At 72.3% G+C, this 57,311-nt stretch carries 50 protein-coding genes (1 of these 50 running past the window's edge); 25 read left to right on the top strand and 25 right to left on the bottom strand.

Annotated elements, in window-relative coordinates:
• Positions 1-295: 295 nt before the first annotated feature.
• Positions 296-982 carry a Uma2 family endonuclease gene (locus IE99_RS0124860; protein WP_245623339.1) on the bottom strand — a complete coding sequence of 229 codons (687 nt, stop codon included), beginning with the start codon at positions 980-982 and terminating at the stop codon, positions 296-298.
• Between the two features lie 155 nt (positions 983-1,137).
• Between IE99_RS0124860 and IE99_RS0124865 the strand changes: the two genes are divergently transcribed.
• Entirely contained in the window at positions 1,138-1,977 is an 840-nt protein-coding gene (locus tag IE99_RS0124865; protein WP_030175693.1) for an SCO6745 family protein, read from the top strand.
• A 3-nt stretch (positions 1,978-1,980) separates the two neighbouring features.
• Here IE99_RS0124865 and ftsH read toward each other — a convergent pair whose 3' ends face one another.
• Together ftsH and modA are read right to left on the bottom strand one after the other, a co-directional pair.
• Positions 1,981-3,978 (bottom strand): ATP-dependent zinc metalloprotease FtsH, encoded by a 1,998-nt coding sequence (ftsH, locus tag IE99_RS0124870; RefSeq protein ID WP_084219922.1) that lies wholly within the window; start codon positions 3,976-3,978, stop codon positions 1,981-1,983.
• Positions 3,979-4,061: 83 nt separating this feature from the next.
• Complete coding sequence (gene modA / locus IE99_RS0124875; RefSeq protein WP_030175697.1) at positions 4,062-4,832, bottom strand: molybdate ABC transporter substrate-binding protein; 771 nt, start codon at positions 4,830-4,832, stop codon at positions 4,062-4,064.
• A gap of 113 nt (positions 4,833-4,945) precedes the next feature.
• On the opposite strand from modA, the gene IE99_RS0124880 reads away from it, so the two are divergent.
• Positions 4,946-5,632, top strand: coding sequence for a uracil-DNA glycosylase (locus IE99_RS0124880; protein ID WP_030175700.1), 687 nt, complete (start codon positions 4,946-4,948; stop codon positions 5,630-5,632).
• Here the strand turns inward: IE99_RS0124880 and IE99_RS0124885 are convergent.
• The 3 genes from IE99_RS0124885 to IE99_RS0124895 all read right to left on the bottom strand — a co-directional run bounded on the left by IE99_RS0124885 (position 5,629) and on the right by IE99_RS0124895 (position 8,830).
• A complete protein-coding gene (locus IE99_RS0124885; RefSeq protein ID WP_030175702.1) occupies positions 5,629-6,507 on the bottom strand; it encodes a 1,4-dihydroxy-2-naphthoate polyprenyltransferase in 879 nt (292 codons plus the stop codon). The two genes, IE99_RS0124880 and IE99_RS0124885, sit on opposite strands and share 4 nt — an antisense overlap.
• 2 nt (positions 6,508-6,509) lie before the next feature.
• Positions 6,510-8,186: an MFS transporter gene (locus IE99_RS0124890; protein ID WP_245623334.1), complete on the bottom strand. Its 1,677-nt coding sequence runs from the start codon at positions 8,184-8,186 to the stop codon at positions 6,510-6,512.
• 98 nt (positions 8,187-8,284) lie between these two features.
• Positions 8,285-8,830: a GNAT family N-acetyltransferase gene (locus IE99_RS0124895; RefSeq protein ID WP_030175706.1), complete on the bottom strand. Its 546-nt coding sequence runs from the start codon at positions 8,828-8,830 to the stop codon at positions 8,285-8,287.
• A gap of 203 nt (positions 8,831-9,033) precedes the next feature.
• On the opposite strand from IE99_RS0124895, the gene IE99_RS0124900 reads away from it, so the two are divergent.
• Positions 9,034-9,387, top strand: coding sequence for a VOC family protein (locus IE99_RS0124900; RefSeq protein WP_030175708.1), 354 nt, complete (start codon positions 9,034-9,036; stop codon positions 9,385-9,387).
• Positions 9,388-9,403: 16 nt separating this feature from the next.
• On the opposite strand, the gene IE99_RS0124905 is transcribed toward IE99_RS0124900, so the two are convergent.
• Positions 9,404-10,777: an aminotransferase-like domain-containing protein gene (locus tag IE99_RS0124905; RefSeq protein ID WP_030175710.1), complete on the bottom strand. Its 1,374-nt coding sequence runs from the start codon at positions 10,775-10,777 to the stop codon at positions 9,404-9,406.
• Between the two features lie 16 nt (positions 10,778-10,793).
• Between IE99_RS0124905 and IE99_RS0124910 the strand changes: the two genes are divergently transcribed.
• Together IE99_RS0124910 and IE99_RS0124915 are read left to right on the top strand one after the other, a co-directional pair.
• Positions 10,794-11,765, top strand: coding sequence for a DMT family transporter (locus tag IE99_RS0124910; RefSeq protein ID WP_245623335.1), 972 nt, complete (start codon positions 10,794-10,796; stop codon positions 11,763-11,765).
• 12 nt (positions 11,766-11,777) lie between these two features.
• Entirely contained in the window at positions 11,778-12,803 is a 1,026-nt protein-coding gene (locus IE99_RS0124915) for a hypothetical protein (protein ID WP_037560062.1), read from the top strand.
• A gap of 4 nt (positions 12,804-12,807) precedes the next feature.
• On the opposite strand, the gene IE99_RS32120 is transcribed toward IE99_RS0124915, so the two are convergent.
• The gene (locus tag IE99_RS32120) at positions 12,808-12,984 is read right to left on the bottom strand and encodes a hypothetical protein (protein ID WP_157610485.1); all 177 of its coding nucleotides are present in this window, start codon (positions 12,982-12,984) and stop codon (positions 12,808-12,810) included.
• A gap of 176 nt (positions 12,985-13,160) precedes the next feature.
• Between IE99_RS32120 and IE99_RS0124925 the strand changes: the two genes are divergently transcribed.
• The 11 genes from IE99_RS0124925 (at position 13,161) to IE99_RS0124975 (ending at position 26,100) form a co-directional block, all read left to right on the top strand.
• The gene (locus tag IE99_RS0124925; protein WP_157610486.1) at positions 13,161-14,174 is read left to right on the top strand and encodes a glycoside hydrolase family 18 protein; all 1,014 of its coding nucleotides are present in this window, start codon (positions 13,161-13,163) and stop codon (positions 14,172-14,174) included.
• Positions 14,175-14,328: 154 nt separating this feature from the next.
• Entirely contained in the window at positions 14,329-14,526 is a 198-nt protein-coding gene (locus tag IE99_RS0124930) for a hypothetical protein (protein WP_030175727.1), read from the top strand.
• 216 nt (positions 14,527-14,742) lie between these two features.
• Positions 14,743-15,696: a 4-hydroxy-tetrahydrodipicolinate synthase gene (dapA, locus tag IE99_RS0124935; RefSeq protein WP_051713199.1), complete on the top strand. Its 954-nt coding sequence runs from the start codon at positions 14,743-14,745 to the stop codon at positions 15,694-15,696.
• Complete coding sequence (locus IE99_RS0124940; protein WP_030175733.1) at positions 15,693-17,378, top strand: ribonuclease J; 1,686 nt, start codon at positions 15,693-15,695, stop codon at positions 17,376-17,378. The genes dapA and IE99_RS0124940 overlap by 4 nt, the downstream gene beginning before the upstream one ends.
• 112 nt (positions 17,379-17,490) lie before the next feature.
• The gene (locus IE99_RS0124945; protein ID WP_030175736.1) at positions 17,491-20,148 is read left to right on the top strand and encodes a DNA translocase FtsK; all 2,658 of its coding nucleotides are present in this window, start codon (positions 17,491-17,493) and stop codon (positions 20,146-20,148) included.
• Positions 20,149-20,308: 160 nt separating this feature from the next.
• Positions 20,309-21,070, top strand: a complete 762-nt coding sequence (locus IE99_RS0124950) for a helix-turn-helix domain-containing protein (RefSeq protein WP_030175739.1) — start codon at positions 20,309-20,311, stop codon at positions 21,068-21,070.
• 54 nt (positions 21,071-21,124) lie between these two features.
• Positions 21,125-22,555, top strand: a complete 1,431-nt coding sequence (gene rimO, locus IE99_RS0124955; protein ID WP_030175742.1) for a 30S ribosomal protein S12 methylthiotransferase RimO — start codon at positions 21,125-21,127, stop codon at positions 22,553-22,555.
• Positions 22,552-23,139 (top strand): CDP-alcohol phosphatidyltransferase family protein, encoded by a 588-nt coding sequence (locus IE99_RS0124960; protein WP_030175744.1) that lies wholly within the window; start codon positions 22,552-22,554, stop codon positions 23,137-23,139. Before rimO ends, IE99_RS0124960 begins: the two co-directional genes overlap by 4 nt.
• A 574-nt stretch (positions 23,140-23,713) precedes the next feature.
• Positions 23,714-24,997 (top strand): CinA family nicotinamide mononucleotide deamidase-related protein, encoded by a 1,284-nt coding sequence (locus IE99_RS0124965; RefSeq protein WP_037560063.1) that lies wholly within the window; start codon positions 23,714-23,716, stop codon positions 24,995-24,997.
• Positions 24,998-25,108: 111 nt separating this feature from the next.
• Positions 25,109-25,462 (top strand): helix-turn-helix domain-containing protein, encoded by a 354-nt coding sequence (locus tag IE99_RS0124970; protein ID WP_037560069.1) that lies wholly within the window; start codon positions 25,109-25,111, stop codon positions 25,460-25,462.
• Between the two features lie 170 nt (positions 25,463-25,632).
• Positions 25,633-26,100 carry a Dps family protein gene (locus tag IE99_RS0124975; protein WP_030175757.1) on the top strand — a complete coding sequence of 156 codons (468 nt, stop codon included), beginning with the start codon at positions 25,633-25,635 and terminating at the stop codon, positions 26,098-26,100.
• Positions 26,101-26,248: 148 nt separating this feature from the next.
• Here the strand turns inward: IE99_RS0124975 and IE99_RS0124980 are convergent, their stop codons facing one another.
• From IE99_RS0124980 to IE99_RS0125005, 6 genes are all read right to left on the bottom strand, one after another.
• Entirely contained in the window at positions 26,249-27,040 is a 792-nt protein-coding gene (locus IE99_RS0124980; RefSeq protein WP_030175759.1) for a DNA-formamidopyrimidine glycosylase family protein, read from the bottom strand.
• 12 nt (positions 27,041-27,052) lie between these two features.
• Entirely contained in the window at positions 27,053-27,517 is a 465-nt protein-coding gene (locus IE99_RS0124985; RefSeq protein WP_030175762.1) for an RrF2 family transcriptional regulator, read from the bottom strand.
• Positions 27,518-27,628: 111 nt separating this feature from the next.
• Positions 27,629-29,068 carry a glycoside hydrolase family 3 protein gene (locus IE99_RS0124990; protein WP_030175764.1) on the bottom strand — a complete coding sequence of 480 codons (1,440 nt, stop codon included), beginning with the start codon at positions 29,066-29,068 and terminating at the stop codon, positions 27,629-27,631.
• Positions 29,065-29,901 carry a carbohydrate ABC transporter permease gene (locus IE99_RS0124995; RefSeq protein ID WP_030175766.1) on the bottom strand — a complete coding sequence of 279 codons (837 nt, stop codon included), beginning with the start codon at positions 29,899-29,901 and terminating at the stop codon, positions 29,065-29,067. The genes IE99_RS0124990 and IE99_RS0124995 overlap by 4 nt, the downstream gene beginning before the upstream one ends.
• Positions 29,898-30,866 (bottom strand): carbohydrate ABC transporter permease, encoded by a 969-nt coding sequence (locus IE99_RS0125000; protein ID WP_030175768.1) that lies wholly within the window; start codon positions 30,864-30,866, stop codon positions 29,898-29,900. The genes IE99_RS0124995 and IE99_RS0125000 overlap by 4 nt, the downstream gene beginning before the upstream one ends.
• A 59-nt stretch (positions 30,867-30,925) precedes the next feature.
• On the bottom strand, positions 30,926-32,191 hold the full coding sequence (locus IE99_RS0125005) for an extracellular solute-binding protein (RefSeq protein ID WP_030175771.1): 1,266 nt from the start codon (positions 32,189-32,191) through the stop codon (positions 30,926-30,928).
• A 258-nt stretch (positions 32,192-32,449) separates the two neighbouring features.
• Between IE99_RS0125005 and IE99_RS0125010 the strand changes: the two genes are divergently transcribed.
• Entirely contained in the window at positions 32,450-33,670 is a 1,221-nt protein-coding gene (locus IE99_RS0125010) for an ROK family transcriptional regulator (protein WP_030175774.1), read from the top strand.
• A 22-nt stretch (positions 33,671-33,692) separates the two neighbouring features.
• Here IE99_RS0125010 and IE99_RS33490 read toward each other — a convergent pair whose 3' ends face one another.
• Complete coding sequence (locus IE99_RS33490; protein WP_281176580.1) at positions 33,693-33,827, bottom strand: hypothetical protein; 135 nt, start codon at positions 33,825-33,827, stop codon at positions 33,693-33,695.
• Positions 33,828-34,054: 227 nt separating this feature from the next.
• Between IE99_RS33490 and secA2 the strand changes: the two genes are divergently transcribed.
• Positions 34,055-36,373 carry an accessory Sec system translocase SecA2 gene (gene secA2, locus IE99_RS0125020; protein ID WP_030175780.1) on the top strand — a complete coding sequence of 773 codons (2,319 nt, stop codon included), beginning with the start codon at positions 34,055-34,057 and terminating at the stop codon, positions 36,371-36,373.
• Positions 36,374-36,478: 105 nt separating this feature from the next.
• On the opposite strand, the gene IE99_RS0125025 is transcribed toward secA2, so the two are convergent.
• Positions 36,479-41,056 (bottom strand): ATP-dependent helicase, encoded by a 4,578-nt coding sequence (locus tag IE99_RS0125025; RefSeq protein WP_245623336.1) that lies wholly within the window; start codon positions 41,054-41,056, stop codon positions 36,479-36,481.
• Positions 41,057-41,173: 117 nt separating this feature from the next.
• Between IE99_RS0125025 and IE99_RS0125030 the strand changes: the two genes are divergently transcribed.
• Positions 41,174-42,469, top strand: coding sequence for an alpha/beta hydrolase (locus tag IE99_RS0125030; RefSeq protein ID WP_051713203.1), 1,296 nt, complete (start codon positions 41,174-41,176; stop codon positions 42,467-42,469).
• 9 nt (positions 42,470-42,478) lie between these two features.
• Positions 42,479-42,673 carry a DUF3046 domain-containing protein gene (locus tag IE99_RS0125035; protein ID WP_030175789.1) on the top strand — a complete coding sequence of 65 codons (195 nt, stop codon included), beginning with the start codon at positions 42,479-42,481 and terminating at the stop codon, positions 42,671-42,673.
• 16 nt (positions 42,674-42,689) lie between these two features.
• Here IE99_RS0125035 and IE99_RS0125040 read toward each other — a convergent pair whose 3' ends face one another.
• From IE99_RS0125040 to IE99_RS0125055, 4 genes are all read right to left on the bottom strand, one after another.
• On the bottom strand, positions 42,690-43,148 hold the full coding sequence (locus tag IE99_RS0125040; RefSeq protein WP_030175791.1) for a DUF350 domain-containing protein: 459 nt from the start codon (positions 43,146-43,148) through the stop codon (positions 42,690-42,692).
• A 55-nt stretch (positions 43,149-43,203) separates the two neighbouring features.
• Positions 43,204-44,361 (bottom strand): glutathionylspermidine synthase family protein, encoded by a 1,158-nt coding sequence (locus IE99_RS0125045; RefSeq protein WP_030175794.1) that lies wholly within the window; start codon positions 44,359-44,361, stop codon positions 43,204-43,206.
• Positions 44,362-44,364: 3 nt separating this feature from the next.
• The gene (locus tag IE99_RS0125050; protein WP_030175800.1) at positions 44,365-44,685 is read right to left on the bottom strand and encodes a hypothetical protein; all 321 of its coding nucleotides are present in this window, start codon (positions 44,683-44,685) and stop codon (positions 44,365-44,367) included.
• 209 nt (positions 44,686-44,894) lie between these two features.
• Complete coding sequence (locus IE99_RS0125055) at positions 44,895-45,764, bottom strand: ATP-grasp domain-containing protein (protein ID WP_030175801.1); 870 nt, start codon at positions 45,762-45,764, stop codon at positions 44,895-44,897.
• 241 nt (positions 45,765-46,005) lie between these two features.
• On the opposite strand from IE99_RS0125055, the gene recA reads away from it, so the two are divergent.
• From recA to rny, 3 genes are all read left to right on the top strand, one after another.
• Positions 46,006-47,136, top strand: a complete 1,131-nt coding sequence (gene recA, locus IE99_RS0125060) for a recombinase RecA (RefSeq protein ID WP_030175804.1) — start codon at positions 46,006-46,008, stop codon at positions 47,134-47,136.
• Between the two features lie 82 nt (positions 47,137-47,218).
• Positions 47,219-47,767, top strand: coding sequence for a regulatory protein RecX (locus IE99_RS29735; RefSeq protein ID WP_051713205.1), 549 nt, complete (start codon positions 47,219-47,221; stop codon positions 47,765-47,767).
• Positions 47,768-48,199: 432 nt separating this feature from the next.
• The gene (rny, locus tag IE99_RS0125070) at positions 48,200-49,771 is read left to right on the top strand and encodes a ribonuclease Y (protein WP_030175810.1); all 1,572 of its coding nucleotides are present in this window, start codon (positions 48,200-48,202) and stop codon (positions 49,769-49,771) included.
• Between the two features lie 79 nt (positions 49,772-49,850).
• On the opposite strand, the gene IE99_RS0125075 is transcribed toward rny, so the two are convergent.
• The 5 genes from IE99_RS0125075 to IE99_RS0125095 form a co-directional block, all read right to left on the bottom strand.
• Entirely contained in the window at positions 49,851-51,854 is a 2,004-nt protein-coding gene (locus IE99_RS0125075) for a S9 family peptidase (protein WP_030175812.1), read from the bottom strand.
• A gap of 168 nt (positions 51,855-52,022) precedes the next feature.
• Complete coding sequence (locus IE99_RS0125080; protein ID WP_030175815.1) at positions 52,023-53,018, bottom strand: amino acid ABC transporter permease; 996 nt, start codon at positions 53,016-53,018, stop codon at positions 52,023-52,025.
• Positions 53,015-53,698 (bottom strand): amino acid ABC transporter permease, encoded by a 684-nt coding sequence (locus IE99_RS0125085; protein WP_030175818.1) that lies wholly within the window; start codon positions 53,696-53,698, stop codon positions 53,015-53,017. The genes IE99_RS0125080 and IE99_RS0125085 overlap by 4 nt, the downstream gene beginning before the upstream one ends.
• A 112-nt stretch (positions 53,699-53,810) precedes the next feature.
• Positions 53,811-54,680: a glutamate ABC transporter substrate-binding protein gene (locus tag IE99_RS0125090; RefSeq protein ID WP_030175820.1), complete on the bottom strand. Its 870-nt coding sequence runs from the start codon at positions 54,678-54,680 to the stop codon at positions 53,811-53,813.
• Between the two features lie 39 nt (positions 54,681-54,719).
• Entirely contained in the window at positions 54,720-55,442 is a 723-nt protein-coding gene (locus IE99_RS0125095; RefSeq protein ID WP_037560074.1) for an amino acid ABC transporter ATP-binding protein, read from the bottom strand.
• A gap of 219 nt (positions 55,443-55,661) precedes the next feature.
• Between IE99_RS0125095 and miaB the strand changes: the two genes are divergently transcribed.
• Together miaB and IE99_RS0125105 are read left to right on the top strand one after the other, a co-directional pair.
• On the top strand, positions 55,662-57,206 hold the full coding sequence (miaB, locus tag IE99_RS0125100; RefSeq protein WP_030175826.1) for a tRNA (N6-isopentenyl adenosine(37)-C2)-methylthiotransferase MiaB: 1,545 nt from the start codon (positions 55,662-55,664) through the stop codon (positions 57,204-57,206).
• Positions 57,207-57,227: 21 nt separating this feature from the next.
• Positions 57,228-57,311, top strand: the beginning of a protein-coding gene (locus IE99_RS0125105) for a class III extradiol ring-cleavage dioxygenase family protein (RefSeq protein WP_030175829.1). It continues 624 nt past the right edge of the window; 84 of the gene's 708 nt are visible here — the first part of the coding sequence; the start codon lies at positions 57,228-57,230; its stop codon lies beyond the right edge, outside the window.

Below are 57,311 nucleotides of genomic sequence, written 5' to 3' on the forward strand. Positions count from 1 at the left end.
CCCCGAAAGCTACGAGGCCGGACTCCACCTGCGCGGAGCCATCATCTGGCTGCGCAGCCTCCCATCCCCCTCATGATCTGAACTACGAACAGGCCCTAGTGCGCCTGTCACCAACCCGGTGACGCAGGCGGCCGCCGCACTGGCGACGGAGAGCGCGCAGGAACCGCGGTTCACGCCCCGCGCGGCGGTGTGCGCCGCGCACCCGGCCTCGCTCCGCTCCCGCACGTCGCGGTGGCGGGTCTCCGCTCGTTCGGCGGATGGGGGATGCGGAGAAGACCGGGGCGCGTCGCGGGGCTCAGGCGCCGCCCTGCCAGGGCTCCCACTCGTCTGTGGGGATCTTGATGCCGAACGGTTCGGGGAGCCTGACGGTCCTCCCGAATTCCCAGCTCGCCGCCTCCCGGTATTCGCCGGAGGTCTTGTCGGGGTCGCTGAACAGTGTCGTCCGCGCCGCCTTGGGATCGCGGTCCACCAGCAGGTAGTACGGGATCCCGACCCGGGCGTACCCGTTCCACTTGGTGGGCACGGTCCGGCGCCGTCCGGGACGCCGGTCATCGGACGCGTTGGTGGGCGAGGTCACCTCGAGCACGAGTTCCAGGTACTGCGGAGGCACCTTCTTGATCTGTGCGGCTCGCGCCTGGCGGTCGTTCTCGCCGCTGAGCACGCAGAGGTCGGGGATGTATCCGTCGTGTATCTCGCTGAGAGACACGTCCTGCGAACCGATGTATCGCCACGGGAATGACCGATCGGCCATCTCGGCGGCGAAGAATCGCTGCTCGATGGTGCGGATGATGGCGTTGTGGGCATAGTCCGGCCCTGGTGACACGATGATCTCCCCACCGATGATCTCGACACGGGTGCCGTCGTGGGGAAGATCGAGAAGGTCAGCGAGCTCGTCCCGCATCCAGAGGTTGTAGGGGGTGTCGGGGAGCTCGTGGTGGTGGTGGCTAGTGGCAAGGATGCTCACTTTGGGCGACTCCTCCATCACGTTCGGCTCCCCACACTGTAGAGACGGTGCGTAGTCAGCGTACCCAGAATGCGTGATCCCGGCCGGAATCCACGCGGGTGTGGATTGTCCGGTCGGCCCCGCGGGCCTTAGCTTCGCATGCGGAGCGTCGGCTTCGGGAAGGATGGTGTGGAATGGGCGACTCGGTGGCACGGGACATGTGGCTGGTGGTCGAGCCGCTGCACGCGGTGACCTACTTCGCGCCGGAGTGCCTGGCGGCGCATCGGGAGGTCGGGCTCAAGGGCTTCTGGATGGGCTACTTCGGCGGGCGCGCGGCACCCCTCGGGGCGGCCCCGGCCGGTGTCGTCGAGGCGACGTTCTACGGGTTCCACCCCGCGCGGGTGCGGCGCGCCGTGCCGGACGCATGGGGGTTCGCCTCGCCGGAGGACATCCTGCGGGTGCGGGGGACCGCCGCCGCCGCGGTGCTCAGGCGGCTCGCGCCCGGGATCGACGGGGTGGCCGCGTCCGCCGCCGCGCAGCTGGCGCGGGCCGTGGCCGCCGCGGACGGGGGCGGGCGCCCGCTGTTCGCGGCGAACCGTGACCTGGACGTCCCGGACGACCCGGTGGAGGCGCTCTGGCTGATGTGCACCGCCCTGCGTGAGCATCGCGGCGACGGCCACAACGCGCTGCTCGCGGCCGAGGGGCTGAGCGGCCTGGAGGCGAACGTGCTGGCGTCCGCCGTCGGCACCGTTCCCGCGCAGCGGCTTCGCGACAGCCGTGGCTGGTCCGAGGAGGAGTGGGACGCGGCGGCGGAGGCGCTGGCCGGGCGAGGGCTCGTGCGGGGGCCGGACGCGACGGGCGCCGGGCGTGATCTGCGCGCGTCCATCGAGGACCGCACCGACGCCCTGGCCGCGCCGCCCTACCGTGCCCTGGACGATCCCGAGGCGCTGTACGGCATGCTCGTCCCGTTCGCGCGGGCGGCGGCGGACGAGATGCCCTTCCCGAACCCGATCGGCCTGCCCCGCCCCTCCTGACGTCTATTTCGTCATGGGGACGGGGCGGGGGATGCTCGCGGCGGCATAGGCGGCGGCCTCGTCCAGGGTCTCCTCCTCCAAGAGGACGGCTGCCAGGGAGTCCAGCTTGTCGCGGTGGGAGCGGAGGGTCTCCAGGGCCTCGGCGTAGCACTCCTCGACGATGCGGCGGGCCTCGATGTCGACGATGTCGAGAGTGCCCTGCGCCGCGTACTGGCCCATCGCCTCCATGCCTTCTGGAGGCAGGATCGACAGGGGGCCCACGCGGGCGGACATGCCCCACCGGCCCACCATGCCGCGGGCCAGCCGGGTGACCTGTTCCAGGTCGCTCTCGGAGCCGGTGGTGACGACGCCGAAGACGAGCTCCTCGGCGGCCATGCCGCCGAGGGCGCCGATGATGCGGCCGCGGAGGTACTGCTCGTCGTAGGCGTAGCGGTCGCTCTCGGGGGTGGAGACGGTGACGCCGAGGGCGCGGCCGTGCGGGACGATCGTGATCTTGCGGACGGGGTCGGCGCCGGGGTGGAGCATGCCGAGGAGGCCGTGGCCCGACTCGTGGTAGGACGTGCGGCGGCGCTCCTCGTACGGCATGACGAGGGACCGGCGGGTGCCGAGCTGCACCTTCTCCAGGGCGGAGTGGAAATCGGCCATGTCGACCGCGTCCTTGCCGCGCTTCACGGCCAGGAGCGCGGCCTCGTTGACGAGGTTGGCGAGCTCGGCGCCCGTCATGCCGGGGGTCATTTTGCCGATCGCGGGGACGTCGGCGTCGGCGGCGAGGGGGACGTCGCGGGTGTGGACGCGCAGGATCGCGATGCGGCCGTCGAGATCGGGCGCGGAGACGGCGACCTGGCGGTCGAAGCGGCCGGGCCGGAGCAGGGCGGGATCGAGGATGTCGGGACGGTTCGTGGCGGCGACGACCACCACCCCCTCGGAGCCGGAGAAGCCGTCCATCTCGGTCAGGATCTGGTTGAGGGTCTGCTCGCGCTCGTCGTGCCCGCCCATGGTCGCGCCGCTGCCGCGCGCCCGGCCGATGGTGTCGACCTCGTCGATGAAGATGATGGACGGGGCGGTCTTGCGGGCCTCGGTGAACAGCTCGCGGACGCGGGCGGCGCCGACGCCGACGACCATCTCGATAAACTCCGACGCGGCGGCGGAATAGAACGGGACGTCGGCCTCGCCGGCGACGGCGCGGGCGAGGAGGGTCTTGCCGGTGCCGGGCGGGCCGGTGAGCAGGACGCCGCGGGGGACGCGGGCGCCCATCCGGCGGTACTTGCCGGGGTCCTTGAGGAAGTCGACGATCTCGCTGAGCTCCGCCTCGACCTCGTCGATGCCGGCGACGTCGGCGAACGTGGCGCGCCGTTCGTCCTGCGCGACGGGTTTGGGGGAGCGGCCGAAGCCGCCCATGAGGCCGCCGCCCCCGGTCATGCGGCGCTGGAGCCACACCATGACGCCGATCCACAGACCGACGAACAGGAGGGTGGGCAGGAGGGAGAGCAGCAGGTTGGCGACGAACCCCCGGTCGGGCTGCGCGGGTTTGGCCTCCACCTCGACGCCCTGCTTGACCAGCTCCGAGTAGATCTTGTCGTCGGCGAACGCGGGGCGGAGCGTCTCGAACATGGTGTAGGTCTCGCCCTCGCGCCCCGGGAAGGGCCGCGCCTTCTTGAACCGCCCTTGGATCTGGTAGCCCTTGGTGTAGACCTGCTGGACGTTCCCGGCCGTCACCTGCTGGGTGAACGACGTGTACGGGATCGTGACGCGCTCCTGCTTTCCCGTGATGTGCATCGAGACGAAGCTGAGCCCGAAGACGAGCAGCAGGAGCAGCCAGAACAGCCAGGTGTTGCGGGACGGCTTCCAGCCGCCGAGACCGCGGCGCTCCTCCGGGACGCCCTCGGTGCGCCAGGGATGCTCGGCGTCGCTGCGGGGCGGGACGGGCTGGCGCCGGTCGGCTTCGGGCCGGCGGGTCTCGTTCGGTTCCGATGCGGGTCGCAGGGACGGCACGGTCGACATTCCCCCCATCACAGACGCGGCCCGGAGCGCTCATGATCTGCCCTGGCCGGTGCCCCCGAAACGGGCACGTCTCCGAGCGTTCCCTACCGCGCCGCGGGCGGCGTCACGAATCCGTACTTGTGGAAAAGTCTTTGCGCGGCCGGTGTGACCAGCCATGACACGAACGCGCCGGCCGCCTCTTCATGATCGCCGTCCCGGACGGCGGCCGCCGGGAAGCTCGCCGTCACGTTGCGGTCGGCCGGGATCGGGACGCTGCTCGCCGCCGCCCCCGCCGACGCGAGGTCGGTGACGTAGACCAGTCCCGCGTCGGCCTCGCCGGCACGCACCCGGTCCAGCACGGCGCGCGCGCTGATCTCCTCCGAACTCCACCTGACGGTCAGTCCCGCCCCCGCGAGGACGCTCCGCGTGTACCGGCCCACCGGGACGATCGCGGCTCCCCCCACCACGCGCAGCCCGGGGCGGGTCAGATCATGCAGGCCGCGGATGCGCCGGGGGTTGCCGGGGGCGACCGCGATGGTCAGCGATGTGTGCGCGATGACGCGGCGGCGTCCGGTGAGGTACCGGCGCGCCTTGTGCATCGTGGTCTGGTCCGCGGTGACGAGCACGTCGCCCGCTCCGCGTTCGGGCAGCCGGTCCGCCATCTCCTGCGAGCCGCCGTACTCGAACCGCAGTCTCACGCCCGGGTGGTCGTGCCGGTAGGCGGCCTCGATCTCGCCGAACACCTCGCTGAGGGACGCGGTCGCCAGCACGGTGAGCGTGACGGGGCCGTCCGGTCCGCCGCAGCTCGTGGACGGGAGGAGCAGGGCGACCAGGGCGAACGCGCGCACGCGCCGCCATCGGGGGGAGTCCGGCATGTGCGCTGATCCTAGAGGAGCCCGAGCGGATCCCGGAGGAGGACGCGGGGTGTCGGTGAGGGCCGTTAGTGTTTCCGGCGACTGGTGAACCCCCTTCCCCGGAGGCCTGGACGATGTCCCTCGACCTGATGGAACTGCTGCCCGGCGACTGGCGGGAGCGGCTCGACCCGCTGCTCGACCCGATCGCCACGGCGGCGCTGGGCGCGTTCATGGCGGGGGAGTACGCCGAGCAGATCGTGTACCCGCCCAGGGAGGACCTGTTCAACGCCTTCCGGCACTGCCCCTATGGAGCGGCCCGCGTCCTGATCCTGGGCCAGGACCCGTACCACGGCCCGGGGCAGGCGCACGGCCTCAGCTTCAGCGTGAGGGACGGGGTGCGCCTGCCGCCGTCCCTGCGCAACATCTACAAGGAGCTCGCGGCGGACCTCGACATCCCGCCGGCCGCGTCCGGTGACCTGACCCCGTGGGCGGATCAGGGCGTCCTGCTCCTCAACGCGGTGCTGACGGTGCGCGCCGGCGAGGCCGGGGCGCACGCCGGGAAGGGCTGGGAGGAGTTCACGGACGCGGCGATCCGGGCGCTGAACGACAAGGCGGAGCGGGTCGTGTTCGTCCTGTGGGGCGCGTACGCGCGCAAGAAGGCCCGCCTGATCACGGGCGCGCACCACACGGTGATCGAGTCGGCGCACCCGAGTCCGCTCAGCGCGAAGAAGTTCTTCGGGACGCGCCCGTTCAGCGCCGTGAACAAGGCCCTCGCGGACGCGGGGCGCCCCGAGATCGACTGGAACCTGAACCGCCCCTAGAGGGCGAGGCCCACGGCCAGCAGCACGCCGTAGACGATCTGGAGGCGGCCGGTCTCGCCCAGCACCGGGATGAGGGCGGGGCCGGTCGCGCCGTTCAGCACCTTCTGCGTCGGCGGCACCGACAGCGGTGCGGCGAGCAGCGCGATCAGCGCCCACGGGTGCGGCGCCGCGAGGACGAGGACGGCCATGAACGGCAGCGAGGTGCACACCGCGTACAGGATCCGGGTCCACCGGTCGCCGAGGACGACGGCGAGGGTCCGCTTGCCCGACTCCCGGTCGGTGGGGATGTCGCGGAGGTTGTTCGCGACGAGCAGCCCGCAGGCGAGCAGCCCGATCGGCACGGCGGCCGCCCACGCCTCCCACGGGAGGCGTTCGATCTGGACGTAGACGGTCCCGACGACGGCGACGAGGCCGAAGAACACGAACACGGAGATCTCGCCGAGTGCCCGGTAGCCGTACGGGGTCTTCCCGCCGGTGTAGAACCAGGCGGCGAGGATCGCGAACGCCCCGATGAGCAGCAGCCACCATGTCGTGGCGGCGGCCAGCACCAGGCCCGCGACGGCGGCGGCGAGGAAGGCGGCGAGGGCCGCGGCGAGCACCTGTCCCGGTTTGGCGGCGCCGGAGCCGACGAGGCGCAGCGGGCCGACGCGGTCGTCGTCGGTGCCGCGGACGCCGTCGCTGTAGTCGTTGGAGTAGTTCACCCCGATCTGCAGGACGAGCGCGACGAACGCGGCGAGGAGCGCCCGCCACCAGACGGCGCCGCCCCCCGGGGAGTCGTCGCCGATGGCGATGCCCGTGCCGACGGCGACGGGCACGAGGGACGTGGGCAGGGTGCGGGGCCGGGATCCGGCGACCCATTGGGCGAGCGTTGCCACGGTTACCGCTTGTTCTCCTGGGCTATGGGGGGCTGGGGGTTCGATTCTCCCGGACGGCGGGCACCGCTCGGGCGCAGCCGCAGGGACAGCGCCAGCCCGAGCGCGAGGATCGCGGCGGTGGTGAGGGCGGCGCCGCGGGTGGCGTCGGCGAGGCTGGCGTCTGCGGCGTGGGCGGCGGCGTCCATCCCGGGAGCCGCGTGCAGGTCGCGTCCGTAGGTGCCGGCGCTCTCCCGCAGGTTGTGCGTGATGGCGGCCTGCTTCTCCGGGGGGAGCGCGGTGGTCTCGAGACGGTCGCCCATGGCGTGCCCGAGGCCGGTCGCGAACACCGTTCCGATGAGGGCGATGCCGAGCGCGGCGCCGATCTGCCGTGCTGTGGACTGGGTACCGGACGCCTGGCCGGCGCACGCGGTCGGAACGTCCGCGAGAGAGACGTTGGTCAGCTGCGCGGAGGTGAGGCCGAGGCCGAGGCCGTACAGCAGCATCCAGGGTGCGAGCCCGAGCCCGCCCGTGGTGGCGGAGACGGTGAGGGCGAGCCCGAGGACGGCGACGACCTCCAGGACCATGCCCGACTGGACGACCCGGTGCGCGCCGCGCCTGTTCGCGAGCCGCCCCGCGCAGCCCCCCGACAGGAAGGCGCCCGCCGCGAGCGGCAGGAGCGCGACGCTGATCTGCAGCGGCGACGTCCCGTGCACGCCGAGCAGGAACAGCGGCAGGATGAACACCAGGCCGAGCTCGCCGACGTTGATGAGCGCCGAGGCGAGGTTGCCGTGCCGGAAGTTCGGGATGCGCCACAGGGTGAGGTCGAGCATCACCGGACGCCCCGCGGCGGCCCGTGCGCGCTCCACGACCAGCAGGGCCGCGAGGAGGACGATCCCCATCGCGAGGACGACCGGGACGGGTGACAGTCCCGTGGCCGGCCAGCCGAAACCGGCGATGGAGAAGGGGCGCGTGGCCGTCCACCACCCGTAGGTCTGGCCCTCGATCAGACCGCACACCAGCGCGCCGAACCCCAGCGCGGACAGCGCGGCGCCCGGCCAGTCGATCCCCCGGAGCCCGCCCGCGACCCGCTCCCGCGTCTCCGGCATGAGGACGACCGCCCCGGCGAGCAGCGCGAGCCCGACCGGCAGGTTGACGCCGAAGGCCCAGCGCCAGCCGCCGACCGCGGCGAGCACGCCGCCGGCGAGCGGTCCGAGCGCCGCCATGCCGCTGATGAGCGAGCCCCAGATCCCGAACGCGACGGCGCGGTCCCGGCCGGTGAACACCGCGTTCACCGTGGACAGCGTCGCCGGCATGATCATGGATGCGCCGACGCCCTGCAGCGCCCGCGCGCCGATCAGCGCGCCGCTTCCGCCGGCCAGGGCCGCGGCGACGCTCGCGACGGTGAAGACCGCGACGCCCAGCACGAACACGCGGCGCCGCCCGAACAGGTCGCCCGCCCGGCCGAAGGGGATGAGCAGCGCGGCGAACACGAGCGCGTACACGGAGGTGATCCACTCGGCGTCGCTCGTGGTCAGCCCGAGGTCGGTGACGATGCGGGGCAGCAGGACGCCGACGATCGTGGCGTCCACGACGATGAGCGAGACGCCGAGACTCATGACGATCATGCCGAGCCAGCGACGGCGTCCGGCGGCGGCCGCGGCCGCGGGGCGCGGCGGCGTCAGAGAGGTGGACTCGGGCACGGATCCAAACATAGGCCCGGATCAGGAGTGACTCTCACCGACCCCCGCGCCGGCACGTCCGGTGACCGGGGAGGCTCCGGTACGCGCGGCGCGCCGGCTCAGCCGGGTGCGCTGATGTCGGTGTGGAGGCGGATCTGGCGGACGGGGTCGCCCATGTCGAGGGTGCGGGCGGTGCCGTCGGGGGCCCAGCCGGCGGAGCCGAGGAAGGAGCGCATGACCTCGTCGTCCTCGAACGTCCAGGTGATGAGCGTGCCGGTGCCGTCGTCGCGGAGGAGGTCGACGGTGGCGGCGAGCAGCCGGCTGCCGTGGCCGGCTCGGGCGTGCAGCGGGTCGACCAGCAGGGCGACCAGCTCGGCGGTGGTGGCGGGATCGGTGTCGTCGTCCTCGGCGGGGGCGTGCGCGGCGAACCCGACGACGAGGTCGGACGCGACGGCCGCGACCAGCCGGTGCCGGGGGCTCGGCGGGGACGCCGCGGCCTCGGCCCACCGCTCCCGCCACGCCTCCCGCGCCTCCTCGCTCGTCACCCGGTCGAGGACGGCGCCGGGCAGGAGGTCGCGGTAGGCCTGCCGCCACGTCCGCACCTGGATGTCGGCGATCGCGGCGGCGTCGGCGCGGCGTGCGGGCCGCACCCCAACGTCGGGCATGAGCGTGCACGTCCTCTCGTCCGGGATCACCCAACTGTAGAGGCAGCCGGGCCGTCCGGGGGGCGGTGCCGAACGCGGGAACGCCCGGCTGGCCCAGGAGACGAGCGCCGGACGGGACACTCCGCCGTACGACAGGCTTCGCGCACTGCCACGGCGATGCCCTTCAACGTTTCACCGGTGGTCGAATACGGGAGGAGATAACGATGACTCCGAAGGTGGGCAACATCGCCATCGACTGCAATGACCTGGAAGCCATGACCGCGTTCTGGGGGACGCTCCTCGACCTCAAGACGACGTCGCGCAGCGACGACTGGATCGACCTGGAGCCGTTGGGAGAGGGCGGTCCCGTCCTGTCGTTCCAGAAGGTCCCGGAGAGCAAGTCGGGCAAGAACCGGCTGCACTTCGACCTGGACGTGCCCGACATCCACGCGGCGGGGGAACGCGCCCGCGAGCTGGGCGCCACGCCTGCGGGGGCGCCGATGGGCGACGACCCCGACTCGCCCTTCCAGGTCTGGCGCGACCCGGAGGGCAACGAGTTCTGTTTCGTGACCGCCTAACCGCGCATGACGGCGGCTAACCGCGCATGACGGCGGCCAGCCGGCGGACGCCCTCCGCCAGATCGGCCTCTGAGGGTGCCGTGGCGTAGCCGAGCCGCAGGTAGGAGCCCTGCGGCTCGGCGGGGAAGAAGGGCCGCCCGGCGCTGACCAGGACCCCCTCGCGGAGTGCGGCCTCCGCCAGGGCGACGTCGTCCACGCCGTCCGGAAGGCGGACCCACAGGTGGAGGCCGCCTTCCGGACGGCTCGCCCGCAGCTCCGGCAGCTCCTTCGCCAGGGCCGCGCGCAGGGCGTCCCGGCGCGCGCGCAGCGCCGTCCGGACGGCGCGCAGGTGCCGTGCCCAGCCGGGGGAGCTGACCAGTTCGAGGACGGTCTCCTGCAGAGGGCGGGCCGGGAAGAACTCCTCGACCAGCTGCGTCGCGCGGATCCGTTCCGCTACCGGTCCCCGCGCGATCACCGCGGCCACCCGCAGGCTCGGCGCGGTGGCCTTCGTCAGGGACGCGATGTGGACGACGCGCCCCGAGTCGTCCGCGGCGATCAGCGGCGGCGGGGCGGCCTCGATGCCGAGATGCCGTGCGAAGTCGTCCTCGACGACGAAGGCGCCCGCCGCCCGCGCCGCGTCCAGGACCCGCACGCGCCGCTCGGGGGCCAGCACCGCCCCCGTCGGATTGTGGAAGGTGGGCTGGCAGTAGAAGGCGCGGGCGCCGCTCACCGCGAACGCCTCGGCGAGCAGGTCGGGGCGGACGCCGTCCGCGTCGACGGGGACGGGCACCGGGTGCAGCCCGCTCGCCCGCGCGATCGACAGCACGCCGAGGTAGGTCGGCGACTCGACGAGCAGGGGCGCGCCGGGCGGCAGCAGCGCCCGCAGGACGGTCGTCACCGACTGCTGCCCGCCGCCGGTGATGAGCACGTCGGCGGGCGCGACGCCGCCGCCGACCGTCCGGGCGAACCAGGCGCGCAGCTCCGGGACGCCGCCGAGCGGCGGGACCGCCCAGGCGTCCGGGCGGCGGGCGGCGCGCGCGGTGGCGGTCGCGAGGGCGCGCGCCGGCTGCAGGGACGGGTGCAGGTAGCCGCCGCTGAGCGGGACGACCCCCTCGGGCGGCGGGTTCAGCAGCCACGCCACCCCGGCGGGGTCGACCGCGCGGTCGCCGAGCGCGACGGCCTGCCAGCCGACGTCGCCCGGCTCCCGGCCGGCGGGCGGCCGCTCGGCGGCGAACGCGCCGCTGCCCGGACGGGTCACGACGAGGCCCTCGGCGGCGAGCAGCCCGAGCGCGCGCGACACCGTGACCGGGCTGACCCGGTGCCGCGCGACCAGCGAACGGCTGGACGGGAGCCGCTCGCCCGGTTCCAGCCCGGCCACCTCGGCCCGCAGGGCGGTCGCCAGGGCGGACACACTGCTATCGTGGTGCATGGAGAGCCAGGGTAGCGCTACTACAGAACGGTCGATAGCGGCGGGCGGATTCGGGCTCGCCTCGCTCGGCATGGTGATCTATTCGTTCACCTTCCCGGCGACCGTGTTCGCGCTGGACGGCTTCGACCCCTACCTGATCGGCATCGGCCGCGCCGGTATCGCGAGCGTCCTGGCCGCGATAGCACTGCTCGCCGTTCGCGCGCGTCCGCCGCGGCGCCGGGATCTCGGCGGCCTGCTGCTCGTCGGTGCCGGAGTGGTCTTCGGCTTCCCGGTGCTGACGACCCTGGCGCTCGACCGGGGCGCCTCGTCCGGGCACGCGGCCGTCGTGATCGGGCTGCTGCCCGCCGCCACCGCCGTGTTCGCCGTGCTGCGCGCGGGCGAGCGGCCCTCCGGCGGCTTCTGGCTTGCGGCGGCGGCCGGAGCGGCCTGCGTCACCGGCTTCACGCTCGTCCAGGGAGCGGGCCGGGCGACGCCCGCCGACCTGCTGCTGTTCGGGGCGCTGATCGCCGCGGCGGTCGGCTACACCGAGGGCGGCCGGCTCGCCCGCGCCATGCCCGGCTGGCGCGTCATCTCCTGGGCGCTCCTGCTGACGGTTCCCGCGACCGTCCCGCTCACCGCCTGGCTCTACGCGACGACCGGTCCGCAGTGGACGGGACGCTCCGCGCTCGGTCTCGGCTACGTCGCCGTGTTCTCCGCCTACCTCGGCTTCTTCGCGTGGTACGCGGGCCTCGCGCGGGCCGGGATCGCGCGTGCGGGTCAGGTTCAGCTCGCTCAGCCCGTCCTGACGCTCGTCTGGTCGGCGCTGCTCCTGGCCGAGCCCGTCGGCCTGGCGACGGCGGCGGGCGCCGTGGGGGTGCTCGTCTGCGTCGCGCTCACGCAGCGCACGCGCGTCCGCCGGGAGGGCGCCCCGGCCCTTGCATCATGTGACACTTTCGCGCACGATGGGAGGGAGAGCGTCACAACGCCGTGACAGGAGCCGTGCATGGCCGACATGCCGACCGTTCCGGAGGGCGGGTTCTGGCCCGCCCCCGAGATCCCGCAGCCGAACATCTACCCGATGGAGTGGCGGGTGGAGACCGAAAAACTCGCCGCCATCTACGAGAAGTCCAAGCGCATGGTCTGGAATCCCGCGGACCTGCCCTGGGACGGCATCCGTCCCGAGGACTTCACCCCGGAGCAGCGGCTCGGGATCATGTACTGGTTCGCCGTCCTGGCCAACTTCGACGCGTCCGGCCCGGCCGTGTTCGCGCGCGCGACGATCCACGCGTTCGAGCAGCACGAGGAGGACCCGGTCCGCAAGTGCTTCTTCTCCATCACGCGGGACGAGATGAACCACGAGGAGTGCTGCCAGCGCACGATCGCGAGGCTCTGGCCCGGCGGTCCACTCGACTGGAGCCCGGAGACGGACCTGGAGAAGGCCGCCCACAACAACATCGGCTGGCTCTACCACAACGGCGGCCGCTACTGGCAGGGCTACAACAGCGCCGTTCGCAAATACTCGCTCGCCGTCCTGTTCACCAGCTTCATGATGGGGGAGATGGCCGCGTCCACCCTGTTCCGGGGAATGGCCTCGGGGACGCGGCACCCCGTCTTCGGCGAGATGTTCAAGAAGATCGGCCGGGACGAGTCGCGCCACCTCCAGATCTGCATGACGATTCTGGAGAACGAGTGGCCTGGCCTCACCGAGGACGTCAAGGGTCAGATCACCAAGCAGCTCCGCGCCGGTTTCGTTTTCCTGTCGATGATCCTGTGGGAACCGCCGGACGGCTTCTGGGATCTGCCGCCCTACTTCCTCCACAACCACCGCGTGCTCATGGACCACGCGCGGGACGCCGGACTCGGCGTCCTGTCGTTCGAGGAGCAGGCGGAGAACTGGAAGCTGGCCATTGCCCGCGTCCGCGCGATCGTGGAGCGGTGGGGCATCGAATTCCCCGCCATCCCCGAACTCGACATCTCCGGTGTGGAAGTGAGCTTCATCGATCCGGAGGACATCATCCCGGTGTTCTGAAGCCTCAGTCCTTGACGATCGATGCCAGGAGCGTCACGACCGCCAGCCCGACGCCGATGGGGACCGCGGCAGAGGGGTTCATGGCGCACAGTCCCGCCGCGCCGCCCGCGATGATCAGGATGACAAGGGCGCGCGTGGTGATCAGGGGCTTGGGCTCGATCTGATTCGGACGTACACGCATGTCACTCGACCTCCAATCCCCCGTGATCGGGTTCACGGCCTGTTACCGGTATGATTCCCCCAATGTCAACCCCGCGAGCGCGCTGCGCAAAACGATGATCGATTCATGGACAAGGCATGGTCGTGACATGGTGGACAGGGGGTAGAAGTACCCGTTTCATCAGCCATCATTGTTGAATGTCGCGGATCTTGTGGATTGCGGGGCGGTGGACGGCTTGGGCGATCGCGTACGTCGCGGGCCTGATGGCCCTCGTCCTGGCCGGGGCCTGGGTGTGGTGGCAGCCCGATCCCAAGGCGGGCGGGACGGAGGCCAACGCGCTGTGGGCGCGCCACCAATGGGTGGGGGAGAGCCACACCGAGGAGGAGTACCGCGCGTTCGGTGAGCTGCTGAAGAGGCACCGCATCACCGACGTGTTCTTCCACGCCGGCCCGTTCGAGCCGGACGGGACGGTGCCGGAGTCCAGGCACCGCAACGCGAGGCGGCTCATCGCGGCCCTCCGCGAGCACGCGCCGGGCGTGCGCGCGCAGGCGTACCTCGGCCAGATCCGCGTGGTGGAGGACGAAGGCGTCATCGACCTGGACGACCCCGCCGTCCGCGCGCGCGTCCTGAAGACCGACGAGAAGTTCCTCGATCTGGGCTTCGACGGGATCCACTACGACTTCGAGCCCATCTACCCCGACGACGAATCGTTCCTCGAGCTCATGGAGCGGACGCGCGAGCTGACCCGGGCCCGGGGCAGGCTGCTGTCGGTCGCGCTGGAGCAGCCGCCCCTCTTCGACCGGCTCCAGCCCGTCTACAAGGCCCTCGTCCCGCGCACGGGCACCGTCCACCACCCGCCGCGTCCGACGAAGGAGTTCCTGCGGGCCGTGGCCGACCGCGCCGACCAGGTCGCGATCATGACCTACGACGTGTCGCTGCCGACGCGATCCCTCGCCGGCTGGCACTTCGCCCGGCACACCCGCGCGACGCTGGAGACCATCGGCGACCGGGTGACCGTGTTCATGGGCGTCCCCACCTACCGGCCGCTCATGGAGTGGGCGGAGACCCTGGACGTCGCGCTGCGCGGCGTCCGGCGCGGCGTCGACGACCTGGACCGGCCGCCGGCGCGGCCGTACGGGGTCGGGGTCTATGCCGACTGGACGACGAAATCGGGTGAATGGGACCGGTTTCGCCGTAACTGGCTGCCCTGAACGACAGCAGGACTTGGCTGTTGGGAAAGCCCCGCGATGACGTTCGGCTTTCCGTGTCCGCGCAGGTCAGGGGGGTTGGATAGGCGCGAACCGGCGGGGTAGGCATCGACCCGTGAACCAGATCCGGCGATGGGTCGAGTGGGGAGCGAGGCCGATGAGCATTCAGCAGGCCGCGTGGCGGGACGCCGACACGCTCAGCGAACTGGCAGCCGAGTTCACCGGCTGGCGGATCGGACGGGGCGGATCCGGGCAGTGGTGGGCCGTCCGGGGCAACGACCTCGTCCGGACGCCCTGCGTCGAGGAGCTGCGGCTCCGGCTGCAGGAGCTCATCGCCGCCGGCGCCCCGGGTTGATCCGTCGCCCGGCCCGGCGGGCTTTCCCCCATCGAGTCCGGGAAGTGGCCGGAGTGCCCCCGTAACGGGCGGTTCGCGTGCCACGATGAGTGGAGGGAGCCGCCGCCACGCGTACCCCCGAGCGTGTGGCGGCGGCTTCTCCCGTCCCGGATCCGGCCGCGGCCGAGCCGGACCTGCGGGTCCGAGCGCGGGGGCCGGAACGGTACCGTTCGTTGCATGGCACCCAGCACAACTCCCGACGCCCCGTTCGGACGGCTGCTGACCGCGATGGTCACCCCGTTCACGCCCGACGGCGGCGTCGACTACGACGGCGCCGCGCGCCTCGCGACCCACCTGGTCGACGAGCGGCGCCACGACGGTCTCGTGGTCAGCGGGACCACCGGTGAGTCGCCCACGACGAGCGACGCCGAGAAACGGGACCTCCTGCGCGCGGTGGTCGACGCGGTCGGCGACCGCGCGGTCGTCGTCGCCGGTGCCGGGACGAACGACACCGCGCACAGCCTGGAACTCGCCCGGCAGGCCGAGGCCGCCGGCGCGCACGGGCTGCTCGTCGTCACGCCGTACTACAACAAGCCCCCGCAGGAGGGGCTGCTGGCGCACTTCCGGGCCGTCGCCGACGCGACCGGCCTGCCGACCATGCTGTACGACATCCCGGGCCGCGCCGGGGTGCCGATCGAGGGCGACACGCTGCTGCGGCTCGCCGAGCACCCCCGGATCGTCGCCGTGAAGGACGCCAAGGGCGACCTCTTCGGCGCGTCCCGGGTGATGGCGGCGACCGACCTCGTCTGGTACTCCGGCGACGACAACCTCAACCTGCCGTGGCTGTCGGTGGGCGCCGCCGGGTTCGTCAGCGTGATCGGGCATCTCGTGGGCACCGAGCTCCATGAGATGATCGACGCATACCGCGCCGGTGAGCATGGGCGGGCGCTGGAGATCCACCGGCGGCTGCTGCCCGTGGTCACCGCGATCATGACCCGTACGCAGGGCGCCATCGCCGTGAAGGCGGCGCTGCGACTGCTCGGCCTGCCCGGTGGCGGCCCGCTGCGCGCGCCGCTGGCCGAGGCCGGGCCCGAGTTCGCCGAGCGCCTGCGTGCGGACCTGACGATTGGGGGAGTCACCGTGCCCGACGCAGCAGTGCCGCACGACACCGTCCGGGAGGCCGCCCGGTGAGCCATCCCCACCCGGAGCTCTCGTCCCCGCCCGCCCCGGCCGAGGGCGCCCTGCGCATCGTCGCGCTCGGCGGGCTCGGGGAGATCGGCCGCAACATGACCGTGTTCGAGTTCGGCGGGCGACTGCTCGTCGTCGACTGCGGTGTCCTGTTCCCGGAGACCGAGCAGCCCGGAATCGACCTGATCCTGCCCGACTTCGAGTACATCCGGGACCGCCTGGACGACATCGAGGCGGTCATCCTGACGCACGGCCACGAGGACCACATCGGGGCCGTCCCGTTCCTGCTGCGCGAGCGCCGCGACATCCGGCTGGCCGGTTCGAAGCTGACGATGGCGCTGCTCGAGGCCAAGCTGACCGAGCACCGCATTCAGCCGGTCACCGAGGTCGTCGCCGAGGGCGACCGGCGCACGTTCGGCCCGTTCGAGATCGAGTTCCTGGCCGTGAACCACTCGATCCCGGACGCGCTCGCCCTCGCGATCCGCACGCCCGCCGGGACCGTCCTGCACACCGGCGACTTCAAGATGGACCAGCTGCCGCTGGACGGCCGGCTCACCGACCTGCCCGGCTTCGCGCGGCTCGGCGCCGCCGGCATCGACCTGCTGATGTCCGACTCGACGAACTCCGAGGTCCCCGGTTTCGTCACCAGCGAGCGCGACATCGGCCCGGTCGTGGACGACGTGTTCCGCACCGCGCAGGCCCGGCTGATCGTGGCCTGCTTCGCCTCGCACATCCACCGCGTCCAGCAGGTCCTCGACGCCGCCGTGGCGAACGGCCGCAAGGTCTGCTTCGTCGGGCGGTCGATGGTCCGGAACATGGGCGTGGCGCGGGAGCTCGGCTACCTGAACGTCCCCGAGGGCGTCATGGTCGAGCAGCGCGACCTGGACGACATCCCCGGCGACCGCCTGGTCCTGGTGTGCACCGGGTCGCAGGGCGAGCCGATGTCGGCGCTGTCGCGGATGGCGAACCGCGACCACTCGATCCGCATCACCGAGGGCGACACCGTGCTGCTGGCGTCCTCGCTGATCCCCGGCAACGAGAACGCCGTGAACCGCGTCATCAACGGCCTCACCCGATGGGGCGCGCGGATCGTCCACAAGGGCAACGCGCTCGTGCACGTGTCCGGGCACGCCTCGGCGGGCGAGCTGCTGTACGTGCTGAACATGGTCAAGCCCCGCAACTTCATGCCGATCCACGGCGAGTGGCGGCACCTGCGGGCGCACGCGAAGCTGGCGTCGCTCACCGGAGTGCCGGACGAGCGGATCGTCATCGCCGAGGACGGCGTCGTCGTCGACCTCGCCGGCGGCGAGGCGAAGATCGTCGGCGCGGTCCCCGCGGGCTACGTGTACGTGGACGGCCTGTCGGTCGGCGAGGTCACCGAGACCTCCCTGAAGGACCGGCGGATCCTCGGCGAGGAGGGCTTCATCTCCATCGTCATCGGGATCGACACGACGTCCGGGAAGGTCGTGGCCGGGCCGGAGGTGCACGCCCGCGGCGCCGGCATCGTCAACGCGGACTTCGCCGAGGTCGTCTCGCGGATCGAGACGGTGATCGGGGAGGCCGCGGCCGACGGGGTGACCGAGCTCCATCAGCTGGGCCAGCTCGTCCGCCGTACCGCGGGCAAGTGGGTCAGCGACAACTACCGCCGCCGCCCGATGATCGTCCCGGTGATCGTCGAGGTGTGATCGGGCCCCGGAGCCCGGACGGGGTCACCGGGCGGCCGCGCGCGGCCGCCCGGTGACACGCCCGTGCCCGGGATCCCCGGATCCGCGCCCGATCTTGGTTAGTCTCGTCATCATGGCCACACGTGCGTCCGGAGGAGCGAAAAGCACTTCGCGTGCCGGCGGCGGCGCGGCCCGCAAACCCCCCGGACAGGCCCCCCGCAAGCGGCCGGGCACGGCCGCGAAGGCCGGCGCGAAGCCGCGCGCGGGGAGCGGCGGGGGCCGCGGCAAGGGCCGCCCCCCGCAGCGGCCCGACCCGATCCCGCAGGCGATCCTCGGCTTCTTCAAGCTCCTGTTCAGGCTGTACCAGCTCGCGGCCGTCGCGGTCGGCTCGCTCTTTCGCGCCTACGGCGACGGCGCCCGCGGCCTCGACCCCGAGCACCGCCGCGACGGGCTCGGGCTCGCGCTGCTCGGCTCGTCGATCGTGCTGGCCTCCGTGACCTGGTTCCGCCCCGACGGCGTGGTCACGATCGCGCTGGAGAAGGTCGTCCGCGGCGGTCTCGGCATCATCGCCATGGGGCTGCCCGTCCTGCTGGCGCTGCTGGCGTGGCGGACGCTGCGGCATCCCGAGCACCACGACGACACCGGACGCGTCGTCATCGGCGTCAGCGCGCTCGGCGCCGGTGTGCTCGGCGTCCTGCACGTCTCGGCGGGCATCCCGTCGCCCGCGAAGGACATGGACGGCGTCCGCGAGGCGGGCGGCGTCCTCGGCTGGCTGGTGTCGGCGCCGCTGGAGGCGGCGCTGAGCGGCTGGGTGGCCGTCCCGCTGCTGCTGCTCCTGTCCGGGTTCGGGCTGCTCGTGGTGACCGCGACGCCGATCGCGAAGGTCCCCGAGCGCGTCGCCGACCTGTGGGCGATGGCGACGCTGCAGGGCCGTCCGGCGCACCGGGAGGACGACGCGCCGCAGGCCGCCCCCGCGAAGCGGCGCCGCAAGGGCGCGAAGGCGTCCGGCGAGGAGGGCGACCTCGAGGTCGGCGAGCACTCCAAGCCCTACGACACGCCGCTGCTCGACGGGAAGGCGGGCAGGGCGAAGGCGGGCGGGGCGAAAGAGGACGGCGACGACCGCCCGCGCCGCGACCTCGCCGACGAGCTGTTCGACCCCGACCCGTTCGGCGCGGACGTTCCGCCGCCCGCCGAGCCCGCCGACGACGCGTTCCCGCCGCCCCCCGAACCGGACGGGCCGGCCGAAGGCCCGGTGCTCCCCGAGGTCCGCGACCCGACGCCCGCGCCGCGCGCCTCCGAGCAGCTGCCGCTGTCGTCGTCCGGCGAGGTCTACCTACTGCCGGAGCCCGCGGCGCTGCGCCCCGGAAGCGTCGCCAAGCCGCGCACCAAGGCCAACGACACCGTGGTGAGCGCCCTGACCGGGGTGCTGGAGCAGTTCGACATCGACGCGCAGGTCACCGGGTTCACCCGGGGCCCGACGATCACCCGGTACGAGATCGAGCTCGGCCCGGCGGTGAAGGTCGAGAAGGTCACCGCGCTCACCCGCAACATCGCGTACGCGGTGAAGAGCGCCGATGTGCGGATCATCTCCCCGATCCCCGGCAAGTCGGCGATCGGCGTCGAGATCCCGAACGTCGACAAGGACATCGTCAGCCTCGGCGACGTCCTGCGCTCGCCGGCCGCGACGAACGAGCACCACCCGATGATCGTCGGCCTCGGCAAGGACGTCGAGGGACGCACGGTCGTCGCGAACCTCGCGAAGATGCCGCACATCCTCATCGCGGGCGCGACCGGCGCGGGCAAGTCGACCTGCATCAACGGGCTCATCACGTCGGTCCTGATGCGGGCCACGCCGGACGAGGTCCGCATGATCCTCGTCGACCCCAAACGGGTCGAGCTCACGATGTACCAGGGCATCCCCCACCTCATCACCCCGATCATCACGAACCCGAAGAAGGCCGCCGAGGCCCTCGACTGGGTCGTCGGGGAGATGGACCGCCGCTACGACGACCTCGCCGCGTCCGGGTTCCGGCACATCGACGACTTCAACAAGGCGGTGAAGGCGGGCCGGCTCACCGCGCCGCCCGGCAGCGAGCGCGTCTACACCCCCTACCCCTACATGCTCGTCATCGTGGACGAGCTCGCCGACCTCATGATGGTGGCGCCCCGCGACGTCGAGGACTCCGTCGTCCGCATCACCCAGCTCGCCCGCGCCGCCGGCATCCACCTGGTGCTCGCGACGCAGCGTCCGTCGGTGGACGTCGTGACCGGCCTCATCAAGGCGAACGTCCCCTCCCGCCTGGCGTTCGCGACGTCCTCGCTGGCCGACAGCCGCGTCATCCTCGACCAGCCGGGCGCGGAGAAGCTCGTCGGGCAGGGCGACGCGCTGTTCCTGCCGATGGGCGCGAGCAAGCCGATGCGCATCCAGAACGCGTACGTCTCGGAGAAGGAGATCCACCAGGTCGTCGACCACTGCAAGGCGCAGATGGAGGCGGACTACCGCGACGACGTCGCCGCGTCCGGCGCGCCGAAGAAGGAGATCGACGAGGAGATCGGCGACGACATGGACCTGCTCGTCCAGGCGATCGAGCTGGTCGTGTCGACGCAGTTCGGGTCGACCTCGATGCTGCAGCGCAAGCTGCGCGTCGGGTTCGCGAAGGCGGGCCGGCTCATGGACCTGATGGAGAGCCGCGACATCGTCGGCCCGAGCGAGGGCTCGAAGGCGCGCGACGTCCTGGCCAAGCCGGACGACCTGCCGAAGGTGCTCGCGGAGCTGCGCGGCGCCGGCTGATCCCGGGCCCCGGGCGTCGCGGTACCTCTGGGGGCGTTGTGAATGATGCAGAATCTTGCCCGGTTTGACACGTGTTGGCCGTCGCTCTTCGGGCATGGCGGTTCCTAGACTGGTGCGACGGGGGCATCGGGGTCGTTCACTCGCTCGAAGGAGGCTCGGCGTGAGCATCGGTGAGACCTTGGCGGAGGAGCGCGAGCGGGCCGGTCTCTCGGTGACCCAGGTGAGTCTCCAGACGCGGATCCGGGAGACGGTCATCCGCCGCATGGAGGCCGACGACTTCGCGCTCTGCGGCGGCAACTTCTACGCGCGCGGGCACATCCGCAGCATCAGCCGCGTCATCGGCATCGATCCGGAGCCGCTCGTCGCGGAGTTCGACGCGGCCCACGGCGGCGCCCCGCAGCCCGTGTCGGCGGTCTCGGCGTTCGAGCCGGAGCGCCCGGTCGAGTTCCGGGAGCGCCGCTCCCCGAACTGGACCGCCGCGATGGCGCTCGCCCTCGCCCTCGTGATGGTCTACGTGGTCGTCCAGATCGCGGGAGGGGGCGGCGGGCCAGAGCGGCGCACCGCGCGGCCGGTCGCCGGCACGCCCGCGGCGGCCCCCTCGCCCTCCGCGTCCCCGACCGCGCCCGCCGCGAAGAAGCCCGGCGCGGCCCCCTCGCCCGCGGCGCGCACGCGGGTGGAACTCGCCGTCCAGGTGAAGCGGCGGACGTGGTTCAACGTGCGCGGCGACAACGGCAGGCCGCTGTTCTCCGGCATCCTCGCCCCCGGCGACGAGCGCGCGTGGACCGCGAAGAAGAAGATCACCGTGGTGCTGGGGATCGGCGGCTCCGTCGAGATGACCGTCAACGGCAAGGACATCGGCGCCCCCGGCGACGACCGGGGCGTCCACCGGGTGACGTTCACGCGGTCCGATCCCGAATCCTGATCCGACGGCCGGGGCCTGGTCGGGACGGCCGTGCGCGCCCATTACCTTAGAGGGATGTCCACTCGCCGCAAGGTCTCCCTCATCACGCTCGGCTGCGCCCGCAACGAGGTCGACTCCGAGGAGCTCGCCGCGCGCATCGAGGACGCCGGCTGGGACCTGACCGAGGGCGGCGACGGCGCCGACGTCGTGGTGGTCAACACCTGCGGCTTCATCGAGGCGGCCAAGAAGGACTCGATCGACACGCTGCTCGCCGCGCACGGCTCCGGCGCGAAGGTCGTCGCCGCGGGCTGTATGGCGGAGCGGTACGGCCGGGAGCTCGCCGAGGCCCTCCCGGAGGCCGACGCGGTCATCGGCTTCGACGACTACACGGCGATCGGCGACCGGCTCGACGACGTCATGGCGGGCCGCCGGCACGACTCCCACGCGCCCCGCGACCGCCGCACCCTGCTGCCGATCAGCCCGGTCGAACGGACGGCCGCGGCCGTCGCGATCCCGGGCCACGGCCCCGACCTGCCCGAAGGCGTGGCCCCCGCCTCCGGCCCCCGGGTGCTGCGGCGGCGCCTCGGCGGCGGTCCGGTCGCGCCGCTGAAGCTCGCGTCCGGCTGCGACCGGCGGTGCACGTTCTGCGCGATCCCGGCCTTCCGCGGCGCCTACGTGTCGCGGCCCCCGGGGGAGGTCCTCGAGGAGGCCCGCTGGCTCGCCGGGCACGGCGTCCGCGAACTGGTCCTCGTCAGCGAGAACTCCACGTCATACGGCAAAGACCTCGGTGACCTGCGGGCCCTGGAGAAGCTGCTGCCGGGCCTCGCCGCCGTCGACGGAATCGAGCGCGTCCGGGTGAGCTACCTGCAGCCCGCCGAGACCCGGCCGGGCCTCATCGAGGCGATCTGCGGGACGCCCGGCGTCGCCCCCTACTTCGACCTGTCGTTCCAGCACGCGAGCGGGCCTGTGCTGCGGTCCATGCGCCGGTTCGGCGACCGCGAGCGGTTTTTGGAGCTGCTCGACCGGGTCCGGGAGCTGGCACCGGACGCGGGTGTCCGGTCCAACTTCATCGTCGGGTTCCCCGGCGAGACCGAGGACGACTTCGAGGAGCTGGCCGCGTTCCTGTCCGCGGCGCGCCTCGACGCCGTCGGCGTTTTCGGCTACTCCGACGAGGAGGGCACCGAGGCCGCCGGGCTCGACGGCAAGCTCGACCCGGAGGAGGTCGCCGCCCGCGTCGAGGAGCTGTCGATCCTCGCGGACGAACTGACCGCGCAGCGCGCCGAGGACCGCATCGGCACCGAGATCCGCGTCCTCCTGGAGGAGAAGACCGACGGCGGCGCCTTCGAGGGCCGCGCCGAGCACCAGGCCCCCGAGGTCGACGGGACGGTACTCGTCCGGGGCGCGGGCCTCGCGCTCGGCGAGATCGTCGCGGCGCGGGTCACCGGCGCCGAGGGCGTCGACCTGATCGCGGACGCCCTGCCCGGCCCGGCCGCGGACGCGCCATGATCGCGGGTACGCCCGAACCGGTGGCGGGCGCCTCCGAGCCGCCCGCCGCGAGCGTCTACAACGTCGCGAACGCGCTCACCATGCTGCGGATCGTGCTCGTCCCGCTGTTCGTCTGGCTGCTGTTCCTGGACGGCACGGCCTGGCGGCTCGCCGCGTTCGCCGTCTTCGCGCTCGCATCGATCACCGACAAGGTCGACGGCGACCTGGCGCGGGCGCGCGGGCTGGTCACCGACTTCGGCAAGATCGCCGACCCGATCGCCGACAAGGCCCTGACCGGCGCCGCGCTGGTCAGCCTGTCGATCCTGGGCGAGCTGTGGTGGTGGGTGACCATCATGATCATGGTCCGCGAGATCGGCATCACGCTGCTGCGGTTCGTCGTCATCCGCTACGGCGTCATCCCGGCCAGCAAGGGCGGCAAGCTGAAGACGATGCTGCAGGTCCTCGCCATCGGCTTGTTCATCCTGCCCGGCCCGCTCGACCCGCTGCGCTGGGCGCTGATGGCCGCCGCGCTCGTCGTCACCGTCGTGACCGGCGTCGACTACGTCGTCCGGGCGTGGCGGCTGCGCCGCGCCGGCCGCCCCTAGGAACGCCCGTGGACTTCACCTCCCCCGAGGTGGGCGCCACCCAGTCCTCACCCGGCCGGGAGGTCCGCTCGTCCCGGTGATGCAGCGCGCCTATGCCCGCCGCTGCGGTGCCGTCCTGCGCCGCCTGGCTGCTCGCTAGCGGCACTCCGGCCACTTGTCAGCGCGCCGAAAGGCCGCGGGATCGCGCCCACCCCGGTCGCGATCCCGCGGCCCGCTTCTGTGCCGGCACGTCGATTATGTCAACGCCGCGGACGTCCCGATGCACGGGGAAATGAGTTCTGACTCACACGGTGACCCATCGCCTCAGGTGGGACGGGCCGTCCGTCCGTCGGCGCGCACGGATTTCCGTCGATGATATGCGTCTCCTCACATTGCCGTTCCCTCGTATTCGTCCGGTCGTCGCTTTTCTCGGACGCGGATTCGTCGTCCGCTGATTCGCCCGCGGGTCGTTCACCTTTTCCGGCGGAGGCGACCCGTCCTGATGCGGTCGGCCGATCCGGGAACCCCGCCGCGGCCGACCGGTGTCCGCCCCGGCCGGTAGGTTCGGAGAGCGGCGGAGCGAAGAGGGGGACGGATGCGGGTCGAACTGGTCACCGTCGGGGACGAGCTGCTTCTCGGCGACACGCTCAACGGGAACGCGGCCTGGCTCGGGCGGCGGCTGGCCGAGCACGGGATCGCCGTGACCCGCAGCGTGGTCGTCGGCGACGAGATGGACGTGATCATCGAAGCGGTCACGTCCGCGCTGCGCCGGGCCGACGCGGTGATCACCACCGGGGGGCTCGGTCCCACCTACGACGATCTGACCCGCGACGCCCTCGCGAAGGCGGCGGGCGCCGCCCTGGTCCGGGATCCCGAGCTCGAGGCGCGGCTGCGCGACCGGGCCGAGGCGGCCGGCCGTGAACCGCTGCCGATGGCGTTCCGCATGGCGGACGTGCCCGAAGGCGCCCGCCCGCTCGCGAACCCGGCGGGCTCCGCGCCCGGTCTGCGGGTCGCGCTCCCCGGCGGCACCGTGTACGCGCTGCCCGGCGTCCCGTTCGAAATGCGCGCCCTCATGGACACGGCCGTCCTGCCGGAACTGGCCGGACGCGCCGGCGCGCCCGCCCTCGCCCGCCGCACGCTGCGCACGGCCGCGCTGTGGGAATCGGAGATCGCGACCCGCCTGGCCGAGATCGAGGCCATGGACGGCGTCGCGCTCGCCTACCTGCCGGAACCGGCCGAGGTGAAGATCCGGATCACCGCCGCGCCCGACCGCCTGCCGTCCGTCGAGGCGCGCGTCCGCGAGCTGCTGGGCCCGGCGGTGTACGGGGCGGACGGCGAGACGCTCGACCGGGTCGTGCACCGCCTGCTCGCCGACCGCTCGGCGACCGTCGCGACCGCGGAGTCGCTGACCGGCGGCCTCATCGGCGCCGCGCTCACGGAGATGCCCGGCTCGTCCGCGACCTACGCGGGAGGCGTCGTCGCCTACGCCACGGAACTCAAGGAGCGCCTCCTCGGCGTCCCGTCCGGGCTCCTCACCGCCAACGGAGCCGTCCATCCCGACGTCGCGGCCGCCATGGCCGCCGGAGTCCGCGACCGGCTCGGCGCGACCTACGGGGTCGCGGTGACGGGTGTGGCGGGCCCCGACCCCCAGGACGCCCGCCCCGTGGGCACGGTCTACATCGCCGTCGCCGGACCCGGCGCCGCGCCCTCCGTCGTCGCCCCGCGCCTCCCGCTGCCGGGCACCGGCCCGCAAACACGCCCGGCGATCCGGCGAATGACCGTTGTGCACGCCCTTGACCTGCTGAGACGTGTCATGCTGGGATGCGAGGAAGGTGAACGGGGCACCAAATCCGGGTGCGATCGGGAAGAGCGGAGTTGATTACAGCGTTACGTTCCGAGCGAACACGAAATCAACGGTCTGCCACGGCCGCCGCCAACCCGGGTACGGTGGAACCGGCAGATGGTCCGAACTGAGGGAGGGAGCGAGACGATGGTCCTGCTTCGCCAGCTGCTCGGTGACGTACTGCGGCAGCTGCGGCTGCGCCAGGGACGCACCCTCCGCGAGGTGTCCGCCGTCGCACGGGTGTCCCTCGGATATCTCTCCGAGGTCGAACGGGGTCAGAAAGAGGCGTCCTCGGAATTGCTCGCCTCCATCTGCAAGGCCCTGGGGGTCCCGCTGTCGCACGTCCTGAGAGAGGTCGCGGATCAGCTGGCCTTGGCCGAGCTGCAGCACGACCCCGTCATGGCGGGCGCACCCGCGCACGACCGCATCACCGCCGAGAGCATCCCGTCCACCCCCGAGGAGATCGCAGGCGAGTTCCGCGCGGACATGGTCGCCGCGTAGCCGGGGCCCTGGAACCGTGGCCCGCGGGTGTGCGCGGACCACAGGGCTCTGACGTGCGGACGGACCCTGCCTCGGGTGTGTGTGGGGCCTCACGCTTGGGTCCGGCAAGGCGGGGGATGGTTCCGGTGTTGTCACGGATACGCCGTAATGACGCGGAAGGAGCCCCAACGATGGCGACGGTCACGAGCCCTCTGCCCGACAAGGCCAAGAAGGCCGCCGGAGAGGCCCTGCAGGGCGCTCTCATCGATCTGATCGACCTGGGCCTGCTCGCGAAGCAGGCGCACTGGAACCTGACCGGCCGCAACTTCAAGGTCGTCCACGAGCACCTGGACGAGATCGTCACCCTCGCCCGGCAGGCCCAGGACGATGTCGCGGAACGTGCCGTGACGATCGGCGTCAACCCCGACGGCCGGTCCCGCACGGTCGCCGACCGCACGGAACTGGACCAGCTTGAGGCCGGCTACCTCGCCGACGACAAGGTCGCGGCCGCGATCACCGGCCTGCTCGCCCAGATCATCGCCCGTTTCCGCGGCCACATCGCGGCCACGGAGGAAGCCGACCCGGTCAGCCAGGACCTTCTGATCGGCGTCACCGCCGAGCTGGAGAAGCAGCACTGGATGTTCCAGGCCCAGAGCTGATCGCGGTGCCCTCGGCCGCCCCCTTCCCAAGGGCGCGGCGGTGCGGTCGCCGCATCGCCGCGGCCCGACCGGGGGCGCTCCGCGCGATCGGTCTCCCGCTCCGCTCGTAACCGGCTCCGCTCGCGGTCCAGGTCGTCGACGGCCGAGGTCAGGGCCGGGGTGGTTGGCATCGGGGGCACCAGTAGGTGATTCTGCTCTGCCTCGCCTCGCCCTGGTCTCGGCGTTCGACGCGGGTGCCGCAGCGGCGGCAGGGGCGGCCCGCCCGGCCGTAGACCCAGTGCTCGTGGCCGCGGCGCAGGTCGCCCGTGGTGATGTGGCCGTGGCGGGCCTTGTTGGCGTCCAGGAGCCGGTGGGCGAGTTCCACCACGTCCGCGAGTTCCGGGACCTCCTGGACTGGTGTCCAAGGGTGGACGCCGCGGAGGAACAGGATCTCCGCCTTGTAGACGTTGCCGATGCCCGCCAGGCACGCCTGGTCGAGGAGCGCCTCCCCGATGGCGCGCTCCGGCCGCACCATCAGGCGCCGGACGGACTCGGTGGCGAGAGCGCCGTTCCAGAGCGGGTTGAGGAGGTCGGGGCCGAGGTGCCCGACGGCCTGGTCCTCGTTCTCCGTGCGCAGCAGTTCCACGACGCCCAGGGACGTGCCTATCGCCATCTGCTCGGCGTTCCCCAGCACGAGGCGCACCCGATGGTCCGTGGGCGGTGGGCCGGCGGGGCGGATGTGCCAGCGGCCCTCCATCCTGAGGTGCGTGTGGACGGTCAGGCCGCCCTCGACGCGGATGAGGAGGTGCTTGCCGCGTGGCACGGCCTCCAGGACGGCCCGTCCGCGCAGGTCGGCGCCGGCGAAGCGCGGGACCCGGAAGTCCGAGCGGGTCAGGGTGCGCCCGGCCAGAGCCCGGTGCAGGTTCCGCGCGGCCAGCCAGACGTTGTCGCCCTCGGGCACGTCACCGCCTCCTCAGAGGAACGAGGGGCTCTCCCAGGCGGAGGGGTCCTCGGTGAGGGCGTGGACCGGGGGCGGCAGCTCGCCCGCCGCGATGTGCGCGAGCGTGACGGACTCGAGGATGGAGCGCTCGCTGGCGCGCAGCGCGATCCACACGTCCTGCAGGGACTTCGCCGGACCGGTGTACCCGACGTGCTCGGGGCGCTCGCCCCGGACGCCGAGCAGGGGGCCGTCGATGGCGCGGATGATGTCGGCGAGGGCGATGTCGGCCGCGGGCTTGGCCAGCCAGTAGCCGCCCTCCGGCCCGCGCTGGCTCCGGACGAGCCCGGACCGGCGCAGCTGGCCGAGGATGTTCTCGAGGAATTTGGGCGGGATCTGCTGCGCTTCCGCGAGCTGGACGGCGGTCACCGGGTGGTTCCCGGCCACCGCCAGCTCCGCGGCGGCGCGCAAGGCGTAGTCGACCCGGGCGGACAATCGCATGTGGTCATTATCCCTTGCCGATGGGACTGGTCGGACTAACCGCCCCGAGAGGGGGCGTGACGTGCCCGCGCGCACCGGGTGAGGGAACCGCGCGGGCCCGCCACGGGTCTGTCAGGCCAGGCCCAGGAGCTCCGCCGCCGCCTGGGCGTTGGCGTTGGCGGCGCCGTAGGTGGCCAGGTAGGTGCCCGCGCCGGGGCGCCAGACGGGGAGGCCCATCTCCACGACGATCGCGTCGGGGCGCGCGCCGAGCAGGGTCCTCGTCAGTTCGCGCTGTGCGGGGTGGCGGTGGGCGTCGCGCAGGACGATCACCAGGCCGCGGCCGGTGGCACGTTCCAGGAGGCTGCTCGCCTGCTCGCCGCCGTCCGCCTGGACGGCGTCCTCGGCCCACGGGCGCAGTCCCCAGGGGGTCGGGCCCACGGCGATGTTGCCGGACGACTCCATCTCCACGACGAGGGGCGGGGTGCCGTTCCAGCCGGGGAGGGAGCCCGTCACCCGGACGGCGCGGCGGGCGGCGTCCAGGCCGGCGGAGCGGTCGATCTCCGCCGGGGGATGGCCGGCGAGCCAGGTGCGGAGGGCGCGCGTGCGTTCCGCGGCGGCGGCCAGGTGCTCGGCGGGGAGGCGGCCCACGCGGACCGCCTTGATCATCGCGTCCAGGGTCGCCTGGAGGGTCTCGGCGTGCTCGCGGGGGCCGAGGCAGAGGAGGTCGGCGCCCGCGATCAAGGCGCGGACGGCGGCCTCGGGGATGCCGATCTCGCCGCTGGCGCCCTTCATGTCGAGCGCGTCGGTGACGATGACGCCCTCGAACCCGAGATGGTCGCGGAGCAGGCCGGTGATCGCGGCGTGCGACAGGGTGGCCGGGGCGCCGCCGGTGATCGCGGGCAGGTTGAGGTGCCCGGTCATCACCGCGCGGGCGCCGGCCGCGATCGCCGCCCGGAACGGGACGAGCTCGCGGCGGTCCAGCAGGTCCAGGTCGGCGTCGACGAGCGGGACCGCGAGGTGGGAGTCCTCGACGGTGGCGCCGTGGCCGGGGAAGTGCTTCGCGCAGGCCGCGACGCCCGCCTCCTGCGTCCCGGTGACGGCCGCGGCGGCGTGCCGGGCGACGACGCCCGGGTCGGAGCCGAACGACCGGGTTCCGATGACGGGGTTGTCATCGGCCGTGTTCACGTCCGCGGACGGGGCGAAGTTCAGGTTGACGCCGACCGCGGCGAGCTCGGCTCCCATCGACCGGTACACGCGGCGGGTCAGCTCCGGGTCGTCGACCGCGCCGAGCGCGGCGTTCCCCGGGTAGGGGCTGCCGGTCGCGTGCCCGCCGAGCCGGGTGACGTCCCCGCCCTCCTCGTCGATGGTGACGATCGGGTCGGCGACGTCCCGCATCCGTGCGGTGAGCGCGGCGAGCGACTCCGGGCTCGGGACGTTCCCGGTCAGCGCGAACAGCGTGACGCCGCCGAGGCCCTTCTCCAGTTCGGCGAGCAGCCAGCCGGGAGCGGTCGCGCCGGGGAACGAGGGGAGCAGGGTGCCGCGGGCGAGCCGCGCGATGTCGTCGCCGGTCACCCCTTCACCGCCCCGGCGGTCAGCCCGGACACCATGCGGCGCTGGACGAAGAGGAAGAACACGATGACGGGAATGGTGAGCAGCGTGGACGCTGCCATGATCGGCCCCCAGGCGTTGCCGCTGCGTCCGAAGAAGAACTGCAGCATGATCGGCAGGGTGTACTTGCCCTGGTCGTCCAGGAACGTGTAGGCGAAGATGAACTCGTTCCAGGCGGTGATGAACGAGAAGATGCTGGTCGCGACGAGCCCCGGCGCGACGAGGGGGAGCAGGACGGTGAAGAACGTCCGGATCGGCCCGGCGCCGTCGATCGCGGCGGCCTCCTCCAGCTCCTTCGGGACGGCCGCGACGAAGCCGCGCAGCATCCAGATCGCGAACGGCACCGCGAACCCGATGTAGACGAGGACCAGGCCGGGCAGGCTGTCCAGCATCCCGAGCTTCTTGAGGTCGAGGAACAGCGGGATGACCAGGGCCTCCAGCGGCACCATCTGGACGACCAGCAGCATCACGAGGAACGTCGTCCGGAACCGGAAGCGGAACCGCGCGACGGCGGTCGCGGCGAGGAGCGCGAGCAGGCTCGACACGACGACGGTGACGAGCGCGAGGACGGCGCTGTTGCGGAAGTACGCCCAGAACGACACCTCCGCGATGCCGCCGTTGAGCACGAGGTCGAAGTGCTCCAGCGTCGGATGCGCCGGCAGCGGCCTCGGGGTGGTGCTGAATATCTCGGTGTTCGGCTTGAACGCGGTGGACGCCATCCAGAAGACGGGGAAGACGGCCAGGACGAAGACGACCAGCCCCGTCGCGTTCAGCAGGTATCTCCGGGCGCGCTTCACTTCGTCTCCCCCTGACGGACCATCACGCGGACGTACAGCGCCGTGACCACGAGCAGGATCATGGTGAGGACCAGCGCGATCGCCGAGCCCATGCCGAGCTTGGGATTGAGGGACCCGAACGCCTCGGAGAACGCGTACAGCGACAGGTTGAAGGCGTCGCGGTTCGCCAGCCCGGACATGATGAACAGCTGGGTGAACACCTTGAAGTCCCAGATCACGCTCATGACGAGCAGGACCATGAAGATCGGCTTGAGCAGCGGGTAGGTGATGCTCCAGAACGTCCGCCACGGGCCGGACCCGTCCACCCGCGCCGCCTCGTACAGCTCGCTCGGCACGCTCTTCAGGCCCGCGAGGACGGACACCGCGACGAACGGGCACGACTGCCACACCACGCACACCGTGAGGACGGTGTAGGTCGACAGCGGCGTCGCGAACCAGTTGTGGTCGGCCCAGCCGCCGCCGATCAGCGCGTCCGGCAGAAGGTCCAGGCACCAGTTGACCAGGCCGCCGGTCGTGCCGAACAGCCAGGAGAAGATGATCGCGGCGGTGACCGGCGGGGTCGCCCAGGCGATCATGACGCCGCCCGAGACGAACGCCGACATCCGCTTGCCGAGCTTGTTGAGCAGCAGCCCGACCAGCGTCCCGACCAGCATCGTCAGCGTCACCGCGACCACCGCGAACAGCACGGTGTTGCGGAACGTCTGCCAGAAGAACGGGTCGCTGAGGATCTTGTCGAAGTTCTCGGTGCCGACCTGCTCGGCGGGCTCGCCGCGGAGCTGGCGGTTGCCGACCTTCTGGAACGACATGATCCCGATCTGGACCATCGGCCAGAACATCAGCAGGGCGATCACGATCACGGTGGGCGCGATCAGCAGGTACGGCCCGAGGCGGGGCCGGCGGCGGATGCGGGCGCCGGCGGCCTTGCGGCCCGGCGGCTTGCGCACCGCGGGTGCGGTGTCGAGCATGGGCGGTTCCGATCGACGGTGACGGGCGGGAGTCGGCCGGGACGGTCCCGTGCCTGCGGCTACGGGTTGAGCAGGGTGTTGGCCTGCTCGTTGGCCTTCTTCAGCTCCCCGTCCGCGGACTTGCCCTGCATGATGGCCTTCACCGCGTTCGGCAGGACCTTCTTCGCCTGCTCGAACTCACCCCAGCCGGCGCTGATCGGGGTGAACTTGGTGTTGGTCGCGATCTGGGTGAAGATCTCCAGCTTCGGGTCGGTGAACTTCACGTCCGACCGCATGGAGGAGAAGCCGCTGTAGTCGGCCCACGCCTTGGCGTTCTTGGCGTTGTTCAGGACGGTGATGTAGTCGAACGCCGCGCCCTTGGCCTTGCTGTCCTTCCAGACGGCGAGGTCGGAGCCGCCCGCCATGACGGGCGCGTTGCCGCCGGTCTTGGTCGGGATCGGGAAGACGCCCCACTTCCCGGCGTCCTTCTCGGAGATCTTCTTCATCTCCTTGAGGGCCCAGCTGCCGTCGATGTACATGCCGAGCTTGCCGAGAGCGAAGTCCCGCTGCGGGCCCTCGAGCTCGTTCTTGCCGATGTACTTCTCCGGGGCGACCTTCTCCTTGGAGACGAGACCGGCGTAGAAGTTCACGGCCTCGGCGGCCTGCGGCTGGTCGAGCCTGCCGGCCCACTTGCCGCCCTCCTTGACCGCGACCTCGCCGCCGTTGCCCCAGATGAAGCTGACGAGGGCGTTGGTCTGGTCGCTCGGCGCGCCGATGCCGGGGACCTTCTTCCCGTCCTGGATCTTCTTCGCGGCGGCCGTCAGGTCGGCCCAGGTCTTCGGCTGCTGGATGCCGAGCTCCTGGAACCAGTCCGTCCGGTACCAGATGCCGCGGACGCCGCCGTACCACGGCACCGCGTAGGTCTTGCCGTCCCCCTGGTCGTTGGCGAGGGCGGTCTTGTTCAGCGTCTTGCCGTCCGCCCAGCCGTCCAACTCGTCGGTGATGTCGGCGAGGTTGCCCTGCTCGATGTGGGACTGGACGTCGGTGTTGCCGAGCTCGGTGACGTCCGGGCCCTCACCGCCCGCCGCGGCCTTCTGGAACGTGGGGGCGACCTGCGGCCACGGCACGTACTTGATCTGGACGTCGGTGTTCGGGTGCTTCTGCTTGAACTCGGCCTCGACGCCGTCGAGGAACTTGGTCTGCTCGGGCGTCCCGTCGCCCATCATCCAGACCTTGAGCGTCGCCGGGTCCTTGCCCGCCGCGGAGTCGTCCTTGTCGTCACCGCCGCAGGCCGTGGCGGCCAGGGCGATCGCGGCCGCTGCGGCCACAACCTTGAAGTACTTCACTGGTGAATCCTTTCCGGCATCCGCCTCGCGTGGCCTTGCTGGCCTGCGATGCCAGTGGAGCACGTGCCGACCCTTTAGGGTCCGACCATGCCCCCCTCGCTACCGCGTCGATCGCGGGCGCCCTGCTCGCCAGTCGGCGTGTTGCGCGCGCCCCCGCCCCGGGGTGCCGGTGCGGTCGGCGCTGTGCGCGTAAACTAACAAGAAACTTTCCTAAATAAAACCGCTCGTTAGCGGATTGAGACATGGAGGTCCACCGGCATGGCGAGACGCCCGGGAACGCCGCGGCTGCTGCGCGAGCTCAACGACCGCGCCGCGCTCGACCTTCTCGTCGAGCAGGGGCCCCTGACCCGCGCCCAGATCGGGGAGCACACCGGGCTGTCCAAGGTCACCGCGTCGCAGCTGCTGTCCCGGCTCGAGGAGCGCGGCCTCGTCGAGGTCGCGGGCGAGCAGGCCGGCGGCCGCGGCCCCAACGCCGCCCTCTACGCCGTCGTGCCGTCCGCGGCCTACGTCGCCGGGCTCGAGGTCGGGCCGGACGGCGTCACCGCCGGTGTCGCCGACATCACGGGGACGCTCGCCGCCCAGGTCACCGTGGACCCCAACGGCGCCGACGACCCCGTGAGGACGGTGCACGACGCCGTCGTCAAGGCGTGCCGCTCGGCTCGCGTCGCCGTCGGCCGGCTCAGCGCCTTCGTGATCGGGACGCCCGGCGTCGTCGACCCGCGCTCCGGCGACGTCCAGTTCTCGTTCGACCTGCCGAGCTGGCACGAGGGCGTCCTCGCCGCCCTGAGGACCGACCTGCGCCGTCCCGTCACGATCGAGAACGACGTCAACCTCGCCGCCGTCGCCGAACGCGCCTACGGCGCCGCCCGCGGCGCCGACGACTTCGCGCTGATGTGGCTCGACCGCGGCATGGGCCTTTCGGTCATGCTCGGCGGCAGGCTGCACCGCGGCCGCTCCGGTGGCGCCGGCGAGATCGGCTACCTGCCCGTGCCCGGCGCGCCCCTCCCCATCGGCGCCGCCCGCCGCGGACCCGAGGACGAGGGCGTCACCGAATCGACGTCATGGGGCAAACCGGCCATCGCCGGCGGTTACGGTTCCCTGGTCGGCGCCGACGCGGTCCGCGCCCTCGCCCACTCGCACGGCATCACCGAACCGACCGCCGTCGCCTGCGTCCGCGCCGCCGCCGAAGACGAGACGATGGGCGGCGCCTTCCTGGACGAACTCGCCGTCCGGATCTCCTACGGAGTGACCTCGGTCAACATCGTCCTGGACCCGGGCCTGGTGGTGCTGTCGGGCAGCCTGGGCAGCGCGGGCGGCGTCCCGCTCGCCTCCCGGATCGAGCGGACCGTCGGCCGCATCAGCCCCACCCGCCCCACCGTCGCCGTCACCCGCGTCGAGGGCAACCCCGTACTGCGCGGCGCCCTGCACTCGGCCCTGGAGCAGGCCCGCGACGAGGTCTTCTCCGCCGACCCCGCCTGACCCCGCCGGGCGGCGGCCCGCGCTACTTCGGTGCCGCCGGGACCGGCGCGGGCCGGTCGCTGCGGCGTGGATCGCTCAAGGCGCGGTCGATGAGCGTCCGGCTGATGATCTGGCGCTTGCGCCGCTGGGCGGCGGCCAGCCGAGCCGTAGGTGTCATGGTGAAACCCCGTTCCGCGGTGGCGCTTTCCCCGTCGGCCACCGCAACCCCGTAGGCACCCATGGTCTCAGAGATCGTGCTTGCGGAGGCTCCATCCGGAGAATGAGATCGGGCTCAGACTTCCTGCCGATGCGGCCCTGACGTCCCGGATCGCACCTGGGATCATGGGAACGACGGGCATTCCGCGCCCGTTGGGGGAACCGTGACCGAGCGAACGAGGGGACGCCATGGGGCTGCGTGACCGGTTCCGGCGGCTCGTCCAGAAACCGGGCACCGTGGACCTGGCTCCCTTCCAGGCCGTGGTCGCCGACGCCGGCACGCGCGAGGACCGCGTCCGCGAGCTCACCGACGACGAGCTCACGGCCGGGGCCTTCGTGGACGACCTCGCGGAGTTCTGCGCGATCGGCCGCGAGGCCGCCCGCCGGACGCTGGGAGAACGGCCCTACGACGTGCAGCTCGTGGGGATGCTCGCGCTGCTGTCGGGGCACGTCGCGGAGATGGCGACCGGCGAGGGGAAGACGCTGGCCGGCGCCCTGGCCGCCGCCGGGTACGCGCTGCGCGGCGAACGCGTCCACGTGATGTCCGTGAACGACTACCTGGCGCGCCGCGACGCCGAGTGGATGGGGCCGCTGTACCGGATGCTGGGCGTGTCCACCGGCTGGGTCGGGCAGGCGTCCACCCCGGACGAGCGCCGCGCCGCCTACGCCGCCGACGTCACCTACGCCCCGGTCAGCGAGATCGGGTTCGACCTCCTGCGGGACCGCCTGGTCACCGACCCCGCCGACGCCGTCCTGCCGGAACCGGCCGTCGCGCTGATCGACGAGGCCGACTCCGTGCTCGTGGACGAGGCGATGGTGCCGCTCGTCCTCGCCGGCGCGACCGAGCTCGCCGAGGCCGACCCCCGGTACGCCGACCTCGTCCGGCGGCTGCGCCCCGGCCTGCACCACGCCGTCGACACCGAGGCGCGCAACGTCACGCTCACGGCCGCCGGTACGCGCGAGGTGGAACGCGCCCTCGGCGTCGACCTGTACGCGGCGGAGAACCTGGCCGTCCTCACCGCGGTGAACGTCGCCCTGCACGCCGAGGTGCTCCTGCACCGCGACGTCGACTACATCGTCCGGGACGGCGCGGTGAAGCTGATCAGCGAGTCGCGGGGCCGGGTCGCGCTGCTGCAGCGCTGGCCGGACGGGCTGCAGGCGGCCGTGGAGGCGAAGGAGGCCCTGGCCGCGTCGCCGTCCGGGGAGATCCTCGACTCCGTCACCGTCCAGGAGCTGATCGGCCGGTACCCCGCCCGCTGCGGCATGACGGGTACCGCGATGGCCGTCTCCGGCCAGCTCACCGAGTTCTACGGGCTCGAGATCGCGGTGATCCCGCCCAACGAGCCCTGCGTGCGGCGCGACGATCCCGACCTCCTGTACGCCACGTCCGCCGACAAGGAGGTCGCGATCGTCGAGGAGATCGCCGCCGCCCACGCCACCGGACGTCCCGTCCTCATCGGCACCGCCGACGTCGCCGAGTCCGAGCGCCTCGCCCGCCGGCTGGCCCGCGCCGGCCTGGACCGCGTCGTCCTCAACGCCAAGAACGACGCCGAGGAGGCCGCGATCATCGCCGAGGCGGGCGCGCCCGGCGCGATCACCGTCTCGACGCAGATGGCGGGCCGCGGCACCGACATCCGGCTCGGGGGCGGCCCGCCCGGGTCCGTGCCCGGCACCGCCCCCGCCTCGGCGGGCGCGTCCGCCCGCGACCGCGTGGCGGCCGCCGGCGGGCTCCTCGTCATCGGCACCGGCCGGTACCACAGCAGCCGCCTGGACGATCAGCTCCGCGGCCGCGCCGGACGCCAGGGCGACCCGGGCGGCTCCGTCTTCTTCACCAGCCTCCAGGACGACCTCGTCACGCGCTTTGCCCCTGACGAGACCTACAAGGGCCCTACCGAGCCGGACGGCCGCATCGACGACAAGGGCGCCCGCTGGATCGTCGGGCACGCCCAGCGCGTGGCCGAGGGCGTCGACCTGGAACTGCACCGCAACACCTGGCGCTACAACCACCTGATCGGGCTGCAGCGCCGCGAACTCCTCGTCGAGCGCACCGCCGTCCTCCAGGGCGACCACGCCGACCGGATGATGGCCGAGGACGCCCCCGATCGGCACGCCGCCCTCGTCGAGGCGGCGGGGGCCGACGCCGTGGCCGATGCCGCCCGCCAGATCCTCCTGTACCACCTGGACCGCTGCTGGGCCGACCACCTGGCGTTCCTCGCCGACCTCCGCGAGGGCATCCACCTGCGCTCCCTCGGCCGTGGCCTGGACCCCCTGGTCGAGTTCAACCGCGAGGCGGTGCCCGCGGGCAAGCGCCTCCTGCCGGACGCCCGCGCCAGGGCCGTCACCGCGTTCCGCGCTCTCACCGCCTCCGCATCCGGCATCGACCTGGACGCCGCCGAGCTGAAACGCCCCTCCGCCACCTGGACGTACCTCGTCCACGACAACCCCTTCGGCTCCCTGGACGAACGAGCCCTCAAGGGCCTCATCTCCATGTTCGGCCGCCGCCACTGACCGCCTCCCCCGTCGGGACTCCGTCAAGACCTGGCGCCTTCGCGCAACGTCCGGACGGCCCTGATGGAAATTGGGACCCGGCCGGGTGGGGTGTGCGGCTGCGGGTCAGTTGCGGAGGCGCAGGCCCCGGGGGGTCGGGTGGAAGCCCGCGGCCTCCAGGGCGGCGGCGAGCGGGGTGTCGTTGATGGATTCGCCGTCCGCGCGCTCGACGGTGAGCTTGCCCAGGGCACCCTCGCGGACGGCCAAGGCCAGCGCGTCGACGGCGGGGCGCAGGATGTCCGGGTCGTCATCCCAGGTGAGGAGGGTCCGCCCGCCGCGTTCGACGTAGAGGGTGAGGCGGCCCTCGACCAGGACGACCAGGGCGCCGGCCTTGCGGCCCGGTTTGTGGCCGCTCGCGGCCTCGCCCTCGCGCTCCGGCCAGGGGAGGGCGGCGCCGTACGGGTTGGCGGGGTCGGCGGCGGCGAGGACGAGGGCGCGGACGTCGGAGCGTGCCGGGGTCTCCCAGAGGGCGGAGATGTCGTCCGGCGCGGCGGACGGGCGCAGGGCACGCAGGCGGTCGACCGCGCCGGGCAGTGCGAACTGCGCCGCGCCGAGGCCCTCGACGAAGTAACCGCGGCGGCAGCGGCCGCTCTCCTCGAACGCGCGCAGCACCGGATAGACGGCCGCGAAACCGCCCGGGGTGCGTTCGGCGGCGACCGCGCCCCGGATGACGATGCCGTACCTCTCCAGGAGCGACTCCGCGAGGGCGTGCGAGCGGAGGGTCGCCGTGGTCTCGCGCGAGGGGAGCAGCCACCAGCGTCCCGCGACGGTGGGCGGGCCCGCCCTCGACGGCAGGACGGGGCGTCCGCGCCGGGACGTCCGGGAACGGTGCGCGGGACGGCCCGCCCCCAGCGCCGCGCGGAGCGGCGCGAAGGTGTCGTTGGTGAGGTGGCCCGCCCAGACGAGGTCCCACACGGCGGTGACGAGGTCGGCGTCGGCCGTGGTGGTGTCCCGGTTGACGCGGTCGGAGAGGGTGCGGAAGAACAGCGCGCCGCCGTCGCCGAGGGCGTCCAGGACGGCCTGGTGCACGGGGGTGAGGGTGATCTCGGCGGGTTCCGGCATCAGGAGCGGCGCCGTGTCGGCGAGGTGGAGGGAGACCCAGCCGTCGCCGCCCGGCAGACCGCCCTGCCCCGCCCAGACCACCTCTCCGGCGGACGTGAGCTCGTCCAGCATCGCGGGGGAGTAGCCGGCGACACGGGAGGGGAGGATCAGCGATTCCAGGGCGGACGCCGGCACCGCCGCCCCCTGCAACTGCTCGATGGCCTGGACGAGCGCGTCGATGCCCCGCAGGCGGGAACCGCCCGTGATGCCGTGCCACGCGGGCAGGAAACGGCCGAGCGCCTCAGGCGGGGACGGCTCCACCTCGGCGCGCAGCCGTGCCAGGGAACGGCGCCGCAGGGTCCGCAGGACGCCCGTGTCGCACCACTCGGCGCCCAAGGGGCCGGAGACGGACGCGACGGGCAGGAACTCCCCTTCGACGACCCGTCCCGCGCCCGACAGGCGGCGGAGCGTCTCCACGACGACCGCGACGCCGAGCCCGAACCGCGCGGCGGGCGCCGCCGCCTGGAAGGGGCCGTGGGTGCGCGCGTAGCGGGAGACGAGGTCGCCCAGGGGATCGTCCACGGGTTCCAGGAACGCCTCCGGAATGCCCACCGGAAGCGGGGAGCCGAGGGCGTCGCGGAGGCGCCCGGCGTCCTCGATCGCGGCCCAGTGCTCCGCACCCGCGACGCGGACGCGGATCGCGCGGCGCGCCTCCTCCAGGTCCGCCAGCCACCGTGACGCCCGCACCGGCGGCGCTGCGCCGTCCGGCCGCGCCTCGACGCGGTCGGCGACCTCGGAGGTCGTCAGGGGCCCGAGGGCGCGCAGCAGATCGGCCACGCCCTCGAGGTCACGGGCCCGGCGGTCGGACGCGAGGCGCTGCAGCTCGCGTTCCGTCTCCGCCACGGCCTCCGGGTCGAGCAGTTCGCGGAGGTCGGCCTGCCCGAGGAGTTCCGCCAGCAGGGCGGAGTCGAGCGCGAGCGCCTGCGCGCGGCGTTCGGCCAGGGGCGAGTCGCCCTCGTACATGAACGCGCCGACGTAGTGGAAGAGCAGCGAGCGCGCGTACGGGGACGGCTCGGGCGTCTCCACCTCGACGAGGCGGACCTTCCGGCCGGACAGGTCCCGCATGAGCTGCACGAGGCCGGGCACGTCGAACACGTCCTGCAGGCATTCGCGCATCGTCTCCAGGACGATGGGGAAGGACGGGTACCTCCCCGCCACCGACAGGAGCTGCGCGGCGCGCTGCCGCTGCTGCCAGAGCGGCATCCGCTTGTCGGGGCGGCGCCGGGGCAGCAGCAGGGAACGGGCCGCGCACTCCCGGAACCGCGCCGCGAACAGGGCGGAGCCGCCCAGCTCGTCGACCACGATGCGCTCGATGTCGTCGGCGTCGAACAGGGCGAGGTCGAGGCCCGGCGGTTCGTCCATGTCGGGGATGCGGATGACGATGCCGTCGTCGGCGTGCATGGCCTGCGCGTCCATCCCGTACCGCTCGCGGAGCCGCCCGGCCATGGCGAGCGCCCAGGGCGCGTGCACACGCGCGCCCAGCGGGGAGTGGACGACGAGGCGCCAGTCGCCCAGCTCGTCGCGGAAACGCTCCACCACCATGGTGCGGTCGTCGGGGACGTGCCCGGTGGCCTCCCTCTGCTCCGCCAGGTAGGAGACGAGGTTCGCGGCGGCCCAGCCGTCCAGCCCGGCCTCGGTCACGCGGGCGAGGGCCTCCTGCGCGGGAAGCCGCACCAGTTCACGGGTGAAACCGCCCAGGGCGCGGCCCAGCTCGGCCGGGCGGCCGAGCGTGTCGCCGTGCCAGAACGGGAGCTTGCCCGGCTGCCCCGGCGCGGGCGACACCAGGACCCGGTCGGGCGTGATGTCCTCGATCCGCCAGGAACTGGCGCCCAGGACGAACACGTCCCCGACCCGGGACTCGTACACCATCTCCTCGTCGAGTTCGCCGACCCGGCTCGACTTCTCGCCGACGAGGAACACGCCGAACAGGCCGCGGTCGGGGATCGTGCCGCCGCTGGTCACCGCCAGGCGCTGCGCTCCGGGGCGGTCGCGGAGGACGCCCGTCACGCGGTCCCAGACGAGGCGGGGGCGCAGTTCCCCGAAGTCGTCGCTGGGGTAGCGCCCGGCGAGCATGTCGAGCGTCGCCTCCAGCGCCGAGCGGGGGAGCCCGGCGTACGGCGCGGCGCGCTTGACGAGGGACTCCAGGTCGTCGACCTCCCACTCGTCCATGGAGACCATCGCGACGATCTGCTGCGCCAGGACGTCGAGGGGATTGCGCGGGTACCGCAGCTCCTCGATCTCGCCGCCGCGCATCCGCTCCGCCACGACGGCCGTCTGCACGAGGTCGCCCCGGTACTTGGGGAAGATGACGCCCTTGGACACCGCGCCGACCTGGTGGCCCGCGCGTCCGACACGCTGGAGGCCGCTGGCGACGGACGGGGGCGACTCCACCTGGACGACGAGGTCGACCGCCCCCATGTCGATGCCGAGCTCGAGGCTGGACGTCGCCACCACGGCGGGCAGCCGTCCCTCCTTCAGGGCGTTCTCGATGCCGGCGCGCTCCTCCTTGGAGACCGAACCGTGGTGCGCCCTGGCGATCTCCTGGGGCGCGCCCTTGGCCGCGCCCGCCTGCGCCATGGTCTCGGCGGGGGAGTGGTCCTCGGGGAGGGGCCCGCCCGTGGCGCGCTCGTGGGCGAGTTCGTTGAGGCGGCCGCAGAGGCGCTCGGCCAGGCGCCGCGAGTTGGCGAACACGAGCGTCGAGCGGTGCGCCTCGATCAGGTCGAGGAGGCGGTCCTCCACGTGCGGCCAGATGCTCCTCTGGCGCGGGTCCGCCGCGCCGGAGTCGCCGACGAACCCGCCGACCTCCCCCATGTCCTCGACGGGGACGACGACGTCGAGATCGAAGACCTTCTCGGACGGCGGCTGCACGACCGCCGCGGGGCGCGGTCCGCCGAGGAACGCCGCCACCTCTCCGGCGGGGCGGACGGTCGCCGACAGCCCGATCCGCTGCGCGGGGCGGGCCAGCAGGGCGTCCAGGCGTTCGAGGGACAGCGCCAGATGCGCGCCGCGCTTCGTGCCCGCGACGGCGTGCACCTCGTCCACGATGACGGTCTCGACCCCGCGCAGCGACTCGCGCGCCTGGGATGTCAGGATCAGGAACAGCGACTCGGGTGTGGTGATCAGGATGTCGGGCGGTTTCACGGCCAGCCGCCGGCGCTCGTCGGCGGGGGTGTCGCCCGACCGCATCCCGACGGTGACGTCCGGTTCCGGGAGCCCGAGCCGCCGGGCCGCCTGCCGGATGCCGGTCAGCGGCGCGCGCAGGTTGCGCTCGACGTCGACCGCCAGGGCCTTCAGCGGCGAGACGTACAGGACGCGGCAGCGGTGCCGGGGATCGGGCGCCGGGCCGGGCAGCGCGAGCCGGTCGAGCGACCACAGGAACGCGGCGAGCGTCTTGCCGGAGCCGGTCGGCGCCACGACCAGGGTGTTCTCGCCGCCCGCGATCGACTCCCACGCGCCGGCCTGGGCGGCGGTCGGCGCGGCGAACGCCCCGGCGAACCAGGCACGGGTCGCCGGCGAGAAGCGTTCGAGCACGTCATCGCCCACGTCGTCCATAGTGCCGCGCACGTCTGACAAATCGCGCCCGGGTGGCGCGCGTCACATTGTAAGCAAGCGCTTGTCTGGGCATGGTCTACCTGAAGGACGCACCCCGAAGGAGTCCCGATGACCTACGCGCTCCTGGCCATGGGCACCCTCTTCCTGCTGCTCGCCGCGAACGCGCACGCCCCCCGCGCGCAGAGCGCCCTGCTCGTGCCGAGCTTCTTCGCCGGATGGCTGACGATCGAGCTCGCCCCCCACCTGCTCGTCGCCGAGGCGGTCGCGCTCGGGCTCACCGCCTACCACGGCGGCCTCGAGCACTGGGCGGGATGGATCGGACTCGTCGCGGGGCTCCTCGGCATGGCGGGCCTGGCCGCCACCCTCGCCGTGTCCCGCCGCACCGTCGTCACCCTCCGCGAGAGCGGCGCGCCCCTCGACCTCGATCCCGAAGGCGCGCCCCGCTACCCCCTGGCGCCGCTGATCGTGCCGCCCCTGTGCCTGGTCCCCCGCAAGGGGGTCGCGGTAGAGCGCAACGTCGTCTACCGGCAGGACGGCGGGCTGCGGCTCAAACTGGACGTCTACCGCCCCGCGTCCGCCGGTCCGGGCGACCTGCGCCCCGGGCTCATGCAGATCCACGGCGGCGCGTGGGTCATCGGGGACAAGCGCGAACAGGGCCTTCCCCTCCTCAACCACATGGCCGTGCAGGGCTGGGTGGGCTTCAACGTCAACTACCGGCTCAGCCCCCGCGCCACCTGGCCGGAGCACCTCATCGACCTGAAGCACTTCCTGGCGTGGTACCGCGAGCACGCGGCGGAGTACGGCGCAGACCCCGACTTCCTCTGCGTGACGGGAGGGTCCGCCGGGGGCCACCTCACCGCGATGGTGGCGCTCACCGCCAACATCCCCGAATTCCAGCCCGGCTTCGAGGACGTCGAGACGTCCGTCCAGGGCGCGGTCCCGTTCTACGGCGTCTACAACTTCTATGAAGCCGGCCCCTGGCCCGTCCCCATGGGCGCCACCCGGCTCGTGGAGCGGATGGTCGTCAAGAAGCCCTTCGCGGAGAACCGCGACGCCTATGTCAAGGCGTCCCCGGTCACGTACGTGCGCGAGGACGCCCCGCCCTTCTTCGTCGTCCACGGCGACCGCGACTCGCTCATCCCGGTCGCCGAGGCGCGGCGCTTCGTCGAACGGCTCCGGAACGTCTCCGCGGCCCCCGTCGTCTACGCCGAGATGAAGGGCGGCCAGCACGCCTTCGACGTCTTCCCGTCCTACCGGAGCGCACGCGTCGTGCAAGGTGTCGAGCGCTACCTGACGGGCCTGCACCGGCAGTACCGGGAGGGTGCCCGCCCCACGGTCCCGGACGAGGTCGCCGAATCCGTGCAGGAACACGGCGAATCCGTGGAGGAACCCAGGGTCGGATAGCGTGACCCGGTGCGGCTGACAGATTTCTGGGACCGGATGAGGCGGCAGTTCGGCGAGCGCTACGCGGAGAGCGTCGCGAAGGACTACGTCCTGGCCGAACTGGGCGGCCGCACCGTCGAGCAGGCCCTCGCCGACGGCAAGGCCCCCAAGGAGGTCTGGCGGGCGGTCGTCGCGACGTTCGACGTCCCGCCCGCCCTCCGCTGACGGCCCGGCGGGCGGCTCAGTAGACGGCGACGGCCGTCACGAACCCGATCATCAGGTTCGCCACCCCGAGCAGGACCGCGGCCGGCTCCAGTTTGTCCTCGGCGTCGTCCGCGAGCTGCTTGATGCTGATCCCCACCAGCTTGTCGAAGACCAGGGTGGCGACGGTCTGCGCGACGATGCCGACTCCGCCGAACACCAGCGTCCGCGTCAGGCCCTCCAGCAGGTCGCCGCCCGACGCGAAGATCGAGACCGCCACGATCAGGCCGACGCCGACCGTCGAGGCGCACGCGAGCAGCGTCGCGTTCGGGTTGCGGTGCTCGCGGATCACCGTGATCAGGCGGCCGGGCGTGGCGAGGTCGGTCATGTAGAACCCGACGATGAACAGCACCAGGCCGACCGCGGCGTACGCGAGAAGCGCCCCGGTACCGTCCAGCAGTACCTGGCCGAGACTGTCGTCGGCCGCCAGCGTTCTCATGGGTTCTCCTTTGGGGGATGCCTGCCCAGGGGATGGCAGGAGTGCTTCTTCGGGGCTACAGGGGAATGCGGTGGGGCACGAAGGAGGACGTGTCGTCGGTGACCAGGCCGGCGGTCTCCCGGATCCCGATCCCGGCCGACTCGTCATGGACGACCCACGCGCCGATCACCGGGTGCTGGCCGTCGAACTCGGGCAGCGGGCAGAACTCCTGGAACACGAACCCCTCCGCGCCGTACTTGCCCTCGGTACGCTGCTCACCGCCGTCCGCGGAGACGAGGCGCATGCTCGCGCCCTCGCGGCCCAGCAGGGGCTTCTGCACGTACGAGGTCAGGTTCGACGGGGTGTTCAGGTACGTCGGCAGCAGGTTCGGGTGCCCGGGGAACAGCTCCCAGAGGAGGACCAGGAGCGCCTTGTTCGACAGGATCATCTTCCAGATCGGCTCGATCCACGACATCGGCGTTCCGGGGATGCTCCGGCCGAACGGCTCCGAGACGATCCACTCCCACGGGTACAGCTTGCAGAGCGTGCGGATCTCCTGCTCGTCCAGGTCCACGAAACGCCCGCGCTCGGGATTCCAGCCGACGTCCTCCATGGCGATCGCGATCCCGGGGATCCCGGCCTCCTCGGCCGTCTCCTGCATGTAGGCGATCGTCATGACCTCCTCGCCGGTCTCGTCGCCGTTGGTCCACGCGAAGTGCGCAGGGCCGGCACCGAGCCGGGGGAGGATCTCCTTCCAGCGGGCGACGAGGCGCTCGTGGATGGAGTTCCACTGGTCGTCGTCCGGATACACGTCCTGCAGCCAGTACCACTGCACGATCGAGCTCTCGAGCAGGGCGGTGGGGGTGTCGGCGTTGTACTCCAGCATCTTCGCCGGGCCGGTGCCGTCGTAGCGCAGGTCGAAGCGCCCGTACAGATGCGGGTCCCGGCGGCGCCAGGACTCCTCGATGAGCGGCGCCACCCAGTCCGGGATGCCGAGGACGTGGTAGCGGCCGGTCGTGACGACGTGCTCCACCACCTCCAGGCACATCCGGTGCAGCTCCTCGACGACCTCCTCGAGCGCCAGCACCTCGTCCATCTCGAAGACGTAGTGGACGGACTCGTCCCAGTAGGGGCGGGTCAGGTGCTCCGGGTGCGCGGTCCGGTGGAAGGCGAGACCGTGCGACTCGACCTTCTCCTCCCAGCCCTTCCGGGGCGTGGAACGGGAACGGCGCACCGGCTAGCTCCCGCTCGAGCCGCTGCCGCCGAACCCGCCGCGCAGCGTGCTCCCGCTGCTCGACTTGATCTTGCCCTTGCCGGGCGCGAACGAGCTGCCGCCGGACACGTACCCGTTGCTGCCGCGCTTCCCGCCGTAGTACCAGAAGTACTGTCCGTACGAGGAGTAGCGGCCGACGTCGCTCCGGTTGCAGTTGCTGTCGGGGACGACGCGGTAGCCGCCCGCGGTGGCGCCGGTCACGGGGGTGGCGAGACGGTCCACGCACCACGCGGTGGTGGACTTCGTACTGCACCCGACCAGGGTCAGCGACAGTGCGCTCACCATCCCGACCTTCACGGCACGGGAACTGAGACGCCGGATGGGCTCCTGTGGGGGCAAGGGAACCGTCCTTCGAGACGAGTCGGCGTACGTCCGGACAGAGCCGGACGGCATGGTCGAACCGGCCCCTCGGGGAACGGTTCCGTCATGGGAGCCATAGCCTAGGGGCGCGGGACATGAGACGGAAGCGGGCGGCGTTCCGGTTCCATCACAGGTCAGTCGGGTACCGGCAGGTGCGCGTACAGGTCCATCGCGTCCACGGACGAGGGAAGGTCGCTCACCTGGCCGTCCCCGACCTCCACGACCCGCCACTCGCCGTCCGTCCTGCGTGCCAGGTCCGTCGTGATGAACCGGCACCCGAGCGCCCGGACGGCCGGGGCCACGCGGTCCAGCTCCGGATCGGTCTCCACGTCGGGGGTGTCCGGATGCGGCCCCACCAGCGCGGGCTCACCGTCCACCCACCAGACCCGCGCCTCGCCCTCGCCGTCGTACGGCTCGAACTCGCGCACCACGAGACCGCCCGCGAGGAACTCGTCCCGCAGGGCGACCATCTTGGCCGCGACATCGTGCAGCCGCGCCAGGTTCTTCACGTCCGGGACGAAGCACGCCTCGTCCCATTCGTGCTTGCACGACTTCACGTAGTCCTTGACCACGGCCGGCCCCGCCCTCAGCGGCCGGACGAGCTCTCCCAGGGCGGTCAGGTCGCCGGGATCCTGGCCCGGCTCGAGGGGCCGCCACACGCTCGGCGGCGTCAGCCCGGCGAACGTGTCGTGCCAGCCGGGCAGCTCGTGCGCGCGCCGGTAGTCGTCCGGATGGGTCAGCAGCAGCGTTCCCCGCGCGCGCAGCGCCGCGGCCAGGGCCGCGTACTCGCCGGCCGTCAGCATCCACCCGCGGTACCACGCCGGGCCGAGGTCCCACGGGACCGCGCGGACGGCGCCGTCCGCGTCCCCGCGCCGCAGCGCCTCGTGGTCGATCAGGGCGAGCTCGCCGTAGTGGTCGCGCACGGCGGCCGCCTCGCGCGCGAAGTGCGGGTCAACGCGCCGGGGGTGGATCGGATCGACGCAGAAAAGGACGGTCAGCGTCATGATGGAGCCCCTCCGTGGACGGCGCCAGCGTACGGGGTTCCGCCCCCGCGACGCACGGAGAATCCGAGCCGAATCGCATCACACCGCGATGATCGAACTTATGTTCGGTAGGCTGTTCCCGGCGCGCGGCGCCGCCCGCGGTCGCGCCGGGTCCCGGAAAATGTCGGTGGCCCGCCGTAGCGTCGCCCCGACACAGCAGGCAGCGGCCGAGAGCCGACAGTCACGACGAGAAGGACATCTCATGGCAGCGAACGACCGGGAGAAGGCTCTCGAGACCGCACTCGCCCAGATCGAGCGGCAGTTCGGCAAGGGCTCCGTCATGCGGATGGGCGAGGAGGCGCGCGCGCCGGTCGAGGTGATCCCCACCGGCGCGATCTCCCTCGACATCGCGCTCGGCATCGGCGGGCTGCCCCAGGGCCGCGTCGTCGAGGTGTACGGCCCCGAGGGCTCCGGCAAGACCTCCATCGCCCTGCACGCCGTGGCCAGCGTCCAGAAGCGGGGCGGCATCGCCGCGTTCATCGACGCCGAGCACGCGCTCGACCCCGAGTACGCCAGCAAGCTCGGCGTCGACATCGACGCCCTGCTGGTCTCCCAGCCCGACACCGGCGAGCAGGCCCTGGAGATCGTCGACATGCTGATCCGCTCCGGCGCGATCGACATCGTCGTCATCGACTCCGTCGCCGCGCTGGTGCCCCGCGCCGAGATCGAGGGCGAGATGGGCGACAGCCATGTCGGCCTCCAGGCCCGCCTGATGTCGCAGGCCCTGCGCAAGCTCACCGGCGCCATCAACCAGACCAAGACCACGGCCGTCTTCATCAACCAGCTCCGCGAGAAGGTCGGCGTCATGTTCGGCTCCCCGGAGACCACGACCGGTGGCCGCGCGCTGAAGTTCTACGCGTCCGTCCGGCTCGACGTCCGCCGTATCGAGACGCTCAAGGACGGCACGGAGGCCGTCGGCAACCGCGTCCGCGTCAAGGTCGTCAAGAACAAGATGGCCCCGCCCTTCCGCGTCGCCGACTTCGACCTCCTCTACGGCCAGGGCATCAGCCGCGAGGGCGGCCTGATCGACCTCGGCGTGGAGCACGGCTTCGTCCGCAAGTCCGGCGCCTGGTACACCTACGACGGCGACCAGCTCGGCCAGGGCAAGGAGAACGCGCGCAACTTCCTCAAGGCCAACCCCGACCTGGCCGACGGCATCGAGAAGAAGATCAAGGAGAAGCTCGGCATCGGCCCGAAGGTCGACAAGGAGGCCGAGCCCGTCCCCGCCGACGCGCCGCCGGCCGCCGCGATGCCCGCCAAGGCCCCGGTGCCCGTCAAGGCTCCCGCGGCCGCCGGCCGGAAGACCACCAAGGCCAAGGCGACCGATTCCTGACACCCGCCCGGTCCGCCGAACGCGCCCTGTGCCGGTGGCCGGCGGTGTTCGGGCATCCGTGTGCACGTCGGTGGGGAGGGGCATGAGCCGGGCGGCGAGTGAACGGGGCGAGGAGGAGGGCGGGGGGTCTCCGGAGGGCCGCGCCCGCGAGATCTGCCTGCGGATGCTGGCGGCGGCGCCGCGCACGCGCGCCCAGCTCGCCGACGCGCTGCGGCGCAAGGGCGTGGCCGACGACGTGGCCGAGGGCGTCCTCGGCCGGTTCGGCGAGGTCGGCCTCATCGACGACGAGGCGTTCGCGCAGGCGTGGGTGCGGTCGCGCCACACCGGCCGGGGGCTGGCCAGGAGGGCCCTCGCGGCGGAGCTCCGGCGCCGGGGCGTCGCCGACGAGACCGTCAGCGACGCGGTCGAGACGCTCGCCCCCGAGGACGAGGAGCGCACCGCGCGCGCCCTCGTCGCGCGCCGGCTCGCCGGGACGCGGCGGGCCGAGCCCGCCGCGCGGATGCGGCGGCTGGTCGGCATGCTCGCCCGCAAGGGCTACCCGCCGGGCCTCGCCTACCGGGTCGTGAAAGAGGCGCTGGAAGAGGAGGGGGCCGACCCCGGGCTCCTTCCGGACGACCAGCCGTTCGACTGAGGCCGCGAGCGGTCCCCGGGCGCGACACGCCGGGGAGGAGAGCCCTGTCCTGACCGCGGCTTGACCCCGCGAGTCACGGGTGCGCAGGTGGCCGGGGGTACCGGCGGCCGGAGACCGGTCAGCGGCGCTCGTGCGGCCGTTCGGCCGGTCCGGAATGCGGGTCGTTTGCTTGCTCATTACCTGCGGGCCGCTTACCGTTACGGCAGTGAGGAGTTACTCCGCGTCTCGCGGATCGCTATACGGTTCAGCACGTTCGAGCAGCTGAGAGGCATAGAGGACACGTTCATCGGCCGGTTTCGGCCGTTCCCTCCGGGACGCGCGCACGCGGCCCGGTGATGTCGTGTCCCCGGCGCCGTCCGCCGGGAACGGGTGAATCCTCGCGGGACAGGGTCCGACTCCCGGTGGGACCCGTGGCGCGGAAGGATCTGCCTCATGGAGAGCGTCCTGCTGGGTGCAGCGGTGCTGGTGACCCTGGTCGCTCTCGTCCTCGTCCTCCTGCGGCGGCCGGGCACGTCCGGGAGAGCCGCGGCGGAGATGGCGCGCGCGCAGAGCGAGGCCGACGAGATCCGGTCGGCGGCGGCGCGGGACGCGCAGAGCGCCCTGGAGAAGGCCGAACGGCAGGCGGCGGAGATCGTGTCCGCGGCGCGGGCGGAGCTGGAGGAGGAGGGCCGCTCCCTCCGCGAGGACGCCCGGGTGCTCCGGGACGACCTGGAGCGGCGGGAAAAGCGCCTCGCCGAGCGGGAGCGGCGGCTGGACGGCGAGGTCCGGCGCCTGGAGGAGTGGTCGGACCGGCTCGCGGAGAGCGGCCGGGCCCAGGAGGAGCGCGAGCGGGAGCTGGCGGCCGTCGAGGACGACCGGCGCCGCGTCCTGGAGCGGGCGGCGGGACTCACCGCCGCCCAGGCCAAGGCGGAGCTGGTCGCGGCGATCGAGAACCAGGCCAAGCGCGAGGCCGTTCCGATCACCCGGGAGATCGAGAACGCGGCGCGCGCGGAGGGCGACAAGCGCGCCCGCAAGATCGTGACGCTCGCGATCCAGCGGGTGGCGAGCGAGCAGACCGCCGAGTCGGTGGTGTCGGTGCTCCATCTGCCGAGTGACGAGATGAAGGGCCGCATCATCGGGCGGGAGGGGCGCAACATCCGGTCGTTCGAGACGACGACCGGTGTGAACCTCATCATCGACGACACGCCCGAGGCGGTCCTGCTGAGCTGCTTCGATCCGGTGCGGCGCGAGGTGGGCCGCCTGACGCTGGAGAAGCTCGTCCAGGACGGGCGCATCCATCCGCAGCGCATCGAGGAGATCTACGAGCGCAGCAAGGCGGACGTGGAGCTGCTCTGCGTGCGTGCGGGGGAGGACGCGCTCGTCGAGGTCGGCATCGGCGACATGCACCCGGAGCTCATCGCGCTCCTGGGGCGGCTGCGCTACCGGACGTCCTACGGGCAGAACGTCCTGAAGCACCTGATCGAGTCCGCGCACATCGCGGGCGTCATGGCGAGCGAGCTGCGGCTCCCGATGGAGGTCGCGAAGCGCTGCACGCTCCTGCACGACATCGGCAAGGCGCTCACGCACGAGGTGGAGGGCAGCCACGCCCTGATCGGCGCGGAGATCGCCCGCCGGTACGGCGAGCACGAGGACGTGGTCCACGCGATCGAGGCTCACCACAACGAGGTCGAGGTCCGGACGGTGGAGGCCGTCCTCACGCAGGCGGCCGACGCGATCAGCGGCAGCCGCCCGGGGGCGCGCCGCGAGTCGCTGGAGGCGTACGTGAAGCGGCTGGAGCGGCTGGAGGAGATCGCCCGGGACAGGCACGAGGGCGTCGAGAAGGTCTTCGCGATGCAGGCCGGCCGGGAGATCCGGGTGATGGTGAAGCCGGACGCCGTCGACGACATCCAGGCCCAGGTCATCGCGCGCGACATCGCGAAGCAGGTCGAGGACGAGCTGACCTATCCGGGCCAGATCCGCGTCACGGTGGTCCGCGAATCGCGCGCGATCGAGTTCGCCCGCTGAACCCGGTGCGACGGCAGAGAGGGACGGGCACCCGTCCGCCGTGCGGGGGTCGCCCCGGCGGAGGCGGACGGGCGGCGCGTCAGCCGGTCCTGAGCTCTATCGGGGCCACGCCGCGGGGTTCGAACCCCAGGGTCTGCCCGTAGAACGCCAGTTCCGCCTCGAGGCAGGCGACGACGGTGTCGGCGCGGCGGAACCCGTGGGACTCGCCCTCGAACGTGAGGTGCGCGTACGGGGTCTTCTCGGCGGCGAGGGCCATCGCGAACCGCTCCGACTGGTCGGGCGGCACCACGGGGTCGTCCATGCCCTGAAGGAGCAGGACCGGGCACGCGGTCCGGTCCGCGCGGGTGAGCGGTGAGCGCTCCTCGTAGGCGCGTTCGAAGCCGGGCAGGGGGCCGATGAGGCCGAACAGGTAGTGCGACTCGAAGTCGTGGGTGGCCTCGGCGAGGCTCTGCAGGTCGCTGATGCCGAAGTAGGACGTGGCGGCCTTGAAGACGTCGCTGCGGGTGACGGCGGCGAGCGTCGTCCAGCCGCCGGCGGAGCCGCCCCGGACGGCCAGCCGGGCGGGGTCGGCGATGCCGCCGTCCACGAGGGCCTGCGCGGCGGCGACGACGTCCTCGACGTCGACGACGCCCCACTGGCGGCGGAGCCGTTCCCGGTAGGCGCGGCCGTGGCCGGTGGAGCCGCCGTAGTCGACGTCGATGACGCCGATGCCGCGGCTGGTGAAGTACGCGCGCTCCAGGTCGAGCGCCGTCGTGACGTGGCTGGTCGGGCCGCCGTGGACGAACACCACGTACGGCGGCAGCTCGCCTTCGGGGGCGGCGGCCTCCGGGTTGGCGGGCGGGAACACGTAGGCGTGGACGGGGCGCCCGAACGGCCCTTCGAGACGTTCCGCGCGGGGCTCGGGCAGGTAGGCGGAGTCCGGCACGTCGGGCAGTTCGCGGCGCAGGCCCTCGACGCGCCCGGTGGCGGTGTCGACCCGGACGACGGACGGAGGGACGCCGGGACCGCCGCCGATGCCGACGATGGTCGTGCCGTCGGCGGACAGCTGCGGCAGCCAGCTGCCGTAGGGCACCTCGAGGTGGACGAGGTCGAGCGTGTCCGGGTCGTAGACGCCGAGCCGGAGGTCGCCCTCACCGTGCAGGACGGCGAGCCGCCCGTCGCCCAGCCGCGCGTACGGCATCCCGCCGAGCTCCCAGAGGGGGCCGGTGAACTCCTCCTCCGCCGGGTAGAGCGCCTGCGGGGACTCGCCGTGCAGGCCCACCTGGTAGATGTTCCACCAGCCGGGCCAGTCGGAGATGACGTAGAGGGACTCGTCGTCGCGCCAGAGGGGGGCGAGGGCCGATTCGGTGAGCCCGCCCTTGACGGTGCGGGGCGCGACGGTCCCGCCGTCCTCGAGCGCGGCGACCCGGACCTCGGTGCCGTCCCACGGCATGCGGGGGTGGCTCCATTGCACCCAGGCCAGGTGGCTGCCGCTGGGGGAGGGGGCCGGGTTCGCGTAGAAGTGCGCGCCGGAGACGAGCTCGCGGATCCTCCTCGCGTCGTCGGCGGCGCTGCCGTCCAGGGGGACGGCGACGATGGCGCGCCGGATGCCGCCCGGGGTCCCTCCGGTGCCGTCCTCGCCCGCGGGGGTCGGGGCGATGTGGCCCTCGCACACGCACCAGATCTCGGTGCCGTCGGGCGAGAGGACGTAGTCGGCGTACCGCAGCCCGGCGGGGATGGCGGGCTCGGGGGTCAGCGGCCGCGGCTTCGGGTCGTTCTCGTCGAGCCGGTGGAGCCGCTGGTCCTCGTAGTTGGAGAACACGATCGCGCGCCCCTCCGGGGTGCTGATCGGCAGGTAGGACCGTCCGCCGTACTCGTGGACGCGGGTGCGCGCGTCCCAGGGGGCCTGCAACAGCTCGGTGCGGTGACCGCCCTTGAGATGGATGACCGTCGTTCTCCCGCCCTCCTCGGGCCGGGTCTCCTGCCACCAGACGTCATCGCCGGCGACGGTGGGGAATCCGAGGCGCAGCCGGGCGCGGGCGACGTCGGCGGCGGAGATGGGGGAAGGCCAGGAGCCGTAGGGGAGGGTCGCACGAGCGGTCATAGCGGAATCGTCCCGCATACGGGGATGTGTTGGGGCCATGACGGGCCGTTTGCCGTCGGAAAGATACAAGCCGGTCACCGGTGACCATGCGGATCCGCCCTCGTCCCCGGATGAGCGAGGGCGCCGCCGGTTCTCCGGCGGCGCCCTCGGACGAAGACGGCCGAACCGTCAGGCCTGACCGGGCGCGGTGCCCGTGGCGGACATGCCCGGCGCGGGCGGAGCGCCCGTCCCGGTGCCCATCGTCTTGCCGGACGTCCTGCGGCTCCGGCGGCTGCGCGCCTCCAGCGCGGTCGCCACCCGGCTCAGCGCCATGTTGAGGGCGATGTAGATGATCGCGACGACGATGCCCGCCTGCAACTTGTTGTTGTGGTAGTTGGCGGGGATCTGGTTGAACCCTGCGGACAGGAGTTCGGGGTAGGCGATGATGAACCCGAGTGCGGTGTCCTTCAGCAGGACGACGAGCTGGCTCACGATCGCCGGCATCATCACCGTGATCGCCTGGGGCAGCAGAACGAGGCGCATCACGCCGTTCTTGCGCAGGCCGATGGAGTAGGCGGCCTCCGACTGCCCCTTGGGGATCGACTGGACGCCCGCGCGCACCACCTCGGCCAGCACCGAGCCGTTGTACATCACCAGGCCGAAGACGACGGCGGCGAACGCCGACACGGTGACGGTGCCGGCGTTGATCTCGACACCGAACACGAAGAGGACGTTCTCCACCACGACGCGCTGCAGCGTGCCGAACTGCGAGTCGGCGATGGACGGGCTGATCTTGTTCGGGATGAAGAACGCCAGGAAGATCAGGATCAGCAGCGGGATCGCGCGGAAGAACTCCACGACGACACCGGCGGGGACCCTGATCCACCAGTGGTCCGACAACCGGGCCAGGCCGAACACGACGCCGAACGCGAGCGCCAGCACCGACGCGACGGCGGCGGCCTTCAGCGTGTTCCAGAGCGCTGGGAGAATCAGGCCTTCCCAGACCTCCCATTTCAGGAACGGGCTCCACAGTTCGCCTTCGAACTGGTCCCTGTCGGCGAGGCGCCAGACGAACGCCGCGAGCAGGCCGGCGAACACGATCAGCGCGGCGACGGTCATCGCCCGGTGGCGTGCGCGCGCCTTCGGCCCGGGGGCGTCGAAGAGGACGGTTGCTTCCTTGCTCATCGCGCCACCGCCATCCGCTTGTGCAGCCAGCCGAAGAAGAACCCGGTCGGCAGCGTGAGGATCATGAAGCCGACGGCCACGCCGATGAACAGCGGTATCGCCCCGCTGGTGAACGAGGGCGCGTCGAGGATCGTCTTCATGACGAGGGCCGCCTCCGCGTAGCTGGCGGCGGCCGCCACAGTCGTGTTCTTGATCATCGCGATGAGGACGCTGCCCAGCGGCGCGATGACCGCCCGGAAGGCCTGCGGGAGAACGATGATCCGCAGCGACTGCGTGAAGGTCAGGCCGATCGACCGCGCCGCCTCCGCCTGGCCGAGCGGCACCGTGTTGATGCCCGACCGGAGCGCCTCGCAGACGAACGCGGCGGTGTATGCGGACAGGCCGAACACGGCCCACCAGTAGTACGAGGTGGAGCTGTTGCCCGAGAGCCTCATGGCGAGGACGTCGTTGAGGCCGAAGCTGCAGAACAGCAGCACGAGGGTCAGGGGGGTGTTGCGGACGACGTTGACGTAGGCCGTGCCGAAGGTCCGCAGGACGGGGATGGGGGCGACCCGGAAGCTCGCCAGGACCGTGCCCAGGATGAAGGAGAGCACCGCGGCCGCCGCGGCGAGGCGCACGGTCGCCCAGAAGCCTTCGAGGATCAGGTCGATGTTGTCGAAGAACGGGCCGAAATCAAACATTGTCTAGCTGTTCCATGGCGTTCCATCGGGTCAGGCCACGACCGGTGCGCCTCCCCGGAACGAGGACGGCGTTGCGGGGACGGCGCACCGGCGCGACGGGGTCAACCTTGGATCAGGCGCAGCCTTCCATCTGGGGAGCGGTCGTCACGAGCTTCAGCCCGGTGCCCGCGAAGTGCTTCTCCAGCAGGGTCTTGGCCGTGCCGTCGGTGTACATCTGCTGGACGGCCTTGTTCACGGCCTCGCAGGTCTCCTTGTCGCCCTTCTTGATGCCGATGCCGTACTTCTCATCGGTGAAGGGGGCGTTGATGACCTTGAACGAGCCCTTCTGCTGGTTCGCGAACCCGGCGAGGATCAGATCGTCGGTGCTCACCGCGTCCAGGGCGCCCGCCTTGAGCTTGGCGACGCAGTCGGAGTAGCTGGACGCGTCGACCAGGGTGACGCCCTTGATGTTGAGCTTGCCGTCCGGCGGGCCCTCGGTGATGCGGCGGAAGGAGTTGGAGCCGGCCGCCTTGCAGAGCTTCTTGCCCTTGAGGTCCTCGGGCTTGGCGATGCCGTTCTCGCTGACCTGGACCATGGTGTCCTGGTGGGCGACGTAGTAGGGGCCGCCGAACGTCACCTGCGCCTTGCGCGCCTCGGTGATGGAGTAGGTGGCGAAGATGAGGTCCACCTGGCCGCCGCCGAGGAACGACTCGCGGTTCGCGGAGGTGGTCTCCTTGAACGTGATGCCGCTCTCGGGGACGCCGAGCTGCTTCGCGACGTACTTCGCGACGTCGACGTCGAAGCCCTCGAACGTGCCGTCCGGCTTCTTCAGGCCCAGGGCCGGCTGGTCGAACTTGATGCCGATCGTGAGCTTCTTGTCGGCCTTGGCCTTCTCGACCACGGTCTTGGCGTTGGTCTTCTCGGTGTCGCTGCCACAGGCGCTGAGCGCCAGGGACAGCGCCATGCCCGCGCCGATGAGGGCGCCGAAACGACGTACTCGCATGCGTCTACCTCTGCCTTTCGTGCCGGAGCCCCGTACGGCTCAGTGCGTGAGGATCTTGGAAAGGAAGTCCCTGGCCCGGTCGGTGCGCGCGTTCGTGAAGAACTCGTCGGGCGTGTTCTCCTCGACGATCTGCCCCTCCGCCATGAAGACGACCTTCCTGGCGGCGCGCCGGGCGAACCCCATCTCGTGGGTCACCACGATCATCGTCATCCCCTCGGCGGCCAGGCCGGTCATGACGTCGAGCACCTCGTTGACCATCTCCGGGTCGAGCGCGGAGGTCGGCTCGTCGAACAGCATGACCTTGGGCCTCATGGCGAGGGAGCGCGCGATGGCGGCGCGCTGCTGCTGGCCTCCGGAAAGCTGCGCGGGGTACTTCTGGGCCTGGTTGGCGATGCCGACGCGGTCCAGCAGCTCCAGCGCGTGCTTCTCGGACTCCTGCTTGCCCTGCTTGCGGACCTTCGTGGGCCCGAGCGTGACGTTCTCCAGGATCGTCTTGTGGGCGAACAGGTTGAACGACTGGAAGACCATGCCCACGTCCGCCCGCAGCCGGGCGAGGTCCTTGCCCTCCTCGGGCAGCTCCTGGCCGTCCACGAGGATCCTGCCGCCGTCGATGGGCTCCAGCCGGTTGATCGACCGGCACAGGGTCGACTTGCCGCCGCCGGACGGGCCGATGACGACGACGACCTCGCCCCGGTCGACGGTGAGATTGATGTCCTTCAGGACGTGCAGCTCGCCGAAGTACTTGTTCACGTTCTCGACCACGACGAGGGGACCGTCGCCCTGGGTGGCGCCCTGCGGCCCGTCGCCCTCGGGGAGCTCGGGCCCGCCTTCGCTGTCCGTCATGCGCTCGGACTTTACGTCATCGACCTTCGGGGATAAGGCTCCGAGCGGTACCGATACGATCACGAATCCCCAAGCGCGCCCGGGCCGTTTCGATCTTGCGCGGTGAGCGTGGTTCCGCGCGTACTCTTGGGGACTGTCATGAGTGCGCCAATGGAGACCGGCACCCGCACGTACGAGATCCGTACCTACGGGTGCCAGATGAACGTCCACGACTCGGAACGGCTCTCGGGCCTCCTGGAGTCGGCCGGGTACGTCCGCGCGGGGGACGGCGAGCCCGATGTGGTGGTGTTCAACACCTGCGCCGTGCGGGAGAACGCCGACAACCGGCTCTACGGCAACCTCGGCCATCTGCGGCCGGTCAAGGACGCCCGTCCGGGCATGCAGATCGCCGTCGGCGGCTGCCTGGCGCAGAAGGACCGCGACACCATCGTCCGGCGGGCCCCCTGGGTGGACGTGGTGTTCGGCACCCACAACATCGGGTCGCTGCCCGCGCTGCTGGAGCGCTCGCGCGTGCTGGACGAGGCGCAGGTAGAGATCGAAGAGTCCCTGGTGACCTTCCCGTCGACCCTGCCGACGCGCCGTGAGTCGCCGTACGCCGCGTGGGTGTCGATCTCCGTGGGCTGCAACAACACGTGCACCTTCTGCATCGTCCCCTCCCTGCGCGGCAAGGAGAAGGACCGCCGCCCGGGGGAGGTCCTCGCGGAGGTGGAGGCCCTCGTCGCCGAGGGCGTCCTGGAGATCACCCTCCTCGGCCAGAACGTGAACGCCTACGGCTCGGGGTTCGGCGCGCTGTCGCAGGCCCCCGACGACGTGCGCTCAATGGCGTCCGGCAAGCAGTCCGCGTTCGCGGGGCTGCTGCGCGCCTGCGGGGACGTGGCGGGCCTGGAACGGGTCCGGTTCACCTCGCCGCACCCGAAGGACTTCACCGACGACGTCATCGCCGCCATGGCCGAGACGCCGAACGTGATGCCGTCGCTGCACATGCCCCTGCAGTCGGGGTCGGACGCGGTCCTGCGCGCGATGCGCCGCTCCTACCGGCAGGAGCGGTACCTCGGCATCATCGAGAAGGTCCGGGCGGCGATCCCGGACGCCGCGATCACGACGGACATCATCGTCGGCTTCCCCGGGGAGACGGAGGCGGACTTCGAGCAGACCCTGCACGTCGTGCGGGAGGCCCGGTTCGCGTCCGCGTTCACCTTCCAGTACTCCAAGCGCCCTGGAACGCCCGCCGCGACGATGGACGGGCAACTGCCCAAAAAGGTCGTCCAGGAGCGCTACGAGCGCCTGATCGCCCTCCAGGAGGAGATCTCCTGGGCCGAGAACAGGAAGCAGCTCGGCCGCACCCTGGAGGTCCTCGTCGCGGAGGGCGAGGGGCGCAAGGACGACGCGACGCGCCGGCTCTCGGGACGCGCCGCCGACAACCGCCTCGTCCACTTCAAGGCGCCGGACGAGCCGGTGAGGCCGGGCGACATGGTCACCGTCGAGGTCACCTACGCCGCGCCCCACCACCTGGTCGCCGACAAGCCCGCGGTGGGCGTCAGGCGGACGAGCGCCGGGGACTCGTGGGAGCGGCGCCAGGGCGGGGGCGACGCCGGCCGGAGCGGCGTGTCGCTCGGGATGCCGTCCATCGGGCGCCCCGGCAGGGAACCCGTCTCCGCACCGGGCTGCTCCACCCGCCCCTGACGTGGAACCCGTGGAGGCCGTGTGCTGATCTCGGCTGCCGTGTGCCCGCATCCGCCGATCCTCGTCCCGGAGCTGGCCGGCGGGGCCGCGCCGGAGCTGGACGAG

The sequence above is a fragment of the Spirillospora albida genome, from assembly GCF_000718255.1.
GTDB classification, from domain to species: domain Bacteria; phylum Actinomycetota; class Actinomycetes; order Streptosporangiales; family Streptosporangiaceae; genus Spirillospora; species Spirillospora albida.

Bases quoted from the DNA above. Each gene is read 5' to 3' on its own strand.
- IE99_RS0124860 (WP_245623339.1), bottom strand. From the start codon at position 982: ATGGAGGAGTCGCCCAAAGTGAGCATCCTTGCCACTAGCCACCACCAC.
- IE99_RS0124865 (WP_030175693.1), top strand. From the start codon at position 1,138: ATGGGCGACTCGGTGGCACGGGACATGTGGCTGGTGGTCGAGCCGCTG.
- ftsH (WP_084219922.1), bottom strand. From the start codon at position 3,978: ATGTCGACCGTGCCGTCCCTGCGACCCGCATCGGAACCGAACGAGACC.
- modA (WP_030175697.1), bottom strand. From the start codon at position 4,832: ATGCCGGACTCCCCCCGATGGCGGCGCGTGCGCGCGTTCGCCCTGGTC.
- IE99_RS0124880 (WP_030175700.1), top strand. From the start codon at position 4,946: ATGTCCCTCGACCTGATGGAACTGCTGCCCGGCGACTGGCGGGAGCGG.
- IE99_RS0124895 (WP_030175706.1), bottom strand. From the start codon at position 8,830: ATGCCCGACGTTGGGGTGCGGCCCGCACGCCGCGCCGACGCCGCCGCG.
- IE99_RS0124900 (WP_030175708.1), top strand. From the start codon at position 9,034: ATGACTCCGAAGGTGGGCAACATCGCCATCGACTGCAATGACCTGGAA.
- IE99_RS0124910 (WP_245623335.1), top strand. From the start codon at position 10,794: ATGGAGAGCCAGGGTAGCGCTACTACAGAACGGTCGATAGCGGCGGGC.
- IE99_RS0124915 (WP_037560062.1), top strand. From the start codon at position 11,778: ATGGCCGACATGCCGACCGTTCCGGAGGGCGGGTTCTGGCCCGCCCCC.
- IE99_RS32120 (WP_157610485.1), bottom strand. From the start codon at position 12,984: ATGCGTGTACGTCCGAATCAGATCGAGCCCAAGCCCCTGATCACCACG.
- IE99_RS0124925 (WP_157610486.1), top strand. From the start codon at position 13,161: ATGTCGCGGATCTTGTGGATTGCGGGGCGGTGGACGGCTTGGGCGATC.
- IE99_RS0124930 (WP_030175727.1), top strand. From the start codon at position 14,329: ATGAGCATTCAGCAGGCCGCGTGGCGGGACGCCGACACGCTCAGCGAA.
- dapA (WP_051713199.1), top strand. From the start codon at position 14,743: ATGGCACCCAGCACAACTCCCGACGCCCCGTTCGGACGGCTGCTGACC.
- IE99_RS0124945 (WP_030175736.1), top strand. From the start codon at position 17,491: ATGGCCACACGTGCGTCCGGAGGAGCGAAAAGCACTTCGCGTGCCGGC.
- rimO (WP_030175742.1), top strand. From the start codon at position 21,125: ATGTCCACTCGCCGCAAGGTCTCCCTCATCACGCTCGGCTGCGCCCGC.
- IE99_RS0124960 (WP_030175744.1), top strand. From the start codon at position 22,552: ATGATCGCGGGTACGCCCGAACCGGTGGCGGGCGCCTCCGAGCCGCCC.
- IE99_RS0124965 (WP_037560063.1), top strand. From the start codon at position 23,714: ATGCGGGTCGAACTGGTCACCGTCGGGGACGAGCTGCTTCTCGGCGAC.
- IE99_RS0124970 (WP_037560069.1), top strand. From the start codon at position 25,109: ATGGTCCTGCTTCGCCAGCTGCTCGGTGACGTACTGCGGCAGCTGCGG.
- IE99_RS0124975 (WP_030175757.1), top strand. From the start codon at position 25,633: ATGGCGACGGTCACGAGCCCTCTGCCCGACAAGGCCAAGAAGGCCGCC.
- IE99_RS0124985 (WP_030175762.1), bottom strand. From the start codon at position 27,517: ATGCGATTGTCCGCCCGGGTCGACTACGCCTTGCGCGCCGCCGCGGAG.
- IE99_RS0125000 (WP_030175768.1), bottom strand. From the start codon at position 30,866: ATGCTCGACACCGCACCCGCGGTGCGCAAGCCGCCGGGCCGCAAGGCC.
- IE99_RS0125010 (WP_030175774.1), top strand. From the start codon at position 32,450: ATGGCGAGACGCCCGGGAACGCCGCGGCTGCTGCGCGAGCTCAACGAC.
- IE99_RS33490 (WP_281176580.1), bottom strand. From the start codon at position 33,827: ATGACACCTACGGCTCGGCTGGCCGCCGCCCAGCGGCGCAAGCGCCAG.
- secA2 (WP_030175780.1), top strand. From the start codon at position 34,055: ATGGGGCTGCGTGACCGGTTCCGGCGGCTCGTCCAGAAACCGGGCACC.
- IE99_RS0125030 (WP_051713203.1), top strand. From the start codon at position 41,174: ATGACCTACGCGCTCCTGGCCATGGGCACCCTCTTCCTGCTGCTCGCC.
- IE99_RS0125040 (WP_030175791.1), bottom strand. From the start codon at position 43,148: ATGAGAACGCTGGCGGCCGACGACAGTCTCGGCCAGGTACTGCTGGAC.
- IE99_RS0125050 (WP_030175800.1), bottom strand. From the start codon at position 44,685: ATGGTGAGCGCACTGTCGCTGACCCTGGTCGGGTGCAGTACGAAGTCC.
- IE99_RS0125055 (WP_030175801.1), bottom strand. From the start codon at position 45,764: ATGACGCTGACCGTCCTTTTCTGCGTCGATCCGATCCACCCCCGGCGC.
- recA (WP_030175804.1), top strand. From the start codon at position 46,006: ATGGCAGCGAACGACCGGGAGAAGGCTCTCGAGACCGCACTCGCCCAG.
- IE99_RS29735 (WP_051713205.1), top strand. From the start codon at position 47,219: ATGAGCCGGGCGGCGAGTGAACGGGGCGAGGAGGAGGGCGGGGGGTCT.
- rny (WP_030175810.1), top strand. From the start codon at position 48,200: ATGGAGAGCGTCCTGCTGGGTGCAGCGGTGCTGGTGACCCTGGTCGCT.
- IE99_RS0125075 (WP_030175812.1), bottom strand. From the start codon at position 51,854: ATGACCGCTCGTGCGACCCTCCCCTACGGCTCCTGGCCTTCCCCCATC.
- IE99_RS0125080 (WP_030175815.1), bottom strand. From the start codon at position 53,018: ATGAGCAAGGAAGCAACCGTCCTCTTCGACGCCCCCGGGCCGAAGGCG.
- IE99_RS0125085 (WP_030175818.1), bottom strand. From the start codon at position 53,698: ATGTTTGATTTCGGCCCGTTCTTCGACAACATCGACCTGATCCTCGAA.
- IE99_RS0125090 (WP_030175820.1), bottom strand. From the start codon at position 54,680: ATGCGAGTACGTCGTTTCGGCGCCCTCATCGGCGCGGGCATGGCGCTG.
- miaB (WP_030175826.1), top strand. From the start codon at position 55,662: ATGAGTGCGCCAATGGAGACCGGCACCCGCACGTACGAGATCCGTACC.